We start from the raw sequence: 56,601 nt of genomic DNA, 5'->3' as shown, positions 1-56,601 counted from the left end.
CGCCGAGCAGGTCCTGTCGGTCTACCGCGAGTTCCTGCCGGCCGCGCCGCGCGAGCTCAACGGCTTCTTCGCGTTCCTCAGCGTGCCGCCCGGGCCGCCGTTCCCCGAGGAGCTCCACCTGCGCAAGGTGTGCGCCGTGGTGTGGTGCTACGTCGGCGGCGAGGAGGACGCGGCGGCGGCGATGGCCCCGATGCTCGACGCCCTCCCCGAGCCGCTGCTGCACGGGGCCGCGCCGATGCCGCACGCCGCGCTGCAGAGCGCGTTCGACGGCGTCTACCCGGCCGGGCAGCAGTGGTACTGGCGCGCCGACTTCGTCAACGAGATCCCCGACGAGGCCGTCGCGGCCCACGCCCGGTTCGGCGCCGCGATGCCGACGTGGCAGTCGACGATGCACCTCTACCCGATCGACGGCGCCGTCCACGACGTGGCGTCCGACGACACCGCGTGGAGCTACCGCGACGCGCAGTGGGGCTCGGTCTTCGCCGGCGTCGACCCGTCGGCCGACAACGCCGGCGCCATCAAGGACTGGACCGTCGACTACTTCGACGCGCTGCACCCCCACTCCGCCGGCGGCGCCTACGTCAACATGATGATGGACGAGGGCCAGGAGCGCGTCCGCGCAAGCTACCGCGACAACTACGACCGCCTCGCCCGGATCAAGGCGACCTACGACCCCGACAACGTGTTCCGGATCAACCAGAACATCCAGCCGTCCGCGTAGCTCCTCCGGGATGCCCGCGTTGCGGCCGAGGAGGGCGGCGATGTGCCGCCCTCGTCGACCGCAACGCGGGCGCGGGAGGTGACGGCGCGGGGTGAGCTGGTCTCCATCGCGGAGGACCGACGGCGTCGCAGGCGTTGGAAACGTGTCGATGTTCGATGGCGGACGGATCGGACCTGATCGTCTGCATGCCTCTTGACACGGAGCTGCGCTGAGTGTTGGGTGGCGTCGTCCGCGGAGCGGACGACCGGTCGATGGCCTGCCCGGGGATGAGATCTCTAGTGGGGGTGGGCTGTGGGCGCTTTGCGGTCGCGTTACGTGCTGCTCGTTTCGCTGTTGGGATGTTCGGCGGCGTTGTTGGTGGCGTTGCTGACCGGGGTGTCGTCGGGTGCGGCGACGCCGGTGGCGAAGGCGCCGGCCGCGGTGGCGCCCGCAAGCGATGAGCTCAAGCCGTCGCGGGAGCAGCGCGATCTCGGCGACGAGGTCGTGGGCGATCGCACGGCGAGCTCGCGGACGTTTCGCGACGCGGATGGTTCGATGACGACGCGGGTCTATCCGCAGCCGGTCAACTTCCGCGAGGGCAAGGAGTGGCGGGCGATCGACAACACGCTGGTCGATGCGGCCACCGACGGCTATGTCCATCGCCGCGCCAACGACGGCGATGTGTTGATCCCCAAGCAACTCTCGGACCCGTTTCGCGTGAGCCAGGGCGGTGACTGGCTGCGGTTCTCGTTGCGCGGCGGCCGGGGCGGCGCCGAGATCGCAGGCGACTCGGTCACCTACCCCGACATCGCCGACGGTGTCGATGCGCGCTATCAGGCGGTCAACTCGGGGATCAAGGAGACGCTGACGCTGGCCGGCGCCAATGTGCAGCGGGAATTCGTCTATGACGTGCAGGCCGGCGCCGGTCTTGCGCCCCGCCGTGCCGCGGACGGTTCGATCGCCTTCGTCGACGGGCAGCAGCGTGCGCGGTTCTCCTTCGGCGCGCCGGTGGTGTGGGACTCGGCTGCGCGGCCGTCGGTGTCGCACGCCTCAGAGCTCGCGATCGCGGCTGTGGCCGGGGGCTGGCGGCTGACCTTGAGCGTCGATGAGCAATGGCTGAAGGACTCCTCTCGTGCCTTTCCGGTGATCGTCGATCCCAACGTTCAGTGGATCGTCGGCGGGGAGATGCGCTACAGCGGCGCGCCGCGCGACTGCACGTTGTCGAGCGCCACCCCGACCGCTTCGCTGTGTGCCGATCCGACGCTCAAGGTCGGCAGCGATGCGGCCGGCACCTCCCGGGCGAACCTGTACTTCAACGCCCGGTCGGTGATCCCGCAGGACGCCACGATCTATGACGCGACGCTGCTGATGCACGCCTCGGGCTCTGGGACGGTGCCGGCGTCGAATCTGCGGGTGCGGCGCCTGAGCAGCGATTGGACCAACGCCGCGACGTGGACCACCCGCAACGGCAGCACGCCCTGGGGCACCGCGGGCGGTGACGTCGGCAGCGAGGTCGGCCCGGCGACGTCGATCTCCAGCCTGAACACGTGGAACTACTGGCGCGTGCCCGTCGAGATCGTGCAGAGCTGGATCTGGGGCGATCAGCCCGACTTCGGCCTGCAGGTCGCCGCCGACGCCGGCTCCCCGACCCAGGCCTATACGTTCGAGTCCACCGACGGCGACCCGTACAAGTGGCCGGCGCTGGATCTCTACTGGCGCGAGGACGAGGGCGCCAAGAGCTACTACACGCAGGACACCCAGCAGCTGTCTGATCGCTCTCAGCTGGCCGTCAACGTGGCCAACGGCAACCTCACCTACTCGGTCAACGACCTGCAACTGCCCGGTACCGCCGGACTGAACCTCGGGATCGATCGCACCTGGAGTGCGGTCGAGAACTACACCCCGGGCACGTTCGCCCGCGGCTGGTCGGAGACCTACCACCAGACCTATGTGCATCGAGACGCCGATGACTCGCTGTTCTTCTCCGATCCGACCGGCGCTCACTACCGCTTTGCCACCGCTACGGCGGCAGGGACCTTCGTCAGCCCGTCTGGGCTCAGCGCGACGATGTGCACGATCGGCGTCGCCAGCGGATGTGGGACCGACGGCGTCAGCGGCGGCGTGAAGTACAAGCTGACCTACAACAAGAGCGGGCTGCGCTACTACTTCTGGGATCCGTCCGGACAGCTCGGCGCAATCAGGGACAAGAACAACAACACCATCGACCTGGATTGGCAGAACACCACCACCACGATCTCCGGCACCCAGGGCCGCCACGTGACGTTCGACCTCGACAGCGACAGCTACACGACGTCGCTGACCGACGGATCGCGCTCGGTCAACTACACCCGGGGTGGCGCCGACCCGGACTGGCTGCAAAGCGCCACCGACCCCAACGGCAAGACGACACAGTACGACTACAACTCCGACGGGTACCTGACCAAGATCACCGACCCGCTCGGTCACCAGACCCGCATCGAGTGGGAATGGGTCGCAGACTTCGGTTCTTGGCGAGCCACCAAGATCATCCGCGTGCTCGACAGCACCGACCCCACCAACCCGGCCAAGAACCCGACCACCAGCTACAGCTACGACCCGGCCAACCACAAGACCGTCGTGACCAACCCGGTCGGCAACAGCACCGCCTCGCCGACGACCGACGGTCAGACGACCTACATCTACGACAAGCAGCTGCGTGTCACCAGGGCCACCAACCCCAAGGGCCTCGACGCCGAGACGACCTGGACCGACAACAGCGACGCCCAGACCTTCGGCGACCTCGCCGGCACCGCCAACCAGAACCTCGCCACGCTGGCCTACGATGCCGGCGGCCTGGGCAATCTCACCTCGGCCGAGGACAAGTCGGGGGCCAAGTCGACCGCCGACTACTACGCCGGCGGCGCCGGCTTCCCGCAGTCGCAGTACGCGATCAAGCACGCCACCAACGCCAACGGCCAATCGCAGTACTACACCTACGACGGCGCGGGCAACCTCTCGACCATCAAGGACGCCGACGCCAGCGACCCAGAGCATCCGACGGTGCGCAACACCGTCACGTTCGGCTACGGCTCATCCGGCGTCGACGGCACGGTCCGGACGGCGACCAACGCCGGCAACGCCACGACCTTCGGCTACACCAACCACCAGCTGACCTCGGTCACGCCGCAGGCCGACTCGGGCAACAGCATCCTCGGCGCGACCGCCCTGACCTACGACAGCCTGGGACGGGTCCGCACGCTCACCGACGGCAAGAGCATCACCCACACCTTCGACTATGACCCGCTGGATCGCGTCACCAAGGATGCCGTCAACGCAACGACCTACATCACGTACACGTGGGACGCGGTGGGCAACCTCAAGCAGCGCAAGGAGGTCAACGGCTCCTCCACGACCACGACGGATTACTGCTACGACGACATCAACCGCCGCACGTCCGAGACGTTCCCCGGCTACACCAACAGCTACAGCTACACCCTCAACGGCCAGCTGCTGAACCTGACCGAGCCCAGCGGCATCACCGGCTACGAGTACGACGCGCTGGACCGCGTCAGCAAGATCACCGACCCTCAAAGCGCAGCGGTCACCTACAGCTACGACGACACCGGCACGGCCACCGACCCCCGCAGCCGCACCGTCACGTTGCCAGACAGCAGCATGACCCAGCGCACCGACTTCGACCTCGCCGGCAAGCCCAAGCGCATCATCGTCAAGTCGGGCACCACGATCCGGTCCCAGCTCGATTACGAGTACGGATGGACCGACCACAGCTCCACCGGCCAGACCGGCCAGCAGATCACCAAGGTCACCGATCTGGCCGGCAACGTCACCACCTACGCCTACGGCCAGGACGGCGAGCTGACCGACGCCAAGACCACCGCGGCGGGCGGCTCGGTCACCGAGCGCGTCTATGAGTACGACGACGCGACCAACCGCACCAAGCTCACGCTCAAGCGCACCAGCCAACCCGACGCGATCACCACCTACAAGTACAACCGCGTCAACCAGCTCTGCTGGACATTCGCAGGCACCAGCGCCAACGCCTGCAACAGCGTCCCGACCGGCGCCACCGGCTCCACCTACGACGCCAACGGCAACCAGCTCACCGGCGGCCCCGGCGGCGCCTTCGGCTACGACAGCTGGAACCGCACCACCACCATCGGCACCACCAACCTCGGCTACCTCTCCCCCACCCAAGGCGAGCTGATCAGCTACGGCACCACCAACTACACCAACAACGCCCTCGGACTCTCCGGCCAGGTCACCGGCACCGCCAAGACCTACTACGTCCGCGACCCCTCCGGCGCCGTCGTCGCCCAGCGGCGCTACACCAACAACACGCCCGTCGACACCGACTACCTGACCACCGACGCGCTCGGCTCGACCATCGGACTCGTCAACGGCACCAGCACCAGCCCCGTCCGCGACTACAGCTACGACCCCGACGGCAACGCCACCAGCACCGGCAGCGGCCCCACCACCGACATCCGCTTCGCCGGCGGCCAAGCCCTCCCAGCCGGCCTCTACCACTACGGCGCCCGCTACTACAACCCCAACACCGCCCGCTGGACCCAACAAGACCCCCTCAACCAGATCGACAGCCTCACCGAAGCCAACCGCTACGGCTACGTCGGCGGCGACCCAACAAACCTCACGGATCCCTCCGGGTGCAAGCCGAGGGTACTGCCGTGCGTAGCTACCTGTGCCATCCATCATTGTGGCGACACGCTAAGGGTGTCTCAGTGCCTGCAACTCGCACACTCAACGGCCGGGTTCATTCTCTGTGTGAAGGGCTACTGCAACGCAAAGTTCTTCTTGTGCGCCGCGAAATGTCTCCACTACGGGCTCCCGCCAATTATTCCGTTGCTAGGCTAGGTATGGGTTGAGCGCTCCCATCGCCATTGCGTTCGACCGAGTCGGCGCGGCCGCCTGCAAAGTCTTTGTCGCACCGACACGTGACGCTCGAGGTGAAGACGCCTTGAGGGCGTCCGGGACCGTCGGGTTCGAATGTGAAATCGCGCAGCTACGGGAGCGTCCGCTGCCCGCAGTCGTCGCCGATAGGAGCAATCTGGAGTCCGTGCGCCGCATGAAGAACGAGTGGCAGGACGCTTACTACTCCAGCGGACGGGTCGTGCGGCAGCAGGCGGGTCAGTGGACCGAAGTGAGACTCGGTTCCGAAGCGCGTGCGCCTACCGATCCGTTTTGGACTCTTCACGCCGCGCGGGGCTTCACCGCCGACACGGCGGCCACGCTTGCATCGGGCTCGTGGGAACTCAGCGGTCACATTGACCTCCGCCGAGCGGGGCATCTCACCCGGGATTTCGGGATTGGCGCGCTAAGGGCATCGCTGCTGCGATCGTCATCGTGGGAGCGAAATATCCCTGCGGTCGTCGAGCTGGAGCCTTCAGGCCGCTTATCGAGTATCGCTTACTCGCGCGCCACGGCTGGGAGCGTTCTCTGGTTGCGTCTAGATCTCTACGCCTACGGCGACGTGTCGCCACCAACGATGCCCACCCTCTAATGCAGCTTCGCCAAAGGTGGACGTCTCCCGCGTTGGTGGACCACGCCTCCGCCGAACCCGGGATGGCACAGGGCGCCTGCCATGGGCTTCCTCGGTAGGTGCCGTCGCACCTCAAGGTCAGCGCACCGGTGGCAGCTGCGTGCCTCGCCTATGGGACCGTCAAGCTTGTCTCGGGGCGCTAGAGGGATGCGCGGCCAGCGGCTTTCGGCGGCCCTCGGCTCGTTGATCCTCGGACTGTTGATCGCGAGTGCTGTCACCACGGGTCTCGTGGCAGGTGGGGCGCTCGCCATCGCGATTGGCGTCGCCGGCTTTGGGCTTGCAGAACTCGCTGCAACGGCGCTTGAACGTCGCAAGCATCGCTCGTGAGGACCGGCTTGAGGCGCCGGCGAACGAACGCCCCGACGTCCAAGCCTGGTGGCCCCCACGGGCGGCGACGGTGGTGCAGCGCCGTGCCGAGACTCTCGATCAGCTTCGGACATCGGTAACACCGGTGCAACATCCTGAGCAGCCGCTCGACTAGGCTACCGGCGTCCCGGGAGCCGTCGAGCCTGGGCGCCGTTCGACCTTTGGCTTGCACCGATTTCTGGGAGGAAACCGATGAAGACGTTTCTCGCGGTGGCGCTGGTGTTCTCGTCCCTGCTGGCTCTCCCGGGAGGGGCCGCCGCCGACAAGCCGCGGGACACGAAGTCGCGAGACAAGGACACGCACGTCCAGCTGCTCGCCATCAACGACCTTCACGGGCACCTCGCGCCGAACACCCCGGGGACGATCCAGGTCGGCTGCTGCAATCCCGTCATGTCCGGCGGCGTGCGGACCGGCTGGACGCAGAAGACCGTGCCGACGGGGGGCATCGCCTACCTCGCCACGCACATCAAGGCGCTGCGGGCGACGAACCCGAACACGCTCACGGTCGGCGCCGGCGACCTGATCGGCGCCAGCCCCCTCGTCTCGGCGCTCTTCCACGACGAGCCGACGATCGAGGCCATGAACTCGATCGGGCTCGACGTCAGCGGCGTCGGCAACCACGAGTTCGACGAGGGCGTGGACGAGCTGCATCGGATGCAGTACGGCAACCAGCACGGCGGCGACGGCTGCCATCCGATCGACGGCTGTCAGGACGGGACGCCGTTCGCGGGCTCCACCTTCCAGTACCTCGCCGCGAACGTCTTCTACGCCGGCACGAACACCACGATCCTGCCGCCGTACGAGGTGCGCACGGTCGGCAACGCCAAGATCGCCTTCATCGGGCTGACGTTCGAAGGCACGCCGACCGTCGTGACGCCGAGCGCCGTCGCCGGGCTCGAGTTCCGGCCCGAGGTCGCGACCGTCAACACGCTGGTGGACAAGCTACGCAGCCAACAGGGCGTCAAGGCGTTCGTCGTGCTGCTGCACCAGGGCGGCGCCCAGCGGCCGCCCGCGCCGCCGGCGGCGTCGACGACGCCGACCGGCAACGAGTACACCGACGTGAACGGCTGCGTGAACTTCAACGGGCCCGAGATGCAGTCGATCGCCCAGGGCCTCGACCGGCGCGTCAGCGTGATCATCAGCGCCCACACGCACCAGCCCTACGTCTGCACGATCGCCGGCAAGCTGGTGACGAGCGCGGCCTCCTTCGGCCGTCTCGTCACAGACATCGACCTGACGATCGACCACGAGTCCAAGGCCGTCACCGCGGCCACGGCGAGCAATCAGATCGTCACGCAGGACGTGCCGCAGGATCCTGCCGCCAAGGCGATCCTCGACAAGTACACCAACCTGTCGGCGCCGCTCGCCAACCGGGTCGTCGGCAGCATCACGGCCGACATCCGCTCGGCGCGCGACAACCCCGGCGGCCAGAACGCGGCCGGCGAGCAGCTGATGGGCGACGTGATCGCCGACGCCATGCTGGAGGCGACCACGCCGAGCGACTTCGGCTCCGCCGTCGCGGCGTTCATGAACTCGGGCGGCGTGCGGTCGGGCCTGCTGTACAACCAGATCAGCGGCGGCGAGCAGCCCGGCGAGGTCACCTACGCGGAGGCCTTCACGGTGCAGCCGTTCGGCAACACGCTCGTGGTCAAGACCTGCACCGGACAGCAGATCTACGACGTGCTCAACCAGCAGTTCAACAACCCGTCCGCCGGATCCAGCCGGATCATGCTGCCCTCGGGCAACGTCCACTACCAGTGGACCACCGCCGACGGCCCCCACGTCGTCGACGGATCCGTGTCCTTCGACGGCGGCACCACCCCCATCGACAAGACCTCCAGCTACCGCGTCGTCGTCAACAACTTCATGGCGGACGGCGGCGACGGCTACATGGTCTTCACCTCATGCACCGAGCCGCTCGGAGGCGAGGTCGACCTCGACGCGTTCGCCCGCTACCTCGGCGCGCACTCGCCGCTCACCCCGCCGACGCCGAACCGGATCGAGAAGGTGGGGTAAGCAGTCGTTCGGATGACGAGTGGGCCCTCGCCGGCGGCCGGCGGCCGGCGGCGAGGCCCACCAGCGCGGATGCATCCCGCCGTCGAGGGCCACGACCTTGCTCGTCAGGTAGGCGTTGCGCAGCATCGCGACCGCCATGTCGGCGACCTCCGCCGGCCGGCCGAGCCGGCCGACCGGGATCGCGCGCGCCAGGTAGCCCGGGTCGCCGGGGAGCATGTCGGTGTGCTCGATCAGCGCCGGCGCGATCGCGTTGACCGTGATCCCGGCCTCGGCGACGCGCGACGCCAGGTGGTGCGTGAGCCCGATCAGCCCCGCCTTGGACGCCGCGTAGTGCGGGCCCACGATGCCGCCCGTGAACGCGGCGACCGAGGAGACGAAGAGGACCCGGCCCCAGCCGCGGTCGGCCATCCCCGGGATCACGCGCCGCGCGAGCAGGTACGGCGCGCGCAGGTTGATGGCCATCGTCTCGTCCCACGCGCCGGCGTCGACCTCGTCGAACGTCGCGCGATGCGCCAGCCCGTGGTTGGCGACCAGCGCGTCCACCGGGCCGAGATCGCGCTCGACCTGGTCGATCAGCAGGTCCGACGCACGCGGGACCAGCAGGTCGGCCGGCACCGCGATCGCGCGCCCGCCGCCGCGGATGATGTCCTCGGCGATCGTCCGCGCCAGCTCGTCGCGGTCGCGGTAGTGGACGGCGACCGCCATGCCCTCTTCGGCCAGCCGCCGGCACAGCGCCGCGCCGATGCCGCCGCTGCCCCCGGTGACCAGTGCCACGCGCCCGTCGAGCATGTTGGAGCGCAACCTACCGCGCCGCGCAATGCGCCCTTGCATCTGACATATGAATCAGGTTTCATGTTGTCAAGCAGCCCGGCAAGTCCGAGCAAGAGGAGGCACACGACATGCTGCTCGAGGTCGAGGACGTCCGAGTCACCTATGGCGGCTCCGTCCTGGCGCTCGACGGCGTGAGCTTCTCGGTCCCGGAAGGCGGTACGGTCGCTCTCCTGGGCGCCAACGGGGCGGGCAAGAGCACGGCCCTGCGCGCCGTGACCGGGCTCCTCCGCTTCCACGGCGGCCAGGTGACAGCCGGCTCGATCCGCTTCGCGGGCCGCTCGATCATGCGCACCGACGCCGCCGCCCTGGTCGCCGCCGGCATCGGGCAGGTGCTCGAGGGCCGGCGCGTCTTCGCCGACCTCACGGTCGCGGAGAACCTGCGCGTCGGCGCGTTCCCAGGCCGTGCGCGCCGCCGGGAGCGTGAGATCCGCGAGGAGCTCACCGAGCTCTTTCCCGTGCTGGCGGAGCGCTCCGACCAGCCCGCGGGCCTGCTCAGCGGTGGCCAGCAGCAGGTGCTGGCCATCGCGCGCGCGCTCATGTCGCAGCCGCGGCTGCTCCTGCTCGACGAGCCGTCGCTCGGCTTGGCTCCGCGGGTCGTCGCCGAGATCGCTCAGGCGCTGCACGCGATTAACGAGCGGGGTTGCGCACTGCTGCTGGTCGAGCAGAGCACGGCGCTCGCCCTGCGTGCGACCGAGCACGCCTATCTCCTCGAGACCGGACGCGTCCGCGCGCAGGCCCCCACCGCCGAGCTGCTCGCCGACGAGCGCGTACGCGCCTCCTATCTCGGAGCTCCCGCCGTGCTCAGCCGCGCGGAGGCGGTGCCGAGATGACCGTGAGCGCCGCACCGGTCCTCGAGGTCCGCGACCTGACGCTCCGGTTCGGCAGCGTCACCGCCTTTGCGGACTTGAGCTTCGATGTCGGCCGCGGCGAGCTGTTCGCGGTCATCGGGCCCAACGGGGCGGGCAAGACGTCGCTCTTCAACGTCCTGTCGCGCGCATACGTCCCCACCGCGGGCAGCGTGCGCTTCGAGGGCGCCGACCTGCTGCGCCTGCGCATCTCGGCGCTGGCCGGCGCGGGCGTCGCGCGCACCTTCCAGAACCTCGGGCTGTTCGGGGAGCTCACCGCGCTCGAGAACGTCCTCATCGGTCGCCATCACCTGATGCGCTCGGGGACGCTGCGCAGCGGGCTGTGGCTGGGATACGCGCGCCGCGAGGAACGCCGCCATCGCGCCGCCGCGATGGAGGCGCTCGAGTTCGCCGGCATCGGCCATCACGCGCACACCCCCACGGGCACCCTGCCGTTCGGCATCCAGAAGCGCGTGGAGATCGCCCGCGCGCTGGCCATGGAGCCCAAGTTGATGCTGCTCGACGAGCCAGTCGCCGGCATGAGCGTGGCCGAGCGCGAGGAGATCACGGCGCTCGTGCGCCGCCTGCACCACGAGCGCGACCTGACCCTGCTGCTCGTCGAGCACGACATGGGGATGGTCATGCGGATCGCACAGCGCGTGCTGGTGCTCGACTTCGGACGCATCATCGCCATCGGCACGCCGGCCGAGATCCAGCGCGACGAGCGCGTCATCCGCGCCTATCTGGGCGAGGAGTTCGAGTTCGCCCAGGCCGAACGGCTACCGGAGGTGCGCCGATGACGGCCTTTCTCCAGCTGCTCTTCCAGGGCATCGCGCTCGGGTGCATCTACGCGCTCGTCGCGCTCGGGTTCACCGTGGTCTACCGCGCCAGCAAGGTCATCAACTTCGCGCAGGGCAGCCTGTTGCTGGTCGGCGCCTACCTCGTCTCGGTGCTGGCGACCGGCCTGAACCTGCCGTTCGCGTTGGCGGTGATCGCCGCGATCGCGCTGCTCGCGGCGGGCGGCGCCGTCTTCCAGATGATGGTGCTTCGGCGGGTGCTCGGGGAGCCCGTGTTCGTGCTCGTCATGATCACGATCGGCCTGAGCATCGTCATCAACTCGGCGATCCCCGCGATCTTCGGCGGCAACGCCCGGATCCTCGGGGACCCATGGGGCGCCTCCGCCGTGAACGTGGGCGGCGTCACGTTCAACTGGGTGCGTATCTGGACGGTGCTCTGCACCGGCCTCATCCTGGCGCTGTTCTTCGCCTTCGACCGCTTCTCGCGCTACGGGCTGGCGATGCGCGCGACGGCCGCCGACGAGGAGGCGGCGATGGCGGTCGGCGTGCCCGTGCGGCGTGTGTACGCGCTGACCTGGGCGATCGCGGGCGGCATCGCTGCGGTGGGCGGCATGTTCCTGGCCGGCTTTCCCAGCTCGGTGAACCCGGCGCTGGGAGACGTCGCGCTGCGCGCGTTCCCGGCGGTCATCCTCGGCGGCCTCGACTCGCCGCCCGGCGCGGTCGTGGGCGGCATCACGATCGGGGTCGTCGAGGTCATGTCGTCGGGCTATGCGCCGGGATTCCTGGGTAGCGACTTCGCCGCCGTCGCGCCCTATGTCGTGATGATCCTCGTGCTCCTCAGCAGGCCCTACGGCCTGTTCGGCACTCCGCCGGTGGAGCGGGTATGACCGGGCCTGCTCTCCGACGGCGACGCTTCGGTGCGAGGATCGGTGCGAAGAGCGCAGCGGTGCTCGCGGTCGCGATCCTCGCGATCGTGCTCCCGTTCGGCCTCAACGCCTTCCAGCTCACCACCGCGACGTTCGTGCTGATCGCGGCGATCGGCGCGCTCGGGCTCAACGTCCTCACCGGCTACACGGGCCAGATCTCGCTGGGGCACGCGTTCTTCCTCGCCGTGGGCGCGTACACGGCCGCAGTCCTGGGAGGAAACGACCATCTGACCGCCGCGATCTGGCTGCCGGCCGCAGGCGTGGTCGCGGCCCTCTGCGGGGCGCTCGTCGGGCCGACGGCGCTGCGCCTCCGCGGCCTCTACCTCGCGATCGTCACGATCGGCCTGGTCTTCATCGGGCAGCACATCTGGTTCAACGTCGCAGCGATCTCCGGCGGCCCCGGCGGGCGCTCGTTCCCGCCGGTCACGTTCGGTTCGTTCGACTTCTCAGCCGGGCAGCAGCTCACGCTCGGCGGGCTCGTCATCGACCACAACGGCCTCTACTACTACCTCGCGCTGATCATCCTGGCGGCGGCCATGCTCTTCGTCTGGAACCTCACGCGCGGCCGGCCGGGACGCGCGATGCAGGCGGTGCGCGACCGCGAGATCGCGGCGGCGATCATGGGAGTGGACCTCGCCCGCACCAAGATGAACGCCTTTGTGATCTCGTCGTTCCTGACGGGCGTGAGCGGCGCGCTGTACGCCTCGTACCTGTCGTTCGCCACCCCCGGCCAGTGGAGCCTGCTGCTCTCGGTCCAGTACGTCGCGGCGATCATCGTCGGCGGGATCGGCACGGTCTGGGGCGCCCTGCTGGGCTCGATCGTGATCTTCGCGCTGCCCTCGGTCCTGCAGTCGCTGATCCCGCAATCCTCGTCCGGCGGGCTGCCGATCGACGACATCACGTCGATCGCCTACGGGGTGCTGATCATCGCCTTCGTCGTCCTGGAGCCGCACGGGGTCGTCGGGCTCGGCCGCCGTGTCGCGTCGCTGTGGGCGCGCGTCGCTGGGGGTGCCGGCGAGGGCGGAAGGCTGTCACAGGAAGCCCAGGCAATCGAGACGGGAGAGGCAACATGGGCAGGGTGAAGATGCGCCCGCTGGCTGCGGTCTGCGCGGCGGGAACGATCGCAATCGGCCTCGCTGCGTGCGGGACCGGCTCCAGCGGCGGCGGAGGCTCCGGCGGAGGCGCAGGGGTCAAGACCGGCCCCGGGGTCGACGCCAAGACGAAGACCATCTCGCTCGGCGTCCTCAGCCCGCTGTCCGGGCCGGTGGCGGCGATCGGGAAGCCGCTGACCGCCGGCCAGGAGACCTACTTCCACGCGGTGAACGCCGCCGGCGGAGTCGACGGCTGGAAGGTCAAGCTCATCGAGCAGGACACGAAGTACGACCCCCAGACCGAGGTGCAGGCCTACAACCGCATCGCCGGCAACGTGGCATTCATCGCACAGTCGCTGGGCAGCCCGACGACCAAGGCGATCCAACCGCTCGCCACCCAGCAGAAGATGCTGATCGGCGCCGCCGCGCAGGACTCGTCGCTCGTCACCGATCCGATGATGGCGGTGATCGGCACGCCCTACGCGATCGACAACGCCAACGCGCTGGACTACATCGCCAAGCAGAAGGGCGGCAAGAACGCCAAGGTCGGGATCATCTACCAGAACGACGCCTACGGCGAGGACGGGTTGCGCGGCTATCAGGCGGGCCTGAAGGCGTACCACCTCAACAGCGTGGGCGAGACCACGTACAAGGTCGGCGACACCGACCTCACCGCGCAGGTGCAGAAGATGCGTTCGGCAGGCGCGCGGTACGTGTTCGTCGTGGCCACTCCCAGCGTGTCCTCGACGATCGTCGGCACGGGCGCCTCGCAGGGCTACAACCCGACATGGGTGTTCCAGGGGCCGGCGTGGTCCGGGTTCCTGATGACGTCCGACGGCACCACGGGCGGCAAGCCCACCGCCGTCGCCAAGGCGCTCGGGTCCAACGTGTGGGTGCTCGGCTACGAGGCGCAATGGGGTGACATGAGCGTGCCGGGCATGGCGAAGTTCCTGGCCGATCAGAAGCGGTTCGCTCCTTCGCAGATCCCCGACTACTACTTCATGTACGGGTACTCGCAAGCGAAGATGGAGACGGCCGTCCTGCGCAAGGCGATCGCCAATGGCGACCTCACGCGCGCGGGGATCCTCGACGCCAAGCTCCACCTCGGCAAGGTCGACCTCGGCGGTCTCGTGCCCCCGCTCGACTACACCCCGCGGCTCGGCCCTGCCTCACGGATGAGCGGGATCTCCAAGGTGAGCTCCACCACCCCAGGGTTCCTGAAGGGCTTCAGCGGCTTCTACATGGGCGACGCCGCCAGAAGCATGACGTTCCAGGCAGCGCAGTGAGATGCACCGCGGATCAGCTGGGGTGGGGGCGCCCCTTGGCGTCCCCACCTACGCTTGTGCGATGACGGCATCGGCGCGCGCTGCATCAGCCGAGAGCGGCCGGCACGGGAGAAGCCGATCCGCCGGCGAGCTCACGCTCGGACGCTGGGTCCGTGACCGGGCATCGGTCACTCCGGCGCGGATCGCGATCGAGCACTGCGGCGAGCGCACGACCTACGCCGAGCTCGACGCGCGCTCGGAGCGGCTGGCGGACGCGCTTGTGCGGCTCGGTCTGCGCCAGGGCGACCGCGTCGCCTCGCTGACCGGGAATCGCCCCGAGCACGTCGAGCTGTTCTTTGCCTGCGCGAAGGCGGCGCTCGTGCTGGCGCCGCTCAGCTGGCGCCTGGCACCGGCGGAGCTCGCCTACCAGCTGGTGCACGCCGAGCCCGCCGCGCTGTTCGTCGAGCCCGAGCAAGACTCGCTCGCCGACGCCGTGCTGGCGCTGGCCGCGTCGAGGCCCTGGCGGCTGACGCTCGCGCGCGGCGAGCTGGACGCGCTCGCGCAGCCCGGTGCGACGACTCCGCCGAACGTCCCTGCGAACGACGACGATCTGCTGCTGCTCTACACGTCCGGCACCACCGGCCGCCCCAAGGGGGCGCGGCTGACCCACCGCAACTGCTTCTGGACCAACCTCAGCTTCGATCGCACCGCTGACCTGAGCGCCACGGACGTGGTCCTCCAGGTGCTCCCGCAATTCCATGTCGGTGGCTGGAACGTCCAGCCGCTGCTCGCGTGGTGGAAGGGCGCGACGGTCGTGCTCGAGTCGAGGTTCGATCCCGCGCGCGCTCTCGAGCTGATCGAGCGGAGGCGGATCACCACGATGATGGGGGTGCCGGCCAACTACCTGTTCATGGCGGGCGAGCCACGCTTCGGCGACGCCGACCTCTCGAGCCTGCGCCGGGCGATCGTGGGCGGCGCGCCGATGCCCGAGCCGCTGCTGCGCACCTGGCGCGACCGCGGGGTCGAGATCCTCCAGGGCTACGGCCTCACCGAGGCGTCCCCCAACGTCCTGTGCCTGCCACCGGAGGACGCGATGCGCAGGCTCGGCTGGGCGGGCAAGCCCTACCCGCACGTCGACGTCGCGCTCGCGGACCCCACGTCGGGTACGCTGATCGACGGTCGCGGCAGCGGCGAGCTGCTCGTCCGGGGACCGAACGTCTTCGCGGGGTACTGGCGTGACCCGGAGGGCACGCGCGTCAGCGTGCGCGACGGTTGGCTGCACACCGGCGACATCGCCGAGCGCGACGCCGAGGGCTTCTATCGTATCCGTGACCGACTCAAGGACATGTACATCTCGGGAGGCGAGAACGTCTATCCCGCCGAAGTCGAGGCCACCCTGCACGAGCATCCGGCCGTGGCCGACGCCGCGGTGATCGGCGTACCCGACGAGCGGTGGGGCGAGGTGGGCGTCGCGATCGTCGTGGTGCGCCCCGGCACGAGCCTCGACGAGCAGGACCTGCTCGCCCACTGCCGCCGGCGGCTGGCCGCCTTCAAGGCGCCCCACGTCGTGCGCTTCGCCGAGGAGCTTCCGCGCTCGGCGTCGGGCAAGCTGCTCAAGATGGAGCTGCGCGAGCGCTTCTCGCTGGGGAGGACGCGTTGAGCGACACGCGGGTCCCTGGCAGTGCCGACGGCACCGCGACGCCGCGGGGCGCTCGCACCGAGCGCGGCGCCCGCACCCGGACGCGCCTGCTCGAAGCGGCCGAGCAGGTCTTCACCGACCTCGGCTACCACGAGGCCTCGATCGTCAAGCTCGCCGAGGCCGCGGGCGTCGCGCCCGGGACGTTCTACCTGTACTTCGCCGGGAAGCAGGACATCTTCGACGAGCTCGTCGAGGAGCTCAACCGGCGCGTGCGCCACGCGATGGCCGAGGCGGCGTCGGGCGGGCGGACGCGCGCGGAGGCCGAACGCCTCGGGTTCCAGGCGTTCTTCCGCTTCACCGCCGAGCACCCCGGCCTCTACCGCGTGATCCGCCAGGCCGAGTTCGTCTCGCCTCGGGCGCTGCGCCTGCACTACGAGCGCATCGTGGCCGGCTACGCCCACGGCCTCGAAGAGGCGATGGCCAGCGGCGAGGTCGCGACCGGCGACCCCGAGGTGCTGGCGTGGGCGTTGATGGGCGTGGGCGAGATGATCGGCCTGCGCTGGATCCTGTGGGGTGACACCGACCAGATCCCCGCGGGCGTGTTCGAGGAGACGATGCGGTTCGTCCAGCGGGGGTTGGACGCGCAGGCGTGAGGCGGAGGGTCTCCCGGCGATGATCGAGGGCGTGATCCGCGGTCTCCGCCAGCGTCGGCGCGTTCCACACGAGCTGCGTGACGAGGCGGCGGCGCGTCACCTGCGGCGTGAGGCACCTTCCACAAGGCGCCAGAGGTCGTCGCAGCGTCGGACGGCAAGAAAGTTTGGGCCGAAGAAGCGCTCGTCGCTGAGCCGATACTGCCGGAATAGGACTCGCTCGGGCAGCACCCGACCGATGACGTAGCCACGCGGCTCGAGCAGCGCGTAGAAGCGCTCGAGCAGCGCGCCGGACAGCACGCCGGCATACCCGTACTCGAACTGCACCGCGCGAACTCGACCGTCACTGAGCGCCTCGTCGAAGCCGTGCAGTACACGCAAGTCGGCTCCTTCGGCGTCGACTTTCAGCAGGTCGACATGGTTGAGGCCCGCCCGCGCGAGGTACTGATCGCCCGTCTCTACACGCTCCTCGAGCCAGTCGCCCGTGTACCCATGCGGGTAGTCGACGACCGACGACAAACGATCGTCGCCGCGGTAGTACTTGACGCGCGTGATGCCGGACGTGTCAAGGAGACCGTGGTCGGCCACCACGATGCGCGGGTGATGGCCGACGCGCTCGCGCAACAGAGCGCGCGTAGGGGACGCGATCTCCAAGCAGTGAATGACGGCCTCAGGACAAGCCTGAGCCGCCGTCAACGCCCAGGCCCCGTCATGAGCACCAACGTCCAGCAGGACTCGCGCGTCCGAGGCGAGGCAGCGCAGAACGCGCAACTCGCCATTCGTCGCCGGGTTGTGATCCTCCGTGTGGAGAACCGCGGTGGCACGATACGCGGCGGCGCGCAATAGCCGGATCGCCCGGTCGTCGGTGTGGGCGGCGACCCACCGCCGCAGTGCGCCCGGCGACGAGGTACGCCGGCCCTCAGGCGGAAGCATCGTTCGCCGGCGGCGGCCCCTGACCCGGCTCGCCGCGGCTGAGGATCGCGTCGCCGATGTTCTTGACCATCTGCCGAAATCCGAGAAAGCGGCGAACCGCGAACAGCCAGAGCAGCGACACAGCGGCGGCTGAGAGCCAAACGACGAGGGTCGAGCGGTGGTGTTCCCGCCCCAGGAGCGTCACCAGGTAGGCCACGATGAAGATCGGCGGGGGAACGCCGAAGAGGAGCATCGTGTAGCGATCGGCGGCCGTCGTCGACTGAATGTAGGCAGGCTGATCCGTTGCGTGCTCGCCGTAGAGGGTCACACGAGCCGTGTCGCGATCCTTATTGATGCGCCGCAGAAAGTACTCCCAGCCGAGCATCGCCTCGCCCGCGGTGCCGCTGAGCATTGGCGCGAGCGTGAGCGCGACGTAACTGGCGAGTTTGTAGACCGCACCCGCGTGGTCAACCCAAAACAGCCATAGGAAGCATGAGACCGCCGCCAAGCCGAGCAGCACATCTGGCAGCTTTGTGAGCACGGAGAGGCCGCCACCGACCGCCGCCAGCTGCAGCGAGATGAGGGTATAAGCAAGGGTCGTGCGGTTGTTGATCTCGCTCCGCAAGCTGTCGTACTCGGAGAGCGCGATGGCACGGGCGGCGTCAGGGGCTGGCACTAAGATGCCTCTCGCGCGCCGACGCAGCGGCCGTAGAGGGCCTCGACGCGGGACACGAACGGCTGCAGCGCGAAGTTGGTGACGTGCCGGCGCCCGGCAGTGACGAGGCTTGCGCGCAGGGGCTCATCGCGCAGTATCCGCAGGGCAGCCTCAGCGAGTGCGCCCGCGTCGCCCTTCGGCACCACCAGTGCTGTGACACCGGGCTGCACGGTCTCAGTCATCCCGCCCGAGTCGCTCACAATCAGCGGGACGCCGGCGGCCATCGCCTCGAGCGGTACCAACCCGTAGGGCTCGTCCTCGAGCGTCGGGTACCACACGAGGTCGCTGGCGTGATATGCGGCCGCGATCTCATCGCGTGGGAAATCGTGAAAATGGACGTGGGCCTCGGCGCCCCTGTGACGCGCGGTGGCCCGCAACTCCTCGCGCAGCGACGCGATCTCCAAGCGATCACCGACGATCTGCTCGCTCATGCAAAGCACCAGGGATCCCCGACCTAGCGCGGCTCGCAGCAGCAAGAAGGCCTCAAGTCCCACCTCGACGCCCTTCCAGCGCAACAGCCGCGCCGGATGGAAGACCACCGGCGGCTCAAGGGCGGCGAGCGCTTGGTGAGGCGCTCCGGCAGTGGCGAACGCATCAACATCAATGCCAAGCAGCAACGTCGACGACGGCCGTGAACTCGGCAGCGCTCGACGCATGAAGTCGCTCACATAGATCAGGTGGTCCCACGGAAGCTCGACCACGCTCGGGCACAGATGCTCGCCGGTGTGGTCGTGAACGCTGTTCACCAGCGCCGGCCGGGCAGACCCGTGGTGCGCCGCCGCTCGGAAGACTGCCTCCGCGAGTTCGGTGCCAAAGTGGTGGGCGTTGTGGAGATGCACGACCTGGGGAGCAGCGGCATCGAGCACCTGGACAACGACCCGGGAGATCCCGTCCTGCAGCCCCACGCGGCTGCGCGCCCGGATCATTTCGCCCGGAGCAATCGCGGCGCGACGATGCACCGCCACTCCAGCATGCATCTCGTCGACGTCCTGGTGGCCCCCTACAAGGCAAGCGACGTTATGGCCGCGCCGCTGCAGCGCGCGTGCGAGATCGGCCAAATGCGTTTCGACGCCGCCCATCGTCGGAGGGAAGGCGTGGGCGATCATCACGATCTGCAAAGGGCGCCCGCTCGGAACGGTCCGACCGTATGGCATGGCCGCGACTGTAACGATCACGTACGCGGCTTTTCTATGGTGAGTGGGCCTCGCCCTCCAACCCGCCTCCCCCGCTCGCCGGTCGGCGCCGGCCGCCGATCAGTACGGCGTCGGGATCCAGTTGAGTGATCCCTTCGGCGGCCGCCGGTAGCCGAGGTCCTCCTGGCGCGCAGGGAGCTCGATCTCCGGGTGCACCACCTCCTCGTAGTCGACGAGCGACAGCAGGTGCGCGATGCAGTTGAGGCGGGCCCGCCGCTTGAGATCGGCGTCAACCTCGTACCACGGCGACTCCGGCGTCGAGGTGTGCTCGATCATCAGGTCCTTGGCCTTGGAGTACTCGACCCACCTGCTGCGCGAGTACAGGTCCATGGGCGACAGCTTCCAGCGTCTGCTGCGGTCCCCGATGCGGGCCCGGAAGCGCCGCTCCTGCTCCTCGTCGCTGACCGAGAACCAGTACTTGACGACTTGGATGCCCGAGCGGATCAGCATGCGCTCGAACTCAGGCACGGCGCGGAGGAACTCCCAGTACTCCTCGTCACTGCAGAAGCCCATGACACGTTCGACGCCGGCCCGGTTGTACCAGGACCGGTCGAACAGCACCATCTCGCCGCCCGCGGGAAGCTCAGCGACGTAGCGCTGGAAGTACCACTGCGTCCGCTCCCGCTCCGTGGGCGCCGGAAGCGCAGCGACCCGGCAGAAACGCGGGTTGAGTGGGTCGACGACGCGTTTGATCGTGCCGCCCTTTCCCGCCGCGTCACGACCCTCGAACACGACGACGAGCCGATGGCCGCTCTCGCGGATCCAGTCGAGCATCTTGACCAGCTCGAGTTGCAGGAGCGCCAGCTGCCGCTCGAACTCCTTCTTCGAGATGCCCGCCGTCGAGCCGTCCGCGCTCTTCGGGGTGGCCTTCCCGTTGACTGCGCTCTTCTTGGCCATGTGGCACCTACTCGGTCGGGTCTCGACGGGCCAAGCGTAGTCCGAATGGCGCTCAGCGTCGACACCGCTGGCCGGTCGCCCGGCCACCCGAAGCTGCCGACCGGGCGAGCGGCGCCCGAGGGCAAAGGCGGTTGCGCGATGGACCAGACCTTAGGAGCAGCCAGGTGCTCCCTCCGGCCATCTCGGGCCTCTACTGACGCTGCGAAAGGCGCCAAAAGCCCTGCAAATCCACCACATAGCTGGGCGGGGACTCGAACCCCGGACCTCACGATTATGAGTCGTGCGCTCTAGCCAGCTGAGCTACCCAGCCAAGGGGCGCGGAGTCTAGCGCGACGGGTGTACGGGGTCGCCCCTCCCTCGTCAGTCGCCCATGACGCCGATGATGTGCTCGATGCCCGGCGTGGGTGAGGTCACCGGGTCGGCGCGGACGAGGAAGATGGATGCGGTGCCCTGGGCGTCGAGGGTCGCCACGACGTTGGCGATGGAGCCCATCATCGGGGCGGCGCGGTCGGTCGTCGTGATCGTCGACGGCACGCTGTCGTCCGGGGCGCCGACGGCGGCCTGGAACTCCTGGTGGCCGTCGTGGCGCACGCAGGCCCAGGCCAGCGCCGTCCGGCCGGCCGCCGCGGCGATCGACGGCGTCGTGCAGCTCGCGTCGCCCGCGGGCACGAGCACGCGGGGCGCCGCGAACGGCCGGCCGGGCGCGGCCGTCGCCGTGCGCGTCGTCGTGGTGATGCCGTTGATCCCGACGCTGTGGTCGCGGCCGAAGGTCATCGGCGTCCAGGCGAGCGTCGCGGTGCCGGCCTCGTCGGCGGCCAGCGCGACGTCGCGCACGAACGTCGCGCCCTTGCCGACGGCGACGGGCGCCGCGAACTGGTGGCCGGCGGGTCGGCGGGCCACCGCGATCCAGTAGCTCGAGCGCGAGCGGCGGCCGGTGACGGTCGTGCGATGCGTGACCCATGCGACCGTCGCGGCGCCTCCGGGGCCGGCGGCGGCGACCAGCGACGACACGCCGGCGGCGCCCGAGAGCATCTTCACGGCGCCCATGGTGCCGGCCACCGTGTCGACCGTCACGGCGTACACGCGACGCGAGCGGCTCCAGGCGACGACTCCGCGGCCGTCGCGCGCGATCGCGACCGCCGGCGGGCCCGAGAGCCTGGACTCGACGATCCGCCGCTCGCCGAACGGCCGTCCCGCGGGACGCAGCGCGACCGCGATCCCGCCCGCGACGTTCAGGTGCGCCGCGTTCGTGCCCGTGTCGTAGGCCAACACCGCGTCGCCGGCTCGGTCGATCGCGATCGCCGGATGGCGCACCCCGCCGGCGGTCTCGTCGGCGATCGTCGCCGGCGCTTCGAGCGCGCCGGTGCCGGGATCCCGGACCGCCACGCCGATCCCGCCGTACGCGCGCGGCCGGTCGATCCGCCACGCGACGGCAAGCGCGCCGCGCCCCGCCGCCGAGACGACCGGTCCGACGATGCTGCGGGACCCGGCCGCGGTGCCGGGGAACGCCTGCGGCGCCGGCCACTCCGCCCCGCGCGGCCGCGACACCAGCCACGGCCCGCCGGTGCCCGTGACGATCGCCGACGTGGTGCCGGCCGCGTCGGTCGCCGCGGCGACCGAGGCCGTCGCCAGGCCGGGCGCCACCTCGACGGGCGGGCCGAAGTCGGCGCGCGCGCTCGCGGTGAACGCGAGCACGGCGAGCGCGGCGACGGGCAGGACGCGGAGGCTCATGGCCGTCCAACGCTCCCACACCGCCGGAGGTGACGACCCCTACGGTCCGGGGCGGCGCCCGCGCGCCGCGTCGTCCTTCGCGCGCTGGCGGTCCTCGCCCTCGCCGACCGCGAAGAACGCCGCCGCGACGAGGCCCACCGCGCCCACGCCGCCCACCGCCACGCCGGCCGCGTCGACCGTCGTGGAGGTGCCGATCGCGGCCAGGAGGATGCCGGCGACCAGCAGCACAGCGGAGGCGATGGCGATCCGGGCGGGGGTCATGGACCTGATCATGATGCCCGCGAGAGTCCGACGCGACGCGCGGGTAGCGTCAGGGCCGTGACCGACGCCGCCGCCAGGAACCGCCCGCCCAGCACCCCGGGCGCGCGCGCCGTCGGGCTACCGCTGGCCCCGCCGGCGACGGATGGCACCCTGCCCTCCAATATGGAGGGTGATGTGCCGTCGGCGGCAGATCGACCGCGCCCCGCCCCGATCCGGCTCCCCTGTTGCATGCCCAGGCCGGCGAGCAGGTTGATGTGGACGCCGGCGGACTTGACGATCTCAGCGTCACCGCGACGGTCACGACCGCGTCGACCACGAACGCCGCGCCCGCGCCCCAGCACGCCCCGCACCGATCAGAACAGCTTCTTCTTGACCTCGCAGTTGGTGACCTTGGTGCGGCTCGGCCGGTAGTAGACGGTGTCCCTGCCCGGCCCGCAGTCGATCCGGTCGCTGTCGCTCCAGGATCCGCGGATGACGTCGTTGCCAGATCCGCCGTGCATGACGTCGTTGTCGTAGCCGCCCTTGATCTCGTCGTTGCCAGGGCCTCCGTCGATGGTGTCGCGCCCGCGGTCCCCGGTGATCTTGTCGTCGCCCGCACCGCCGTCGATTTGGTCAGCGCCCGTGCGGCCCGCGATGACGTCGTTGCCGGGGCCGCCGACGAGGGTGTCGTTGCCGCCGCCGCCCTCGAGCTCGTCGTCCCCGCCACCCGCGCGGCAGGTGTCGTCGCCGCCGTCGCCGACGAGACGCTCCGCGGCGTCCGTGCCACCCCCGGGGCAGTACACGACGCCCTTGGCGTCCGCCTCCTCCTCGAGCTTGGTCTCGCAGCCCGTCATGCGAGCGCGGTCGGATTGGAGGTTGTAGTACGCGACATCCTCGCCCGGGCCGCAGTCGATCGTGTCGGGGCCGGTGCCACCGTACACCCGGTCGTTGCCCGGGCCCGCCGAGATGCGGTCGCTGCCGCGGTTGCCCTTGATGACGTCGTCGCCGTCGCCGCCCGCGAGCCGATCATCCCCGTAGCCCTGCTCGACGATCGCGTCGTTGCCGGGCCCGCCGTCGACGTCGTCGTCGCCATCACCGCCGTCGATCGTGTCGGCGCCCGGACCACCCTCGATGCGATCGTTGCCGTCGCCGCCGGCGAGACGGTCGGCGCCGCCGAGGCCGTTGATGACGTCGTTGCCGCCGAGGCCGAGCAGCTGGTCGGCTCCGCCGCCGCCGGTCATCCGATCCACCCCGCCGCTGCCGCTGCGGCCGTAGGCGAGGCCGGCCCCGAGAGCGAGGACCAGGACAAGGACCGCGAGTCGGACGCCGAGGACGAGGGCGCGAGGGGCTCCGGAGCGCATCGCGCGATCGTTCCAGGCCGAGGTGCGCCGGGCAACGCTGCGTGCGTATAGCGTGCCGCCGGTGACCGACGCTCCCGGCCGCCTGCACGCCGCCATCGCCGAGCTGGCGACGTTCAACGACGACGTCGCCGCGGGCGGGATCACCCGGGAGATCTACACGCCGACCTACGCGGCGGCGCTGCGGCGCGTCGTCGAGTGGATGGGCGAAGCGGGGCTGGAGACCCGGCTCGACGCCGTCGGCAACCTGTTCGGCCGGTGGGCGGGCACCGACGCGGGGGCGCCCGTCGTGCTGACCGGCTCGCACGTCGACACCACGCTGAACGCCGGGGCCTACGACGGCGTCCTTGGCGTGCTGGGCGCGATCGAGGCGGTGCACGCGCTGCGCGCGGCGGGGTTCGTCCCGCGCCGGTCGATCGAGCTCGTGGCCTGGGCCGGCGAGGAGCCGCGCTTCGGCACGGGATGCGTCGGCTCGCGCGCGGCCGCCGGCGAGCTGTCGCGCGCCGACCTCGATCGCCTGCGCGGCCGCGACGGCGTGACGATGGCCGGCGCGCTCCGCAGCGCCGGCTTCGATCCCGACCGCGTCGAGGACGCGCGGATCGATCCGGCGACGGTCCACGCGCTCGTCGAGCTCCACATCGAGCAGGGCATCGTGCTCGAGACGGGCGGGGAGCCGATCGGCGTCGTCGGCGCGATCGCCGCGCCGCACGACTTCCGGCTGACGTTCCGCGGCGCCGCGACGCACGCGGGCGCCACGCCGATGGACCTGCGGCGCGACGCGCTGGTCGGCGCCGCCGAGGCGGTCGTCGCGGTGGAGCGCATCGCGCGGGCGTCCTCGAGTGGGACGACGGTCGGCACGGTCGGCGTCGTGCGTGCGCGGCCGGGGGCGATCAACGTGGTGCCGGGGACGGTCGAGCTGGACGTGGACGTCCGCGACAGCGACGCGGCGGCGCGCGAGCAGGTGGTCGCGACGATCGTCGCGGACGCGCGCGCCATCGCCGCCGAGCGCGGGCTGGAGCTGGAGCTCGCCGAGATCGTGGAGGACGTGCCGGTCGAGTCGGACCCGGCGGTCGTGGCCGCGGCGCAGGAGGCGGCCGCCGAGCTGGGCCTGACGGCGCGGACGATGATCAGCGGCGCGTACCACGACGCCATGATCATGGGCCGGCGCGTGCCGGTCGGCATGATCTTCGTGCCGAGCCGCGGCGGCGTCTCGCACCACCCCGACGAGTACACCTCGCCCGAGGAGCTCGACCGCGGCGTCGCCGTGCTGGCCGGGACGCTCGCGCGGCTGTCGGGCCAGTAGGTCTGCTCGTGGCACTGGTGAGGGCCTCAACCCAAAAGCCCTCACCAGTCCCGTCCGTACGGCGGCTAGTTGTGCTGGATGTTCGGCTTGAACGACGTGTTCACCGTGAACGACTGGAAGCCCGTCGTCGTGTTGAACGTCGCGGGCGCGCTGCCCGGCCCTGTCGTTGTGAGGCCGTACAGTGTGCGGCACGGGATGTTCGCGCTCCAGCTCGCGCTCATGCCGGTCGTCCCGTTGAGCGCCAGGATGTACGACCCGTTGTCGTAGGTGCTGTTGCTGAGGTTCCCGGTGACCGAGGCGACGCAGCCCAGCGCCGTGACCGTGCAGCTGATGCCACGGACGGTGCCCGTGATCAGCGTCCCGAACCAGGATTGGCTGACCGCGTCGAGATGTGCCTCCTGGCAGGTCACCGTCGCGGTTTGGCCTGCCTGCGCGCACCCGGTGAAGGTCGGTCGCAGAGTGGCCACGTCGTTCCACGGACCCGTGTTGACCGGTCCGGCGGGGCCGAAGAGCCTGCCCGACACCTGCCCGGATCCGCATACGAGCCCGACGACATGCGACGGATTCGTGACGTGGATTCTCAGTCCCAAGCCACCCGGAGCCGCAAACGAGGTCCCCGGGGACGGCGATCCATTGCTTGACCAGTTCACGGCCGACGCGGACGACGCCGACCCGATGGCCGTGAGAACCGTCGCCCCCAACACCAGTGCCTTCGCGAGTCTGGAAGACATTTGTTCCTCCTACCGGAGCCATCGTCCCCGAGGTGATGGTGGGCCGTCTGCGTCCGCATGCTCGCCGGTGGCGACCTGGACGCCAGCGCGCTCGGAGAGTCTCGACAGGTCAGCGCCGCGCGTCCACAGCCGGCTGGCTGTCGCGCGGCTCGCGGCGCGAAGCTCCTAATGCACTTCCTGGATCGTGTTGCCGCCGTCGACCACGAGCGACTGGCCGGTCACGTAGCTGGCGCCGTCGGAGGCCAGGAAGGCGACGGCCGCCGCCACCTCGTCCGCCCGGCCGGGGCGACCCACTGGGGTGTGGCGCCCCGCCTCCAGCTCTGCCGCCGGCGCCGAGGCCGTGGCGATCCAGCCGGGCGCGACGCTGTTGGCGGTCACGCCGTGCGGTCCGCCCTCCAGCGCGATCGCGCGCATGAGCCCGTCGACGCCGGCCTTGGCCGCGCCGTAGCCGCCGGCGCCCGGGGCGGTGACCAGCGGACCCGTGACCGAGGAGACGAACACGATCCGGCCGTGGCCGCGCTCCAGCATCGCCGGCAGCACCGCGTGCGCGGTGTGGAACGCCGTGTCGAGGTTCAGCGCGAGGTCCAGGCGCCAGTGCTCGGGCGTCGTGTCGACGACCGCAGGTGACCCGACGTCGACGCCCTGCTGGACCATGCCGGCCGCGTGCACCAGGACGTCGACCGGGCCGCCGTGGGCTGCGGCCGCCTCGGCCACGATGCGCACGGCCGTGGCCGGATCGGTGAGGTCGCCGACGTGCGTGGTCGCGTGCACGCCCTCGGCCGCCAGCTCGCGCGCGCGGTCCTCGATGCGCTGTGTCGTGGACGTGATCGCCACGCCCGCGCCCTGGTGGCCCAGCCAGCGGGCGCAGGCGAGGCCGATGCCGGCCGCGCTCCCCGCCCCGGTGACCAGCACGACACGGCCGGCCATCGGGCGCTCGACGGCCATGTCAGCCGAGGTAGTCCTCGACGGTGCCTTGATCGCGCAGCTGCGCGCTCTCGGGATCCTCGCCGGCGTTGCGCTTGGCCTGCCGCTGGCGCAGGAGGTCCCAGAGCTGGTCGAGCTGGACCTTGATGTGGGCGAGCCGCTCGGCGTCGGCGGCGATCAGGTCGTCGTGCCCGGTCTCGGCCGCGGCACCCTCCTGGGCGCGGAGCTGCTTCTCCTCGGCCTCGAGGGCCTCGATGCGATCCCTGATCTGTTGGTCTTCCATGCCGGTCAATGTACTCCGGAGCGCGGGAGCTCAATCGACCGGCGCCGAGAACCCGTCGCGCCAGACATCCTTGTACAGGAGGTACTCCGCGGGACCGCCGGGCCCGGCGGTGAAGCCCTGCGGGCAGTACGGCGCCATGTAGATGAAGTCGCCGTCGGCGACCTGGTGAGCCTCGGAGCCCAACATGTAGGTGCCGCCGCCCTCGGTCATGTAGAGGCCGTGCTCCTCGTCGTGGACCTCGATCTTGTCGAGGCCGACGCCGGGCGCGAAGCGCAGCAGGGACATGTTGAAGTCCCAGGCGGGGTCGCCGACCGGCAGCAGCTCGCGACGGGTGAAGCCGGGCACGGCGGTCTCGGCGAAGGGCTCGTCGTCGCGGTGGCCCGAGATCGCCGCGGGGGCGTCGTGCCCCGGGTGGCCCTCGTAGCGGCGCTTGACGACGAGGACGCGGCCGGCGGTCGCGCCCGCGCGCAGGTCGTACGCCGTCGACTCCGGCACGTAGGCGAACGCGCCTGGCCCCAGCGGATGCTCGGCGCCGTCGGCCAGCAGCACGGTCGTGCCGTCCAAGCCGTAGACGAACGTCTCGAAGCCCGCCTCGACGGTGCGGACGGTCCCGCCGCCGGCCGACAGCGACACGAGGTACTCGCCGATCCGCGACGGCGCCATCCGCGGCGTCACGAGCTTGACCACCGGCTGGTCGCCGAGCTCCGGCAGCCGGCTCGGGTAGTGGTTGGCCGGCGTGACCACCGTGTAGCCGTGGCCCAGCGTGCCCCGCGACAGCTCGACCGTCATCGTCCGCTCCGTTCATCGCCTACAACAAGATCCTCGGGCCGCACGGGCGCGCGCGTCAGCGCGAGCCCCGTCGCCGCGCGCAACGCCGCCAGGATCGCGGGCGTCGCGGAGATCGCCGGCATCTCCCCCGCCCCGCGCAGGCCGTAGGGCGTGGCGGGATCGCCGAGCTCCAGCACGATCGTCGGCACGGGCGCCGCGTCGACGATCGTCGGGATCCGGTAGCTCCCGAAGCTGCGGTTCTGCACGATGCCGCCGGCCACCAGCAGCTCCTCGGTCAGCGCGAGGCCGAGGCCCTGGATCGATCCGCCCTCGAGCTGGCCTTCCAAGGCCAAGGGGTTGATCGCCCGGCCGACATCCTGCGCGCATGCCAGCTCCACGACGCGCGCGAGGCCGAGCTCGACGTCGACGTCGACGGTCGCGCGGTGCGCGACGAACGCGAAGCCCGCGTGCGAGTCGCCCTGGCCGGTGAGCGGGTCGAGCTCCTCGGTGGGGTCGTGGCGGTAGGTGCGCGTCTCCTCGATCTCTGCGCCGGCGAGCAGCTCGGCGAGCGGGAACGCGGGCTCGCCGTCGCGCAGCACGTGGCCGTCGCGCAGCGCGAGCACCGCGCCGTCCGTGCCGCCGAGGGCGTGAGCCGCGCGCTCGAGCACCCGCGTCCGCACGGCGGCGCAGGCGGCGCGCACCGCGCCGCCGACCATCCACGTCAGGCGCGAGGCGGACGCCGAGCCGGCCGAGTCGACGGCGGTGTCGGCCGGCAGCACGCGCACGTCGGCGACGCCGAGCTCGGTGCGCACGATCTGCTCCTGCACGCCAAGGACCCCCTGGCCGACCTCGGTCGCCGCGGTGTGGACCTCGGCGACCGCGCGGCCGTCGCGGACCATCAGCGCGACCCGGGCGGACGCCGGGTCGTCAAAGCCCTCCGAGAAGGCGATGTTCTTGAACCCGACCGCGTAGCCGACGCCGCGGCGCACGCCCTCTCCGAGGGTCGCGCCGAACGTGCTGCCGGGGAGCGTGCGGGGATCGCGGAGCCCCGCGTCGTCCTCGGCGTCGACCGGCGGCGGCAGCGCTGCGAGCCGATCGAGCAGCTCGACGGTCGCCACCGGCCCGCGGATCGCCTGGCCCGTGGGCAGCCTCCCGCCCTCGGCGAGCGCGTTGCGCCGCCGCAGCTCCACGGGGTCGATCCCCACGGCCTGCGCGACGCGGTCCATCTGCGCCTCGTAGGCGACGGCCACCTGCACCGCGCCGAACCCGCGCATCGCGCCGCACGGTTGGTTGTTGGTGTAGACGGCGACGCCGAGCACGTCCACGTTGTCCACCGCGTACGGGCCGACGGCAAGCGTCGTGGCGTTGGCGATCACCGCCGACGAGCTCGACGCGTAGGCGCCGCCGTCGAGCCAGAGCCGCGCGCGCACCACGACGAGCCGGCCGTCCGCGCCGGCCCGGTGCTCGTACTCCATCCACGCGGGATGGCGGTGGACGTGCCCGCCGGCGAACGACTCCTCCCGCAGGTAGGACATCTTCACGGCCCGCCCCGTGGCCAGCGCGAGCAGGCAGGCGTGCAGCTGCATCGACAGGTCCTCGCGGGCGCCGAACGCGCCGCCGACTCCGGCCAGCACGATCCGCACGCGCTCCGGCGCCAGGCCGAGGCCAGCGGCGACCTGGTCGCGATCGGCGTGCAGCCACTGCGTCGCGACGTGCAGCTCCACGCCGCCCTCGCCGTCGGGGATCGCGAGGCCCGACTCGGGCCCGAGGAAGGCCTGGTCCTGCATGCCGACCTCGTAGCGGCCGCGCACGACCACCGGGGCGGCCGCGTCCGGATCGCCGCGCACGATCGGCACGCTGCGCACGACGTTGCCACCCGGGTGCAGTGCGGGCGCGCCGGGCGCCAGCGCCGCCTCGACGGTGGTCAGCGGCGCCTCGGGCGCGTAGTCCACCATGATGGTCGCCGCCGCGCGGCGGGCGGTCGCGGGATCGTCCGCGGCGACGATCGCGACCGGCTCGCCGTGGTGGCGGACGCGGTCGATCGCCAGCACGGGCTGGTCGGGCATGACGCTGCCGACGAGCCGGTGGCCCGGGACGTCCGCGTGGGTCAGCACCGCACGGACGCCAGGGATGGCCCGCGCCGCGGCGGTGTCGACCGACCGGATGCGCGCGGCCGCGTGCGGGCTGCGCAGCGTCGCGCCGAAGAGCATGTCGTCGACGTGCAGGTCTGAGGAGTAGGCGAAGGCGCCCGCCACCTTCGCCGGGCCGTCGCTGCGTGCGAGGCGCTCGCCGACCAGGCCGCGGCCCCGCACGAGCTCGTCGCGCTCGCGCAGCAGCGCGGCGTGGTCGCCCTGCTGCGGGCTCATGGCGCCGCCTTGGCCAAGCGCCGGCTCTCGCGCGCGAGGTCCGCGGCGAGCGTCAGCGGGTCAGCGGTGCGCAGCTCGCCGTCCTCGACGATCACCTCGCCGCCGACGACCAGCAGGTCGACCGGCCGGAGCGGCCCGAAGGCGAGGGCGAAGACCGGGTCGGCGATCCCGGCGTAGCCGAGGTCGCTGAGGTCCCACAGCGCGACGTCGGCCAGCGCGCCGACCGACAGGTGGCCCAGCTCGTCGTCGCGGCCGAGGCAGCGCGCGCCATGGCGCGTGGCCAGCTCCAGGGCCTGGCGGGCGGTCAGCGCCCGCGGGCCCGCCTTCGCCCGTGCCAGGACCAGCGCGGCGCGCAGCTCGTCGACCAGCTCGCCGGATTCGTTGGACGCCGCGCCGTCGACGCCCAGGCCGACGGGCGCGCCGGCCGCCAGGAGCGCGGGAACGGGGGCGATGCCGGCGCCCAGGCGCCCGTTGGAGGTCGGGCAGTGGGCGACGCCCGTGCCGGTCGCCCCCATGCGCGCGGTCTCGTCGGCGTTCAGGTGCACGCAGTGCGCGAGCCAGACGTCGTCGCCCAACCACCCCATGTCGTCGAGGTACTGCAGCGGCCGCACGCCGAAGCGCTCCAGGCAGAAGCGCTCCTCGTCGTCGGTCTCGGCGAGATGCGTGTGGAGCCGGACCCCGCGCCGGCGGGCGAGCTCGGCGGTCTCGACCATCAGCTCGCGGCTGACGCTGAAGGGCGAGGTCGGCGCCAGCGCGATGCGCACGCGCGCGCCGGGCGACGGGTCGTGGTGGCGGTCGATTGCCTCCGCGCAGGCGGTGAGGATCGCGTCGCGGTCCTCGACGATCGCGTCGGGCGGCAGGCCGCCGGCGCTGACGCCGAGGTCCATCGCTCCCCGGCACGGGTGGAAGCGCACGCCGATCGCGCGCGCGGCGTCGATCTCGACCGCGAGCAGGTCGCCCGCGTGCCGGGGGAAGATGTAGTGGTGGTCGGTCGAGGTCGTGCACCCCGAGCGCGCCAGCGCCGCCAGCCCGGCGCGCGCGGTGGCCGCGACGGTCGCGTCGTCGATGTTCGCCCAGACCGGATAGAGCGCCACGAGCCACTCGAACAGCGTGGCGTCCTGCGCGTAGCCGCGGGTCGCCCACTGGTACAGGTGGTGATGGCAGTTGACGAGGCCCGGCGTGGCGAGCTTGCCGGAGGCGTCGATCCGGTGGTCGGCCTTCCACTGCACCGGCGCGGGACCCTCGCCGACGGCGACGATGCGATCGCCGTCGAGGACGAGGTGGCCGGCGGCGATCTCGCGGCGGGCGTCGTCGACCGTCGCGATCGCGCAGCCCTCGATCGTCGTGATGCTCATGCTGAGCCCTCCTGCGCGGCGAGGCGCACCGCGTCGACGATCTTCTGGTAGCCCGTGCAGCGGCAGAGGTTGCCGTTGAGACCCTCCCGGATGTCGGCGTCGCTCGGGTCGGGGTTGCGGCGCAGCAGGTCGGCGGCGGCGACGACGAGGCCGGGCGTGCAGAAGCCGCACTGGACGGCGCCGGCGCGCAGGAACGCCTGCTGCACGGGATGGAGCGTCCCGTCGGAGGCGGCGAGCGAGGCGGCGGTCTCGACCGTCGCGCCGTCGGCCTGGGCGGCGAGCACGAGGCAGGCGCAGGCGACCTCGCCGTCGATCGTCACGGTGCACGATCCGCACTCGCCCTGCTCGCAGGCGTTCTTGGCGGCGGTGACGCCCAGGACGTCGCGCAGGACGCGCAGCAGGCTCTGGCCGGCGAGCGCGTCGGGGACGTCGTGGACGACGCCGTCGACCTCGAGCCTCACAGCGCGTCCCAGGCTCGGTCGAGCGCGCGCGTGGCGAGCACGCCGGCCGCGTGGCGACGGTAGCCCGACGAGCCGCGCGCGTCGGGGAGCGGGTCGACGGCCTCGGCGACGAGGGCGCCGAAGCGGCGCAGCACCCGGTCGTCCAACTCGTCCCACGCGTCCGCGACCAGCGCCTCGGCGGTGCCCGGGCGGATCGCGGTCGGCGCGGCGCCGACGACGCACACCGTGGCGGTCCGCGCCACGGGGTGCAGCTCGATCGCCACCGCGCAGACCGCGCGCGCCATCGCGTTGCGGGCGCCGGCCTTGGCGTAGGCGGTCGGGCCGTCGGCGACCGGGACGATCAGGGCGGTGACCAGCTCGTCGGGCCCGAGGTCGCACGCGCCGGGACCGGTGACGAACGCGCTCGCGACGACGTGACGGATGCCGTGGGGGCCCGCGACCTCGACGGTCGCGTCGGCGGCACCGAGCGCCGCCAGGGCGTCGCCGGACGGATCGCCGAGGACGAGCGCGCCGGCAAGCGTCGCGCGGTTGCGGACCTGGCGGGAGGCGACCGTGCGGGCGGCGGCGGCGAGGCCGGGCAGCGCGGCGGCGTGGTGCTCGAGGACGTCGGTGTAGGTCGTGGTCGCACCGAGGCGCACCGCGGCGCCGTCGTCGACGGTGGTGCTCTCGCGCAGCTCGGCGACGCGCGAGAGGTCCAGCAGCGCCGGGACGTCGAGGCCGCGGTTGAGCTCCACCAGCACCCCCGTGCCGCCGGCCACGACCACGGCGTCGGGTCGCTGCGCCCGGACCGCGAGCGCGTCGTCGAGGCTGCGGGGCTGCAGGATGGTCAGGAGCTCTCCTTGCGTGTGTCGCGCTGGACCCGAGCCGCTCGGGCGTGGGGCCTGACCAGGGCGTCTCGGTCGACGATCGCCGGAATCTAGCGTACCCCGCGGGCCGCGTTGCGGGCGCGGTCCGCGGTGCACTAGATTGGCCCTCGAATGACGCACGACCCGCCCGCCAGGAGCGGCCGGGTCGCCGACCCGGGACACCGGCGACTGGGCATCCGCGACGCGGTCCGCATGGACCGCGACGACTTCGTCGCCCATTTCGGGGGCGTCTTCGAGGAGACGCCGTGGATCGCCGGCGCCGCATGGGACTTCGGCCCGTACGAGAGCGTCGCGGCGCTGCACGGTGCGATGGTCGCCGCGGTCGACGCCGCACCGCTGGGCGTTCGCCGGGCGCTGATCGGCGCGCATCCCGAGCTGGCCGGCAAGGCGGCGGTCGCCGGTGCGCTGACCGCCGAGTCGGCGCGCGAGCAGGTCGCCGCCGGGCTCGATCGGCTCACGCCGGAGCAGCACGCGCGGCTGCTCGCGCTGACGGCCGACTACCGCGCGCGCTTCGGCTTCCCGTTCGTCGTCTGCGCGCGCGAGCACACCGCAGACTCGATCATCGCCACCGCGCAGCAGCGGCTGGCGCACGACCCCGACGAGGAGGAGCGGACCGCCCTGGCCGAGATCGCCAAGATCGCGGAGCTGCGGCTCGCCGACCTCGTCACCGACGAAGGGACCACCGCTTGACCGGCGCCCGCATCTCCTACGGCAAGCTCGAGGTGCCCGTCCACCTCGTGCGCGGCGAGCGGCTGCTCGCGGCCGACGTGAGCATGGAGGTCCTCGGCCAGGGCTTCCTCCCCGCCTACACCGAGGGCGACAACACCAACGTGGTGGCGACCGACACCATGAAGAACGTGATCCTGCGCCGAGCCCACGAGTACGAAGGACCGACGCTCGAAGGCCTGCTGCACGACCTCGGTCACGGGTTCCTGTCCACCTATCCCGAGATGGAGGGCCTGCGGCTGTGGGCGGCGCGCCAGCCGTGGGTGGCCGAGACCGGGCGGGTGTTCCGGCGCGTGGACGGCGACCACGCGGTGGCGTCGCTGGAGCTCGGGCAGTCGTCGGCCGGGGCGATCGACGTGGTGGCGCAGCGCAGCGGCCACGTCGGCCTGCGGCTGCTGAAGACCACCGGGTCGGCGTTCACGAAGTTCGCGCGCGACGACGACACGACGCTGCCCGAGCGGCTGGATCGGCCGCTGTTCGTGCACCTCGACGTGCACTGGACCTACGGCGATCCGCACGACGCGGTGGGCCCCGCGCACGTCGCGCCCGACGCGGTGCTCGCGCTCGTGCTCGAGACCTACGACGACTTCGTCAGCGAATCGATCCAGCACCTGGTGCACGAGATGGGGACGCGGATCCTGGAGCGCTTCGGGGCGCTGGCGCAGGTGAGCTTGCGCTCGGAGAACCACACCTACGACCCGGTGCCGGGCGCGGGCGACGCGGACCCGCTGCGCAAGACCTACACCTCGCCGTTTCCCGCGTGGGGGCTCATCACGCTGGTGCTGGACCGGTGAGCGCTGGGGCGCGACGGCGCCGAGTGGTTCAATGGGCCGCGTGACGCACGCCGGCCAACTGACCACGCATGTGCTGGACGTCGCCCGCGGCCGGCCCGCCCGGGGCGTCGCGATCGAGCTGGTGCGCTTCGGCGACGGCGGCGACCGCGTGGCCTCGTCGGCCGCGGCGGTGACCAACGCCGACGGGCGCACCGACGCGCCGCTGGTTGCGCCGGGCGCCCTGACCGTGGGGCGCTACGAGCTGCGCTTCGCCGTCGGCGCGTACTTCGCCCTGACGGCGCCCGACGACGTGAGCGACCCGCCGTTCCTGGACGTCGTGCCCGTGCGCTTCGCCGTCGCCGACCCCGACGCCCACCACCACGTGCCACTGCTGGTCTCGCCGTGGTCCTACAGCACCTACCGCGGGAGCTGACGACGCCCACGCCGGCCGAGCGGGTCGTCGAGCGCTGCCGCGTGCTCGCCGCGGTGAGCGAGGAGCCGGCGCGGCTGACGCGCCGGTTCGCGACGCCGGCGATGCAGCAGGCCAACGCGCTGGTCGGCGGGTGGATGGCCGGCGCCGGGATGTCGGTGCGCACCGACGCCGCGGGGAACCTCGTGGGGCGCGCGGACGGCGCCGATCCGGCGGCGGGAACGCTGCTGCTGGGATCGCACCTCGACACCGTCCGCGATGCCGGCGCGTTCGACGGGCCGCTGGGCGTGCTGAGCGCGGTGGCGTGCGTCGCCGCGCTGCGGGACGCGGGCGTCCTGCTGCCGTTCGCGGTCGAGGTCCTGGGCTTCTCCGACGAGGAGGGTCTGAGGTTCGGCACCGCCTACCTCGGCAGCCGCGCGGTGGCGGGGACGTTCGACGCTGCGCTGCTGGAGCTGACCGACGACGACGGGATCACCGCGCGCGACGCGCTGGCGGGCTTCGGCGGCGATCCGGCGGGCGTGCCGGGCGCGTCGCGGCGCGGCGAGCGGATCCTCGGCTACGTCGAGGTGCACATCGAGCAGGGGCCGGTGCTCGAAGAGCGCGACGCGCCGGTCGGGGTGGTCACCGCGATCGCCGGGGCGACGCGCGCCGAGGTGCGCTTCACCGGCGTCGCGGGCCACGCGGGCACCGTGCCGATGGCCTCGCGCCACGACGCCGCGTGCGCGGTCGCCGAGTTCGTGCTGGCCGTCGAGGCGGCCGGGCGGCAGACCGAGGGGCTGGTCGCGACCGTGGGCCGCCTGAGCGCGCTGCCCGGCGCGCCGAACGTGGTGCCCGGTGGCGCGGTCGCGTCGCTCGACGTACGGCACGCCGAGGACGCGGTTCGCGACGGCGCCGTCGCGAGGCTGCGGGCCGAGGCGCGCGACATCGCGGCGGGCCGTGGCCTGCGGCTCGACTGGTCCCCGCGGCTGGACAGCGCGGCGGTCGCGGTCGATCCGGAGCTGACCGCGCGGCTCGCGCGAGTCGTGAGCGCGCGCGGGCTGCCCGACGTCCGCCTGGCCAGCGGCGCGGGCCACGACGGCGTGGCGCTGTCGGAGCTGTGCCCGATCGCCATGCTCTTCGTCCGCTGCGCCGGCGGTCTGAGCCACCATCCCGACGAGTCGGTCGCCGTCGCCGACGTCGCGGTGGCGCTGGACGTGCTGCGGGACTTCGTCGTCGGCCTGGCGGCGGGGTGAGCGCGTTCGACGTCCTCGTGCGGGGCGGGCGCGTCGTCGTGGCGGATGGCGAGCCGGTGGTCGCCGACGTGGGGATCCTCGACGGCGCGATCGCGGAGATCGGGCCGGAGCTGGCCGGCGGCGCGGCCGACGAGGTCGATGCCGCGGGGCTCCTCGTGCTGCCGGGAGCGGTCGACGCGCACGTGCACCTCAACGATCCGGGGCGCGCCGGCTGGGAGGGCTTCGCCACCGGCACGGCCGCGCTCGCGGCGGGTGGGACGACGACGGCCATCGACATGCCGCTCAACGCGATCCCGCCGACGCTCGACGGCGCGAGCTTCGACGCCAAGGTCACCGCGGCCGCGGGCGCCGCGCACGTCGACGTCGCGCTGTGGGGCGGTCTCGTGCCGGGCGACCTCGACCGCCTCGACGAGCTGGCCGCCCGCGGCGTCGTCGGCTTCAAGGCCTTCATGTCGGCCAGCGGCGTCGCGGAGTTCGAGGCGGCCGACGACCTCACGCTCGTCGAGGGCATGGCGCGTGCGGCGCAGCTCGGCCTGCCCGTCGCGGTCCACGCCGAGAGCGACGAGCTGACCGGGCGGCTGGCGCGCCGGGCGGTCGCCGCGGGGCGCGTCGGCGTCCGCGACTACCTCGCGTCGCGGCCGGTGATCGCGGAGCTGGAGGCGATCGGCCGCGCGATCGCGTTCGCCGCCGAGACCGGCTGCGCGCTGCACGTCGTGCACGTCTCCAGCGGCCGCGGCGTCGCGCTCGTCGCCGAGGCCCGCGCCCGCGGCGTCGACGTGACGTGCGAGACCTGCCCGCACTACCTGGTGCTCGACGCGCAGGACGCCGAGCGCCTCGGCGCCGCCGCCAAGTGCGCGCCGCCGCTGCGGCCCGCCGCCGAGCGCGACGCGCTCTGGGACCGCCTGCTGGCGGGCGACGTCGACCTCGTCGCCACCGACCACTCGCCCTCGCCCGCCGCGCTGAAGGCGACCGGGGACGACCACTTCGCCGCGTGGGGCGGGATCCCCGGCGCCCAGACGCTGTTGACGCTGTTGCACGACGCGGGCGTCGTGGCCCGGGGACTGCCGCTCGGGCGCCTCGCCGTCCTCACCGCATCGGCGCCGGCCCGGCGCTTCGGCCTGCCGCCGGCCAAGGGCACGTTGTCGGTCGGCGCCGACGCCGACCTCGCCCTGCTCGACTCGGCCGCCGAGTGGACGCTGACGCGCGACGTCCTGCTGGGCCGTCACCGGCTGAGCCCGTTCGTGGGCCGCCGCCTCCGCGGGCGCGTCGTGCGTACGATGCTGCGCGGTCGCACGATCGCCCGCGAAGGCCGGCTCACGAGTGGGGCGCCCGGAGGGCGGGTGCTGCGCCGCGCGGTCGGCTGAGGGTTGCTGCGCTATGAGCAGCGTTGGGTAGGTCGCGGTCCCAGACCATCGACGGGGCTTTCACCTGGCCCCTTGCGTTCACACGATCGCCAGATCTACCGTCGCCGGACGATGAGCGGCAACGGATCCTTGAGCCTCGCGGATCTGACCAAGATCCATCATCCGCGCGGGATCCCCGTCTACCTGCGCCGGGATGCCGCGGCCTCGTGGGAGGACATGCGGCGCGCGTCGCTGTCACGCCACGGCGTCGACCTCTACCCGCTCGGCGGGGCCAGCGCGTGCCGGACCTACCGGCAGCAGGTCGAGCTCAAGCGCCAGTGGACCGCCGCCGGCGAGCCGCAGAAGGCGGCCGTCCCGGGGACGAGCAACCGCGGCTGGGGCGTCGCCGTCGACCTCGGCGACGGCCGTTCCAAGGACGTGTCGCAGCAGATGTGGGCGGTCCTGCGACAGATCGGCCCGAACTACGGCTGGTCGTGGGACGAGGGCCGCCGGGTCGGCGAGGACTGGCACTTCCGCTACGTCGGCGGCTACCGGCCCGACCCCCTGCAGTTCTTCACCGACCGCGAGAAGCGCCTCGTGCGCGAGCTGCTCGCGCTGCGCCGACTCGACCACCCCACGCCGGCGCAGGTGCGCCGCCGCGGGGTCGTGTGGCGGTGGCTGCGCGAGCAACGCAAGCGCATCTACCACGAGGCGCAGAAGACGGGCTGGGACCGCGCCCACCGCCGCCGTCGCTACCAGCTGCTGCGCGGACTCACCCACGTCTGACATGGAGCCGACCGCCATGACCCTGAACGAGAACACCTCGTGGATGACGATCATCACGTGCCTGCTGGCGATCCTGTTCACGGTCGTCGGCGGCGTCGTGACGCTCGTGCACGTCGAGTCGCTGACCTTCGACGACTACCTGCAGCGCACCGGCGAGCTCGCGCTCGCGGTGGCGGCGCTCGGCGTCGGCCGGTCGGTCAAGAAGGGCCTGATCCGCCGCGCCGACGAGCCGCTGGGCAGCTCGTGGCTGGAGCGCTGGCCGATCTCGACGTTCACCATCGGGATCATGGTGCTGATCGCCGCGATCGCCGGCGGTGTGATGACGATCGCCGATCCGGCGCGGCTCGGGTTCTCCGAGTACCTCGACAAGCTCAACGTCTTCGCCTTCGCCGTCGGCCTGCAGGGTGCGGGTCGCGCGGTGCGCAAGGGCCTGGAGAAGAGCGGCCCCGCCGCGAGCGCGACGGCCCCGAGCGCGCCGGCGCCCACCGGGTTCGAGGCCCATCCGGACCATCCCGCCAACGGCGCCGACCTCGGCGTCGCGCTGCCCGAGCCCGACGCCCCCGGCCCCGGTTTCGTCGATCCGGCCGACGAGGCGGCGCTGGACGACGACCTCGGCGCCGAGCAGGAGCCGGCGCCCGCGGGCGCGGCGACGACGGCCGCCGCCGACCTGGAGGCCGACGACGCCGGCGACGACCCCGACCTGCCGACCGACGAGGAGGAGGACGCCAACCCGCCGCCGCCCGAGGACGAGCACACAGCGATCGGCGACACCTACGTGTTGGACGACGGGGAGCTGCACGAGCCCGGCGTCCTGATGCCGTCCCAGGACGGAGGAGGCACGCGATGACCGTCCTCGACGCACTCGGTGCGGCCGGCGTCTCGGGCACCGTCGCCCAGAGCGAGGCGCCGCTGGCCGAGCGGGCGATGCTGGAGCACGGCATCGAGACGCAGCCGCGCGCCGCCATGTTCCTGGCGCAGGTCCTCCACGAGTCCGGCGGGCTGCGGTACTTCGAGGAGATCGCGTCGGGCGCGGCCTACGAGGGACGCGCTGATCTCGGCAACGTCAAGAAGGGCGACGGCCGGCGGTTCAAGGGTCGCGGGCCGATCCAGCTGACGGGCCGCGCGAACTACCGCTGGGCGGGCACGGCGTTGAACCTGCCGCTGGAGGCGCAGCCCGAGCTGGCCGAGCGCCACGACATCGGCTGGCGGATCGCAGCGCTGTACTGGCAGCATCGCGGGCTCAACGCGCTGGCCGACAAGAACGAGTTCATCACCATCACCCGCCGGATCAACGGCGGCACGAACGGGCTGCAGCAGCGCGTGCACTACTACTCGGTCACGCGGCACTGTGACTGCCGCCCGCACGAGCCCGACCCGCTCGCGCACCTCACCGAGCGCGAGCGCCATTGGTGCCGCGAGTACGACCACCTCCAGCGCACGAACGCCGACCCAGAGCGCCGGCGCGTGCTTCGCCGCGTCATGCGCGTCCAGCGCAAGAAGATCTGGCGCGCCGCGCAGGACGGCGGCTGGGACGAGAACAACCGCGCCAAGCGCTACCGGAGCCTGCGCGCGCGGACGGGCTAGAGACATGAGCACGGGCGGCGCGTCGCTTGCGGGCCAGTCATGGAAGGTGGCACGCTGGGTGGGTGATGCTTGCCGCGCTGGTCAGCGTCGACCCGTTTCCGGACACGACGGCCCCAGGGCGCAGCACGGCATTCCTGGTCCTGACCGCCTTCCTGGTCACGTTCCTCTTCATCCGCACCAGCGCGCGGCTGATCCGCAATCCGAGCGTGACCTGGTGGCCCGGAAACGTCGAGAGCGGCGGCCTGCACATCCATCACCTCGTCTGGGGCGTCTGCCTCGTGCTCATCGTCGGGTTCCTCGGCTTCGCCGCCGACCTCCAGAGCCCGTGGTGGCACATCGCGGCGATCGCATTCGGGATCGGCGCCGGCCTGACCATCGACGAGTTTGCGCTGTGGTTGTACCTACGCGACGTCTACTGGAGCGAGCAGGGACGGCTCTCGGTGGACGCGGCCCTCATCGCCACCGTGTTTTCGGCGCTGGTCGTGCTGGGCACCAAGCCCTTCGGCCTCGACGAGCCTCAGTCGGTCGTCGGCACGGTCATGCTCGCGGTGCAGGCCGTCGCCCTCTCGGCCATCGCCTTCCTCAAGGGCCGCTTCGTGATGGGCGTGGTCTCCCTCTTCGTGCCGTTCTGGGGGCTGATCGCGCTCGTCCGGCTGGCGAAGCCGAGCTCGCCGTGGGCCCGCTGGCGTTACCGCGGCCGGCGCACGGGACGGCTGATCCGGGCCAGGGCCCGCTTCCGCCATGACCGCCGATCCGCCGCGCTTGGCGACCGCCTGGTCGCCCTCACCACGGGGGTCACCGAGCACGACCGCGCCACCGAAGACCCGCCCTCGGAGCGAAGCTGATCTGATCTGACTAGGGGTGCCGTAGGCGGCCAGCGAGGCCGAGGCCCACGACGGCCAGCCGTCGCCGCCGGAGGTGGGTCCCCAGTCGCGATAGCGACACAGTCTCCTAGCCGGCGGCCAGCCGCGCCAGGTCGGCGGGCGTGTCGGCGTCGTCGGGCCGGCCGAGGCCGTCGCAGGCGACCTGCTGCACGCGGATCGACGGCAGCAGCTCACGCGCGCCCGCGTCGCCGCGGAGCGCCGAGACCGCAGCGAACGTCGAGGACTCAAGCAGCGTCGGGTGGCCCGGGACGCCGGCGTAGGTCGCGCGCACGGCGTCGAAGCGCTCCGGTGCCCGCGCCGCCACAACGCGGTCGACCGCGGCCGTCGCCAGCAGCGGCTGGTCGCCGAGCACGATCACGACGGCGTGCAAGCCCGCCGCCGACGCCGCGGCCACGCCCGCCCGCAGCGAGGCGCTCAGCCCCTCCTCCCACCCGGCGCACCGGACGACGCGGGCGTCCCCGAGGTCGGCGCCGGCCACGATCGCGTCCGCCTCGGCCCCGAGGACCACGAACCGGGCGGCGAGCGCCGGGGTCGCGAGCACGCTGACCGCGTGCTCCACCAGGGGGCGCCCGCGGAACGCGGCCAGCTGCTTGACGCCGCCGGTGAACCGCGAGCCCGCGCCCGCGGCCAGCACCAATCCCGCGACGCCGCCGCTCATCCGCCGCCCGGCCACGCCCGCGACGCCGGCCGCAGCACGTGCAGTGCGACACCGTCGTCGCGTCGCTCTGAAACCAGGCTGAACGTCCCGCGTGCGGCGGCCAGGAAGTCGCGCGTCCCCGCGCGCTGCGGGTCGGCGAGGTGCAGCACGCCGTCGGCGGCCAGCAGCCGGGGCCACAGGCGCAGCGCGGTCTCGACGTTGCCCCGGGTGTAGAGCACGTCGGCCGCCAGCAGCACGTCGAAGGGCCCGCGGGCGACCAGCGCTTCGCCGTGCGCCGCCCAGTCCACGACGGCCACCTGCGCGTCGACCTCGTTGAGCGCCAGGTTGTGGGCCGCGAAAGCCACTGCGTCGGGGACGCCGTCGGTCGCCAGCACGTCGGCGCCCGCGCGCGCGGCGACCAGGCTCGGGGCGCCCAGCCCGCACCCGAGCTCGAGCACCCGCGCGCCGGTGGCCGGGGGTGCCGCCGACAGCGCGCCGGCCAGCGCCAGGCCGCTGGGCCACGGTCGGGCCCAGTACGGCGTCGGCCGTCCCGCGCCGCCCTCCTCGTGGCGCAGCTGGTCCCAGTCGGCGGGCCGCACGAGGTAGACCTCGTCGCCCGCCGCGCCGACGACGAACCGCTGCACCGCGACGTGCAGCAGCGCCGGCGGCAGCTCGGCGGGCGCCACGTCCCGCAGCGCCGCGAGCTGCTCGCCGAGCGAGATCCGCAGCGCGCTCAGGCCGTCGTCAGCCAAACGCGACCGGGGTCTGGTCGAGCAGGAGGGCCAGCGTGCCGGCGTACATCCCCGTCTTGATCGCGCCGAGCGTCGGGCCGTGCTTGCCCGCCAGCGCCGCCGCGCGCTGCACCGCTTCGGCCAGGACGCGGTCCTCGGCGACCGCGGCGTCCACGATGCCGGCGGCGGCCGCCTCCTCGCCGCCGTAGCGCCGGCCCGTGGTCATCGCCTCGTGCGCGGCCTTCTTCGACAGGCGCGCCTGGATGAGCGCGGCCATCGGCGGGGTGAACGGGATGTGGATGTCGACCTCCGGCAGGCAGAAGAACCCGCGGTCGCCCCGCATGACCCGGAAGTCGTGCGCCACGGCGAGCATCGCGCCTGCGGCAAAGCAATGTCCTCCGATCGCCGCGACCGTCGGGACCGGCAGCGCCAGCACCTTGCCGAAGAGCGCGTGCACGCGCGGGACGAACGCCGGCACCTGATCGGTGTGAGCGCCCATCCACTCGAGGTCGAGCCCGTTGGACCAGATCTTGCCCGTCGCGGTGGTCACCAGCGCGCGCGGCTCCGGCGCCGCGGCGACCTCGTCGAGCAGCTCCTCGACGGCGCCGACCCACTCCGGGTTGAAGCGGTTCTCCCCGTCGCCGAGGTCGAGCAGGTACACGTCGCCGTCGCGGTCCAGGGAGGGCATGGCGCGGCAGCCTAACGCGGCACGGCCCGCGCCCGCGGCGCCGCTCAGGCCTCGACGCCGAGGCGCAGCGGGATGCCCGACGGATCGGCGACGAGCACCGCGCCGTCGACCGGCTCGGTCACCGCGCCCGCCGCGGTCAGCCGCGCCACGACGCGGTCGCGCTCCCGCGCGTCGGGCAGCACGATCGTGACCTCGCGCAGCCGCGCGGTGCCCTCCGGGGCCGGCTCGCGGCGCCGTGTCTCCCACGCGTTCGCGCCGATGTGATGGTGGTAGCCGCCGGCCGACAGGAACGCGGCCTGCTCGCCGAGCTGCGCGATCAGCTCCATCCCCAGCACGTCGCGGTAGAAGCCGATCGTCTCCAGCACGTCGGCGGCGCGCAGGTGGACGTGGCCCATGACGGTGCCGTCGGCCAGAGCGTCGAACGGCTCGCTCGCGAGGTCGGGCAGCTCGCTGAGCAGGGAGTCGACGTCGAGCGCCCACGTGCCCATGCGCTCGCCGACCTGGCCCTCCCACAGCTCGCGCGGCCGGTCCCAGTAGACCTCGATCCCGTGGTGATCCGGGTCCTGGAGGTAGATCGCCTCCGAGACGAAGTGGTCCGACAGGCCGACGAGCGGGACCCGCTCGCGCGCGAGGTGCGCGAGGAAGCGCGCCAGGTCGGCGCGATCGGGCACGAGCAGCGCGAAGTGGTAGAGCCCCGGGTAGCCGTCGGACGGCACCGCGCGGGGAACCTCCTCGAGCACGAGCAGCTCGCGCGTGCCGGCGCCCAGCGCGACGAGGCCGTCCTGGCGACGCAGCGCGACGAGGCCGAGCACGTCGCCGTAGTAGGCGATCGAGCGGTCCAGGTCGGCGACGGTGAGCCGTACGGCGCCCATGTACGTGCCGGCCGCGATGGCCGCGCTCGGCGGCGCGACGGCGGCGACGGCGGTCAGCTCCTCGGGATCCAGCGGTGCATCGGCCATCGATGCAGTACAGCACGCGCGGATGCTCGGCCCGCGGGGCTTCAGTCCGGCTCGCGCAGCGCGGGCCGCGCGTGCTGCAGCTCGCGCTCGAGGCGCTCCAGCGCCGCGAGCCGGCGCTCGACGGTCGGATGGGTGGCCCCGAGGAACCGCCGCCACCCGGTGACGTCCTCGACCGGCAGCAGGTGCAGCGCGTCGCGCCCGGCGACGGCGCGCAGGTCCTCGTCGGGCAGGCGCATGAGGTCGCCGGAGACCTTCATGAGCGCCGAGGCCAGCGCGCTCGGGCGCCCGGTCAGCGCGGCGGCGCCCGCGTCGGCCGTCAGCTCGCGGTAGCGCGAGAGCGCGTTGCTGCCGACGCCCGCCAGCGTGCCGATGACCAGGCCGAGCAGGCGGCCGGCCATCAGCGGCCACCACCAGCCGGCGTTGGATACGCCGCCTTCGCGCAGGGCCGCGCCGGGGAGGCCGACCACTGTCATGACGGTCGCGTCGCGGTGCGCCACGTGGCTGAGCTCGTGCGCCACGACGGCCTCCAGCTCGGCGGGCTCCAGGAGCCCGAGCAGGCCGCGGGTGACGTGCAGCCGCGGCGGCCGTCCGGGCGCGTCGACGATCCAGCTGTTGGGCTGGCGCTCGTCGTCGAGCGCGATCTCGGGCCGCGGCAGGTCGGCGACCAGGCAGAGGCGCTCCACGATCGCCTGCAGCTCCGGCTGCTCGTGCGGCCCGAGCAGCGGCGCCGCGGACGTCTTCCGGCGCTCGCGCACCACGGCGGCGACGCCGAGGGCCGTCGCGAGCGCCAGCCCACCCAGGAGCTTGGGCGGCAGCACCAGCACGCACACCGCGAGCAGGGCCACGACGAGCGCGGGCGTGAGCACGGCGGTCAGCACCATGCGCGCCTGGAGGCCGCGGTCGGCGGGGAAGAGGTCGCGACGAGGCACAACGCTGAGGGTAGGAGCGCAGGGCCGGCGCCGCAAGACATCTCCGCGTCCGCGCAAAGACCTTCGTGGACGCACTCTTTGCGCCCACGTTAGTATTTGCGCCGATGCACAAGCCCGCCGTCTCCGCGCAGCAGCTGGCCGACGAGTTGATGTCCTTCCTCGCGACGACCATGAAGTCCGCCCAGAGCGAGGTCTTCGAGATCGTCCAGGAGCTGGACCTCTCGATGACCCAGCTCAAGATGCTGCACGTGCTCGACGGCGCCGAGCACGAGCTCACCCCGTCCGAGCTCGCCAAGTTCGTCGGCCTCTCCCCCGCGGCCACCGGCCGCGCGGTCGACGCGCTCACCCGCCAGGACATCGTGTCCCGGCGCGAGGACGAGCAGGACCGGCGCGTCAAGCGCCTGGCGCTCACCGAGCGTGGCCGCGAATACGTGAACCGCATCTCGGCCGCGCGGCGCGAGGGCCTCGTCCAGCTCACCAAGACCCTCGACGACGATCAACGCGCAGCCCTGTCGGACGCGCTGGCGCCGCTCATGACCACCTCCTCCTCCCCCGACTGCGCGATCCGCGCGAAGGAGCACGGATGACCGCTGCCTCCTCCCAGCCCACCAAGGCGAAGGTCTTCGACCGCGCCCTCATCAGCATCTCCGCCGTCGTCGTGCTCGGCACGTTCATGTCGATCCTCGACACGACGATCGTCAACGTGGCGATCAACACCCTGTCGAAGGACTTCAACACGTCGTTGGCGACGATCCAGTGGGTCTCGACGGGCTACATGCTCGCGCTGGCCACGGTCATCCCGCTCACCGGGTGGGCCGCCGACCGCTTCGGCACCAAGCGGCTGTACATGATCTCGATCGGCCTCTTCCTCGCCGGCTCGGCGCTGTCGGGCCTCGCGTGGTCGGCCGAGTCGCTCATCGGCTTCCGCATCCTGCAGGGCCTTGGCGGCGGCATGATCATGCCCGCGGGCATGACGATCCTGTCGCAGGCCGCCGGCCCGCAGCGCATGGGCCGCGTCATGGGCATCGTCGGCGTCCCGATGCTGATGGGCCCGATCATCGGCCCGATCCTCGGCGGCTGGCTCGTCGACGACATCTCGTGGCGCTGGATCTTCTACGTGAACATCCCGATCGGCGCGGTGGCCCTCGTCGCGGCCTCCAAGCTGCTGCCGCGCGACGCGCCTGCCGCGCACCAGCGCCTCGACTGGCTCGGGTTGCTGCTGCTCTCCCCCGGCCTCGCGGCGTTCGTGTACGGGTTGGCCGAGACCTCGTCGTCGGGCGGGATCGGCGCCCCCCAGGCGTTCGTCCCGATGGTCGCCGGCGCCCTGCTGATCGCCACGTTCATCTTCCACGCCGCGCGCCACGCGTGGCCGCTGATCGACGTCAAGCTGTTTCGCAACCGCACGATGAGCGCCGCGTCGACGACGACGTTCGCGTTCGCCGCGGCGATGTTCGGCGCCATGTTCATGCTGCCGCTCTACTACCAGGTGGTCCGGGGCCAGTCGGCGCTGGACGCCGGACTGCTGCTCGCGCCCCAGGGCGTGGGCGCGGCGCTCATGATGCCCGTCGCCGGCAAGCTCACCGACGACATCGGCCCGGGCAAGGTCGTGCTCGGCGGCCTGGGACTGCTGCTGCTCGGCATGCTCGGCTTCACCCAGGTCGGCGCTCACACGTCGTTCTGGTTCCTCGGCAGCTCCCAGTTCCTGATGGGGCTCGGCATGGGCGCGACGATGATGCCCGCGATGTCGGCGGCCTACCAGACGCTGCAGCACGACCAGCTCGCGCGAGCGACGACGGCGCTGAACATCATCCAGCGCGTCGGCGGCTCGATCGGCACGGCGACGTTGTCGGTGGTGTTGACCCACCAGCTTTCGAGCCGCCTGCCGGGCGGCAGCGAGGGCGGGCTCGCGGCGGCGCAGTCGGTGCCGGCCGCCGCGCGCGACCGGGTCGCGCCCGACATCGCCGAGGCCTTCGGCCACACGTTCTGGTGGTCGGCGGCGATCATCGCGCTCGCCGTGATCCCGGCGCTGCTGCTGCCCCGCCACAAGCCCGCGGCGCCGGAGGCCGGCGAGGCGCCGAGCGCCGCCGAGACGCAGGTGCTGGTCGAGGCCTAGGGGAACACTGGCCCAGAGGGCCAGGTTCCCTTGCGGGTCTTCGCCCAGGGGGCGAAACCCGCGGCGGGTTAGGGACCCACGCTTGGGGCCTGGTCGCGCACGTCGAGCACGACCTTGCCCAGCGCACCGCGGCCGTCGATGGTCTTCAGGGCCTCGGCGGCCCGGTCCAGCGGGAAGCGCCGGCTGACGATCGGGCGCACGGCGCCGCCGGCGATCAGCTCGTCGACGGCGGCGCCGATCTCCCGATTCATGTCTGGCTTGGACATCATGTAGGCGCCCCACCCCGCACCGATGACCTCGGTGTTGTTCAGCAGCAGGCGATTGACCTTGACCTCGGGGATCGAGCCGCCGGTGAAGCCGACGACGACCACGCGGCCCTCCTCGCGCAGCGACCGGATCGAGTCGGTGAAGCGATCGCCGCCGACCGGGTCGAGGACGAGGTCGACGCCGCCGCCCGACAGCTCCTTGACCTCGTCCTTCCAGGCCGCGTCGGAGCGGACGACCTCGTCGGCGCCGGCGTCGCGCGCGACCTGCTCCTTCTCGTCGCTGGAGACGACCGCGATCGTCCTGGCGCCCAGACCCTTGGCGACCTGCAGCGCCGCGGTGCCGACGCCCCCGGCGGCGCCGTGCACGAGCACCGTCTCGCCCGCTGCGAGGCGGCCGCGCAGCTTCAGCGCGAAGTAGGCCGTGTGGTAGTTGAGGATCAACGCGGCGCCCTGCGCGAAGTCCAGCGCGTCGGGCAGCTTGAAGGTCAGGAACTCGGGCGCGACGGCGACCTCGGCGAAGCCGCCGAGCATGCAGAACGCGGCGACGCGGTCGCCCGCCTGCACGGCCGCGCCCGCGGGCGCGCTGCGCACGGTCCCGCCGACCTCGCTGCCGGGGATGAACGGCAGCGGCGGCTTGATCTGGTACTCGCCGCGCGTCTGCAGCACCTCGGGGAACGAGACGCCGGCGACCTCGACGTCGACCACGACGCCGCTGCCCGGGGTCATGAGGTGCGACGCCTCGGGCTCGGGGACGTCGACGATCTGCAGGGCGGTGTCGGGTCCGGTCAGCTCGGTGATCTGGAGGGCGCGCATGGCGCGAACCCTAACCTGAATCCGGATTCAACCGCGGACGCGCGGGCCTCGCTCGGCGCGTTCCGAGCGTCGGCGGCGCGGGCGGCGCGGGCGGCGCGGGCGGCGCGGGCGCCGGCGGCGTTCCGCTCAGGCGCTTGCGCTGGCGCGCCACGTCGCCGGTCGGCAATGACGGCGAGGTAGCGAGTGGCGCGGGCGCCGTGGGTCTCCGCCGGCGTCGCGGGGCGGGAGCGTTCGCGCGTGAACCGCCGCTCGGCGGGGTCCGGGTCGCTTCGTGATGAATAGTTCAGCGTCAGGCGACCCCGATCCCCCGAGGACCGCCGCGGACGACCCGCGACGCCGGCGCCCTCGCTCACTGTCTCTCCGTCATCGCCCACGAACCACCCGCCGCGGCACGACCAGCGCCCGTGCGGAACGCCGCAAGCGCCGGCGCGCCGCCCCTCCCGAGCGTCGAGGGACGATTGAATCTCGCTGTACGAGATTCAATCGTCCCTCGACGGCCCTGCCGGCGCCCGCAGTCCCTCAGCCGTCGTCCTGCGAGAAGGCCCAGCGGGCCTCGTCGATGTCCAGCCCCGCCGACAGGCAGGCCAGCAGCTTCATGCGGATCGCCTGCGGGGAGAGGAAGCCGGCCGGGATGATGTTCGTGCCGCGCAGGTCGCGCTCGGACCCGGCGTAGCCGTAGGTCGCGTTGAGGACGACGCCGCGCTCGGGGCGGCAGTAGGCGACGACCGGGATGTCGTTGGCGGCCGCGCCCCAGATCTCCAGGACCTCGGGCGCGAGGTGACCGGCGCCGAGCGTGCCGAGGACGATGCCGTCGGGCTCGGTGGCGAGCGCGGCGCGCGCGAGCGAGCCGTCGTCGCCCGCCGAGGACGGCACGATGTGCACGCGCTTGTCCAGCGACGGCGGGTCCAGCGGCGGATTGCGCGGGATCCGGGACCAGATCGTCGGGTGGCCCTCGGTGACGCGGCCCAGCGGGCCGGTCTGCGGCGAGGAGAACGCCACCAGCGAGGTCGTGTCGGTCTTGCGCGCGCAGCGGGCGTGGTGGATCTCGCCGCCGAAGACGACGAGGACGCCCATGCCGGCGGCGGGGGCGCTGGCGGCGACGCTGACGGCGTCGACGAGGTTGGCGGGACCGTCGGCGCCGGCGGCCGACGCCGGCCGGATGGCGCCGGTGAAGACGATCGGCGCGTCGGCGTCGTGGAGGACGTCGCAGAGCATCGCGGTCTCCTCGAGCACGTCGGTGCCGTGGGTCACCACGACGCCGATGCCGCGGCGCGAGGCGTCGCGGGCGGCGCGGCAGATGCGCAGCTGGTCGTCGAGCGTGAGGTGCGCGCTCGGCTTGTTGAGGACGCTGATGGCCTCCAGGTCGGGGAACGCCGTGAGGCCGGGAACGCTGGCGACGAGGGCCTCGGCGTCCAGCTCAGGCTGGGCGCCACCTTCGCCCACCATGGCGATGGTCCCTCCGGCGGTGAGGATCCGGACCCGGCGAACGGGCGCGGTGCTGCGATCGGTGGCGGTCAGCATCGACCGTCGAGAGTACAGCCGCCCGACCGGGCACCCCGCCCACCGCCCCCGCGCGCGCCTAGTAGCCGCCCACGCGCGCGGCTAGTAGCCGCCCGGCAGGACGAACTGCGGGACCTGCTGGTCCTGCTGGCCCTGGCCGCCGTAGGGGTCGACCTGCTGGCCCCCGCGGCCGTACGGGTCGACCTGCTGGCCCTGCCCGCCCTGCGTCGCACCCGACGACGTCGGGTTGGCGATGAAGTCCTGCACGATCTTCGCGGGGATGGCGAAGCCGATGCCGACGTTGCCGCTCTCGCCGCCGGCGGAGGAGCCGCTCGTGGCGATCTGCGAGTTGACGCCGATGACCTTGCCGTCCGCGTCGAGCAGCGGGCCGCCCGAGTTGCCGGGGTTCAGCGCGGCGTCGGTCTGGATCGCGCCCTTGATCGGGGTGCCGTCCGGCGCCTGGATGTCGCGGTTCAGCGCGCTGACGATACCGCTGGTCAGCGTGTGGTCCAACCCGTAGGGGTTGCCGATCGCGTAGGTGGCATCACCGATCTGCACGCTGGAGGAATCCCCGAACGACAGGGCGTGCAGCTTGGCGGAGCCGGCATCGACCTGGAGCAGGGCGAGATCCTTGGAGGCGTCGGCGGCGACGACCGTCGCCGGCTGCTCCTTGCCGTTGGTCCCGAGCTTGACGGTCACCTGCGTGGCGCCGTCGACGACGTGCTCGTTGGTGATGATCTTGCCGTCGGAGGTGACGACGAAGCCCGAACCGGTGGCCGTGCCCTGCCCGGTCTGGGCGCTGATGTAGGCGACGGCGTCCTTGGCGGAGTTGTAGACGTCCTTGGCCGTCGACGCCGTGGTCTCGGCGACCGGACGGGACGCGCCCGAGGCGGGTGTGGCCGCCGCGGTGGCGGATGGGCCGGAACCGTGGCCGTTGACGACGACGGCCGCGACGCCCGCGCCACCGGCGCCGGCGATGAGGGCGCACGCGCCGAAGGCGGCGAGCTTGGATGAGGGGGTCATGCAGACACTGTCGGGCAGCGTTCTTGTCTGAGCTTCAAGGGATCCCAAACCGCGCATAAGAACCCGGTCGGGCCCCGCGCGCCGGCCGGCTTCAGGCCACGGGCGAGCCGTGGAGCGGGAGCGCCGCGACGACCACGGTCCCCTCGCCCGGAGGGCTCTCGACGCGCAGCTCGCCGTCCATCGCGGCGGCACGGTCGCGGAGCCCGACGAGCCCGGAACCCTCGTCGCTGCGAGCCCCGCCGACGCCGTCGTCGCGGACCTCGAGGCAGAGCACGCCGTCGCCGACGACGGCGGTGATCCGCGCGCTGCTCGCGCGGGCGTGCCGGACAGTGTTGGTCAGCGCCTCGGCGACGATGAAGTAGGCGGCGGCCTCCAGCTCCACGGGCAGCCGCTCGGCGGTGACGTCGACCGACACGGGCAGGTGGATGCGCGAGACCAGCGCGTCGATCCCGGCGCGCAGCCCGCCGCTGCTGAGCGCCGCCGGCAGGGTCCCGTGCGCGAGCTCGCGCAGCTCGCCGTGGGCCCGCTCGGCGTGCGCGAGCGCCTCGGCCACCAGCTCGACCGCGGGGCCGGTCGCGTCCCCGAGCTCCCGCCGCGCGAGCTTCAGGGCGATCACCGTGCTCACCAGGCGCTGCTGGGCGCCGTCGTGCAGGTCGCGCTGGATGCGGCGCCGGGCCGCCTCGCCGGCGGCCACCACGCGGCCGCGCGCCGCGGTGAGCTCGGCCCGGCTCTCGGCGTTCGCGATCACGGTGCCGACGAGCTCGGTGAAGCTCGCCATGCGCTTCTCCGTGTCGGCACACAGCGGCTCGTGCTTGGTCGCCGCGACGATCGCACCCCAGAGACGGCCCTCGACGACGATCGGGCTCGCGACGGCCGAGCGGCTTCCCACGCGCCGCAGATAGTCGGCGACCGGTCCGGGCGCCGTGGCGTAGTCGTGGTCGTCCACGCGAGCAGATCGACCGGTGCGAGCCACCGCCGCGATGGCGAGTGAGTCGTCGAGCTCCACGCGCATGCCGACCCCGAGCTCGTCGACCCACCGCCCCACGCCGGCGAGGATCGTGGCGGTGCGGTCGGGCTCGAAGCGGACGACGGCCGCATCCTCGGCGCCGAGGAGCAGGCCGACCTCCTCCGCGACCGCCGTGAAGATGTCGGCCGGGGACGCATCGTGCGCGACGGCCGCGGCGAGGCGTCGCAGCCCGGCACGCTCGGCGGCGAGCATGCGCAGCTCGTCGCGCGGAGCGTGCCGTGGCGTGCGCGCGTCGGGCAGCTCCCGCACGACGAAGGCCTGCTCGGGCCCGACCGGCTCCGCGAACGCGTGCGCGCCGTCGGGCAGGACCAGCTCGCCTCCGCCGCGCGGCAGCTCCAGCCGCGTGCCGTGCAACCACCCTCGGGAGTCGTCGGCGATGAGCCGTCCGGTCGGCCCGACGAGCGCGCGGCGGTCGCCGCTGCCGGTGATGCGCTCCTGATAGCGCGCCCGCAGCCGGTCGTCGCGCTCCTGCAGGCGGTAGCGCAGGTGGCCCTCGACGGCTCGGGCGGTCGTCATGACGACCGCCAGGCTCTGCGGGTCCACGTCCTTCTCGAGGCCGGTCAGGTCGATGACGCCGAGCAGCTCGCCCGTCTCGGGGTCGTGGACGGGGGCCGCCGAGCAGGTCCAGGCCTGCACGACTTCGACGAAGTGCTCGCCCGCGAAGATCTGGACCGCGTGATCGGCCGCCAGGGCGGTCCCGACCGCGTTGGTCCCGGCGCCGTTCTCGCTCCACAGGGCGCCCTCCGTGAAGTTCATCGAATCGGCCGCCTGGGACCGCACCCTGCTGTTGCCCTCGAGCTGGAGCAGCACGCCCGCCGCGTCGCTCACGACGAGCAGGTGCTCCGACGCGTCGGCGACGGCTCCCAGGCATTCACGGATCAGCGGCGCCGCCGCGGCCAGCGGGTGCATCTCCCACCGCGCCGACGCCTCCTGACGATCGGCGGTCGCCGGGGCCAGCCGGCGCCCCGATGGGTCGATGCCCGCGTCCAGCGACCGGCGCCACGAGTCGGCGACCGGTGGTCGAACCCCACTCACGCGCGCCCCGCTGAGGAAGCGCTCCCAGTCTCGCCGCAGCTCGCGGGCACGCAGGGCCGGCGGCGTCGCCGCGTCGATGGCCAGCCATGGGTTACGGGGCATCTGGTGGCTCGGATCCGGATGTGGTCCTTTGGTGGTACGCGCCAGGGTGGCACATCGCGGACGCCGGCTCGCCTGCTCGGACAGCCCCCGGGGCGTCGTTCTAGGGTGTCGGGAATGCCCGCCCTGGACGCCCTCCGTGATCGGCTCGCCGAGCTGGCCGACCTGTCGCTGCTCGGACACCTCGCGGCCTGGGACCAGCGGACGATGATGCCGCCCGGCGGCTCACCGGCCCGCGCCCATCAGCTCGCCACGCTGGAGCGCCTCGCGCACGAGCGCGCGACCGCCGACGAGGTCGGCGAGTGGCTCGAGGAGCTCGAGCGCGAGGGCGCCGCGGGCGACCTCGGCGAGCTGGACCGCGACCTCGTCCGGCTCGCGCGGCGCGACTGGGACCGGAGTCGCCGCGTGCCGACCGACCTCGCCGCCGAGCTCGCCCAGGCCGGCGCAGAGGGCCAGGACGTCTGGCAGGCGGCCCGCGCCGACGACGACTTCGCCGCGTTCGCGCCGGCGCTGCGGCGCAACATCGAGCTGGCGCGCTCGTACGCCGCGTGCTTCGAGGGCTTCGCCCGGCCCTACGACGCGCTGCTGGCCGACTACGACTTCGGGCTCACCGCCGCGCGCATCCAGGAGGTCTTCGGCCGCCTCGCCGAGGCGCTCCCGCCGCTGGTGGCGCAAGCCGCGCAGCGCCCCGCCCCGCGGCCGCTGGACGTGCCGGTCGCCGCCCAGCGGGCGGCCGTGACCAGCACGCTGGCGCGCCTGGGCGTGAAGGACGACAGCTGGCGCGTGGACGTGTCGGCACACCCGTTCTCCACCAACGTGGGCCGGCGCGACAGCCGCATCACCACGCGCTACGAGGACGGGCAGCTGGAGTCCGTGCTGGCCGCGATGCACGAGTTCGGGCACTCGTTGTACGAGCGCCAGATCGCGCCGGAGCTGGCGCGGACCAACCTCGGGCACGGCACGTCGATGTCGATCCACGAGTCCCAGAGCAAGTTGTGGGAGAACCACGTCGGCCGCAACCCGGCGTTCGGCGCCGTGATCGCCGGGGAGCTGACGGCCGGCGGCTTCCCGATCGATCCCGACACGCTGCTGGCGGCGTTCGGTCAGGTGCGCCCGTCGCTGATCCGCGTCTCGGCCGACGAGCTGACCTACCCGCTGCACATCGTGCTGCGCTTCGAGCTGGAGCTCGCGCTCATCGAAGGCCGGCTCGACGTCGCCGACCTCCCGGCTGCGTGGAACGACGGGATGCGGCGACTGCTCGGCGTCGAGGTGCCGCGCGACGCCGACGGCGTCCTGCAGGACGTCCACTGGGCCGGCGGCGCGTTCGGCTACTTCCCCAGCTACGCGCTCGGCACCCTGATCGCCGCGCAGCTGTGGGACCGCCTGGAGCAGGACGCCGGCTCCCAGGACGAGGCCCTGGCCGGCGGCGACGTCACGGCGATCCGCACCTGGCTGGCCGACCATGTCCACCATGTCGGTCGGCGGCTGGACACCGAGCCGCTGGTGGCCAGCGTCACCGGGCACGGGGTCGAAGTGGAGCCGTTCCTCGCGCACGTCGGCCGCGTGGCGGCCCGCTAGGGGCGGTGGGTCCCTAGCGGACCGCGGGTACGAGCCCCTGGGCGAGTACCCGCAAGCGAAACGAGCCCCTTGGGCGAGGCTTCGCCTAGCTCGGCGCCGAGACCGATCCGTCGCGCGAGGCGGTCGGCGGCGGGGCGCCGGCGGGCAGCCGCACGACGAAGCGCGCGCCGCCGCCCGGAGCGTTGTCGGCATGCACCTCGCCGCCGTGGGCGGCCACGATCCCGGCGACGATCGCCAGGCCCAGGCCGGCGCCGGCCTTGCCGCGCTCGCGGCCGTGCTCGGCGCGCCAGAAGCGCTCGAACAGCGCGTCGTTCTCGTCGGTCGGCAGGCCGTGGCCGTAGTCGCGGACCTCGAGCACGGTCGTCGTGCCGTCGTGGCTGATCGCCACCTCCACGGGCGTCCCCGCCGGCGTGTGGACCAGCGCGTTGCGCAGCAGGTTGGCGAACACCTGGCGGAGCTGATGCGGGTCGCCGGCGACGACCGCGCGCCCCTCGGAGCGCAGATCGATCTCGCGGTCGGGCGCCGTGGCGCGCGCGTCGTCGACCGCGTCGCCGGCGAGCCGGACCACGTCGACGTCCTCGCGGATGACCTCGCGCACCTCGTCCAGGCGCGCGAGCGTCAGCAGGTCCTCGACGAGCACGCCCATGCGCGCCGCCTCGGACTCGATGCGCTCCATCGCCTTCTTGGTGTCCCCGGGCTGCCGCGCCGCGCCGATGCGAAACAGCTCGGCGTATCCGCGGATCGACGCGAGCGGCGTGCGCAGCTCGTGCGACGCGTCGGCCAGGAACCGGCGCAGCCGGTCCTCGGAGGCGCGCTGCTTGGCGAACGCCTCCTCCAGGCGGTCGAGCATGCGGTTCAGCGACAGGCCGAGGCGGCCGACCTCGGTGCGCGGCGTCGCCGTCTCGACGCGCCGCGAGAGGTCGCCCGCGGCGATCGCGCCCGCGGTGTCCCCCATCCGCTCCAGCGGTCGCAGGCCGATGCGCACGAGCCACCAGGCGCCCGCGCCGAGCACGGCGAGGATCGCGGCGATCACCAGCGCGGAGGTCCGCAGCAGGCGGCGCAGCGTGGCGTCGGTCTCGGTGAGCGGGACCGCGGCGACGGTCGAGCCGCCGCCCGGGCGGGCCTGCGCGAGGACGCGGTAGCGCGTGCCGTCGCCGGACTTGACCGTCGTGTACTGGCCGTCGTGCAGGCCGGACGGCAGCTTCGGGGCGGTGGCCGAGTAGCAGGCGCGGCACACCTTCTGGATGACCGTGCCGCCCGCGTCGCGCTCGAAGACCCACGTCCCGCCCGCCGGTCCGCCCCCGGGCATGTGGTCGGGCGGCCGGCCGTCGCCCTCGCGGCCGCCCGGGAGGAACGGCGCCGGCCGCGAGCCGCTCTGCACCGCCACCCGCGCCTGCTGGTCGACCCGGTCGTACAGGAACCTGCGCTGCTCGAGGTACGTCACGCCGGCCAGCAGGACGAACCCGATGGTGGCGAGGACCAGCAGCCCGATGACGAGGCGCGCGCGCAGCGACACGTATCAGGACCTCGGCGCGCGCAGCGCATACCCGACGCCGCGGGCGGTGTGGATCAGCGGCGCGCCGTGCCGGTCGATCTTCTTGCGCAGGTAGCTGATGTAGGTCTCGAGCACGCGGGCGTCGCCGCCGAAGTCGTAGTCCCAGACCTGGTCGAGGATCTGCGCGCGGGTGAGCACCCGGCGCGGGTTGAGCATGAGGTAGCGCAGGAGCCGGTACTCGGTCGCCGTGAGCTCGATGAGGTCGCCGCCGCGCGTGACCTCGCGCGTGTCCTCGTCGAGCTCGAGGTCCTCGAAGACGAGGCGGCTCGTCTCGGGCTGGGCGAGGCCGGCGCGCCGCAGGATCGTCCGGATGCGGGCGACCAGCTCCTCGAGGCTGAACGGCTTGGTGACGTAGTCGTCGCCGCCCATCGTGAGCCCGCGGACCTTGTCCTCGGTCGCGTCGCGGGCGGTGAGGAAGATGATCGGCACCTGGACGCGCTCGGCGCTCAGGCGGCGGGCGATCTCGAAGCCCTCCATGTCCGGGAGCATGACGTCGAGGACGAGGAGGTCCGGCTTGAAGGTCGTCACGGCCTCGAGCGCGCTGCGCCCGTCTCCGACCGCCTCGACGGTGAAGCCCTGGAAGCGCAGCGCCATCGAGATGACGTCGGCGATGTTGGGCTCGTCGTCGACGACGAGCACTCGGTGGCTCTCGGGCGTGGCGGTGGTCATCACACGCTCAGTATCGCCCTGGTTCCTGGGAGGTTCCTGGGAGAACCCCAGGAACCTCCTGCGAGCCGTGAGTGACGGCGGTGTGCCGGACGCCAGTAGGTCGCGCGGCGACGTTCGCCGGGAAATCCCGTTCCTAGCGCGAGTGGGCGTGGCGGCCCGCCGCGCGGGCGGGCTTGTCGCCGCGCTCGGGCGGCGTCCGGTTGACGAGGTCGTCGAGGTGGGCGTCGAGCTCCGTGAGCGCGTTGGTGCGCTGGTCGGCGGTCAGGCGTCCGGCGGCCACGTCGGCGTCGAGCTGCTTGGCGATCGCGTCCCTGATGGCGCTCTTGACGTCGGCGATCGGCTTGCCCTGGTCCTTGGCGACGTCGGCGATGCTCTTGCCGGCCTGGAGCTTGGTGCGCAGCTCGTCGGCCTTCAGGCCGAGCGCGGATGCGGCGG

53 protein-coding genes and 1 tRNA gene (2 of these 54 only partly in view) are annotated in these 56,601 nt (G+C 72.5%); 25 read left to right on the top strand and 29 right to left on the bottom strand.

The window, feature by feature from the left end:
* From VK501_RS03730 to VK501_RS03710, 5 genes are all read left to right on the top strand, one after another.
* On the top strand, positions 1–721 hold the 3' portion of the coding sequence (locus VK501_RS03730; protein WP_324334773.1) for an FAD-binding oxidoreductase. It extends 674 nt beyond the left edge of the window; only the last 721 of its 1,395 coding nucleotides appear in the window; the start codon falls outside the window, past its left edge; the stop codon is at positions 719–721.
* Positions 722–1,036: 315 nt separating this feature from the next.
* The gene (locus VK501_RS03725) at positions 1,037–5,572 is read left to right on the top strand and encodes an RHS repeat-associated core domain-containing protein (RefSeq protein WP_324334771.1); all 4,536 of its coding nucleotides are present in this window, start codon (positions 1,037–1,039) and stop codon (positions 5,570–5,572) included.
* Positions 5,573–5,579: 7 nt separating this feature from the next.
* The gene (locus tag VK501_RS03720) at positions 5,580–6,218 is read left to right on the top strand and encodes a hypothetical protein (RefSeq protein ID WP_324334769.1); all 639 of its coding nucleotides are present in this window, start codon (positions 5,580–5,582) and stop codon (positions 6,216–6,218) included.
* 186 nt (positions 6,219–6,404) lie between these two features.
* Positions 6,405–6,584 carry a hypothetical protein gene (locus tag VK501_RS03715; RefSeq protein WP_324334768.1) on the top strand — a complete coding sequence of 60 codons (180 nt, stop codon included), beginning with the start codon at positions 6,405–6,407 and terminating at the stop codon, positions 6,582–6,584.
* A gap of 231 nt (positions 6,585–6,815) precedes the next feature.
* The gene (locus VK501_RS03710) at positions 6,816–8,639 is read left to right on the top strand and encodes a bifunctional metallophosphatase/5'-nucleotidase (protein WP_324334767.1); all 1,824 of its coding nucleotides are present in this window, start codon (positions 6,816–6,818) and stop codon (positions 8,637–8,639) included.
* Here the strand turns inward: VK501_RS03710 and VK501_RS03705 are convergent.
* Complete coding sequence (locus VK501_RS03705) at positions 8,526–9,428, bottom strand: SDR family NAD(P)-dependent oxidoreductase (RefSeq protein WP_324334765.1); 903 nt, start codon at positions 9,426–9,428, stop codon at positions 8,526–8,528. The two genes, VK501_RS03710 and VK501_RS03705, sit on opposite strands and share 114 nt — an antisense overlap.
* A 110-nt stretch (positions 9,429–9,538) precedes the next feature.
* Here VK501_RS03705 and VK501_RS03700 point away from each other — a divergent pair, with 110 nt between their 5' ends.
* The 7 genes from VK501_RS03700 (at position 9,539) to VK501_RS03670 (ending at position 16,686) form a co-directional block, all read left to right on the top strand.
* Positions 9,539–10,300: an ABC transporter ATP-binding protein gene (locus VK501_RS03700; protein WP_324334763.1), complete on the top strand. Its 762-nt coding sequence runs from the start codon at positions 9,539–9,541 to the stop codon at positions 10,298–10,300.
* On the top strand, positions 10,297–11,115 hold the full coding sequence (locus VK501_RS03695) for an ABC transporter ATP-binding protein (RefSeq protein WP_349260967.1): 819 nt from the start codon (positions 10,297–10,299) through the stop codon (positions 11,113–11,115). Before VK501_RS03700 ends, VK501_RS03695 begins: the two co-directional genes overlap by 4 nt.
* Positions 11,112–11,999, top strand: a complete 888-nt coding sequence (locus VK501_RS03690; protein WP_324334758.1) for a branched-chain amino acid ABC transporter permease — start codon at positions 11,112–11,114, stop codon at positions 11,997–11,999. Before VK501_RS03695 ends, VK501_RS03690 begins: the two co-directional genes overlap by 4 nt.
* Before the next feature lie 59 nt (positions 12,000–12,058).
* A complete protein-coding gene (locus tag VK501_RS03685) occupies positions 12,059–13,120 on the top strand; it encodes a branched-chain amino acid ABC transporter permease (RefSeq protein WP_324334756.1) in 1,062 nt (353 codons plus the stop codon).
* Positions 13,108–14,415: an ABC transporter substrate-binding protein gene (locus VK501_RS03680; RefSeq protein ID WP_324334754.1), complete on the top strand. Its 1,308-nt coding sequence runs from the start codon at positions 13,108–13,110 to the stop codon at positions 14,413–14,415. Before VK501_RS03685 ends, VK501_RS03680 begins: the two co-directional genes overlap by 13 nt.
* Positions 14,416–14,476: 61 nt before the next feature.
* Positions 14,477–16,054 carry a long-chain fatty acid--CoA ligase gene (locus VK501_RS03675; protein ID WP_324334752.1) on the top strand — a complete coding sequence of 526 codons (1,578 nt, stop codon included), beginning with the start codon at positions 14,477–14,479 and terminating at the stop codon, positions 16,052–16,054.
* Complete coding sequence (locus tag VK501_RS03670) at positions 16,051–16,686, top strand: TetR/AcrR family transcriptional regulator (RefSeq protein WP_324334750.1); 636 nt, start codon at positions 16,051–16,053, stop codon at positions 16,684–16,686. The genes VK501_RS03675 and VK501_RS03670 overlap by 4 nt, the downstream gene beginning before the upstream one ends.
* A 96-nt stretch (positions 16,687–16,782) precedes the next feature.
* Here VK501_RS03670 and VK501_RS03665 read toward each other — a convergent pair whose 3' ends face one another.
* The 8 genes from VK501_RS03665 to VK501_RS03630 all read right to left on the bottom strand — a co-directional run bounded on the left by VK501_RS03665 (position 16,783) and on the right by VK501_RS03630 (position 23,732).
* The gene (locus tag VK501_RS03665; protein ID WP_324334748.1) at positions 16,783–17,616 is read right to left on the bottom strand and encodes an FkbM family methyltransferase; all 834 of its coding nucleotides are present in this window, start codon (positions 17,614–17,616) and stop codon (positions 16,783–16,785) included.
* Positions 17,603–18,271, bottom strand: coding sequence for a hypothetical protein (locus VK501_RS03660; protein ID WP_324334746.1), 669 nt, complete (start codon positions 18,269–18,271; stop codon positions 17,603–17,605). The genes VK501_RS03665 and VK501_RS03660 overlap by 14 nt, the downstream gene beginning before the upstream one ends.
* Positions 18,271–19,419: a glycosyltransferase family 4 protein gene (locus VK501_RS03655; RefSeq protein WP_324334840.1), complete on the bottom strand. Its 1,149-nt coding sequence runs from the start codon at positions 19,417–19,419 to the stop codon at positions 18,271–18,273. Before VK501_RS03655 ends, VK501_RS03660 begins: the two co-directional genes overlap by 1 nt.
* A 144-nt stretch (positions 19,420–19,563) precedes the next feature.
* Complete coding sequence (gene ppk2, locus VK501_RS03650) at positions 19,564–20,400, bottom strand: polyphosphate kinase 2 (protein WP_324334745.1); 837 nt, start codon at positions 20,398–20,400, stop codon at positions 19,564–19,566.
* A gap of 236 nt (positions 20,401–20,636) precedes the next feature.
* Positions 20,637–20,710 (bottom strand) — tRNA-Met (locus VK501_RS03645).
* Positions 20,711–20,760: 50 nt separating this feature from the next.
* Positions 20,761–22,131, bottom strand: coding sequence for a hypothetical protein (locus VK501_RS03640; protein WP_324334743.1), 1,371 nt, complete (start codon positions 22,129–22,131; stop codon positions 20,761–20,763).
* 39 nt (positions 22,132–22,170) lie between these two features.
* A complete protein-coding gene (locus tag VK501_RS03635; protein ID WP_324334741.1) occupies positions 22,171–22,392 on the bottom strand; it encodes a hypothetical protein in 222 nt (73 codons plus the stop codon).
* A 353-nt stretch (positions 22,393–22,745) separates the two neighbouring features.
* Positions 22,746–23,732: a calcium-binding protein gene (locus VK501_RS03630; RefSeq protein ID WP_324334739.1), complete on the bottom strand. Its 987-nt coding sequence runs from the start codon at positions 23,730–23,732 to the stop codon at positions 22,746–22,748.
* 61 nt (positions 23,733–23,793) lie between these two features.
* Between VK501_RS03630 and VK501_RS03625 the strand changes: the two genes are divergently transcribed.
* Positions 23,794–25,032 (top strand): M20 family metallo-hydrolase, encoded by a 1,239-nt coding sequence (locus VK501_RS03625; RefSeq protein ID WP_324334737.1) that lies wholly within the window; start codon positions 23,794–23,796, stop codon positions 25,030–25,032.
* Between the two features lie 65 nt (positions 25,033–25,097).
* On the opposite strand, the gene VK501_RS03620 is transcribed toward VK501_RS03625, so the two are convergent.
* From VK501_RS03620 to VK501_RS03585, 8 genes are all read right to left on the bottom strand, one after another.
* Complete coding sequence (locus tag VK501_RS03620; protein ID WP_324334735.1) at positions 25,098–25,442, bottom strand: hypothetical protein; 345 nt, start codon at positions 25,440–25,442, stop codon at positions 25,098–25,100.
* A gap of 486 nt (positions 25,443–25,928) precedes the next feature.
* On the bottom strand, positions 25,929–26,708 hold the full coding sequence (locus VK501_RS03615) for an SDR family NAD(P)-dependent oxidoreductase (RefSeq protein WP_324334733.1): 780 nt from the start codon (positions 26,706–26,708) through the stop codon (positions 25,929–25,931).
* A gap of 1 nt (position 26,709) precedes the next feature.
* Positions 26,710–26,970 (bottom strand): DUF2630 family protein, encoded by a 261-nt coding sequence (locus VK501_RS03610; protein ID WP_324334731.1) that lies wholly within the window; start codon positions 26,968–26,970, stop codon positions 26,710–26,712.
* A gap of 30 nt (positions 26,971–27,000) precedes the next feature.
* Positions 27,001–27,759: a hypothetical protein gene (locus VK501_RS03605; RefSeq protein ID WP_324334729.1), complete on the bottom strand. Its 759-nt coding sequence runs from the start codon at positions 27,757–27,759 to the stop codon at positions 27,001–27,003.
* On the bottom strand, positions 27,756–30,104 hold the full coding sequence (locus VK501_RS03600; protein WP_324334727.1) for a molybdopterin cofactor-binding domain-containing protein: 2,349 nt from the start codon (positions 30,102–30,104) through the stop codon (positions 27,756–27,758). The genes VK501_RS03605 and VK501_RS03600 overlap by 4 nt, the downstream gene beginning before the upstream one ends.
* Entirely contained in the window at positions 30,101–31,459 is a 1,359-nt protein-coding gene (locus VK501_RS03595; protein WP_324334725.1) for an 8-oxoguanine deaminase, read from the bottom strand. The genes VK501_RS03600 and VK501_RS03595 overlap by 4 nt, the downstream gene beginning before the upstream one ends.
* A complete protein-coding gene (locus VK501_RS03590) occupies positions 31,456–31,920 on the bottom strand; it encodes a (2Fe-2S)-binding protein (protein WP_324334723.1) in 465 nt (154 codons plus the stop codon). Before VK501_RS03590 ends, VK501_RS03595 begins: the two co-directional genes overlap by 4 nt.
* Positions 31,917–32,741, bottom strand: coding sequence for an FAD binding domain-containing protein (locus VK501_RS03585; protein WP_349260969.1), 825 nt, complete (start codon positions 32,739–32,741; stop codon positions 31,917–31,919). The genes VK501_RS03590 and VK501_RS03585 overlap by 4 nt, the downstream gene beginning before the upstream one ends.
* 156 nt (positions 32,742–32,897) lie before the next feature.
* Here VK501_RS03585 and uraD point away from each other — a divergent pair, with 156 nt between their 5' ends.
* The 9 genes from uraD (at position 32,898) to VK501_RS03540 (ending at position 40,505) form a co-directional block, all read left to right on the top strand.
* A complete protein-coding gene (gene uraD, locus VK501_RS03580; protein WP_324334719.1) occupies positions 32,898–33,476 on the top strand; it encodes a 2-oxo-4-hydroxy-4-carboxy-5-ureidoimidazoline decarboxylase in 579 nt (192 codons plus the stop codon).
* A complete protein-coding gene (locus VK501_RS03575; RefSeq protein WP_324334717.1) occupies positions 33,473–34,306 on the top strand; it encodes a hypothetical protein in 834 nt (277 codons plus the stop codon). Before uraD ends, VK501_RS03575 begins: the two co-directional genes overlap by 4 nt.
* Before the next feature lie 40 nt (positions 34,307–34,346).
* Entirely contained in the window at positions 34,347–34,718 is a 372-nt protein-coding gene (uraH, locus tag VK501_RS03570) for a hydroxyisourate hydrolase (protein ID WP_324334715.1), read from the top strand.
* Positions 34,688–35,947 carry an allantoate amidohydrolase gene (locus VK501_RS03565; protein WP_324334713.1) on the top strand — a complete coding sequence of 420 codons (1,260 nt, stop codon included), beginning with the start codon at positions 34,688–34,690 and terminating at the stop codon, positions 35,945–35,947. Before uraH ends, VK501_RS03565 begins: the two co-directional genes overlap by 31 nt.
* Positions 35,944–37,311, top strand: coding sequence for an allantoinase AllB (gene allB / locus VK501_RS03560; protein ID WP_324334711.1), 1,368 nt, complete (start codon positions 35,944–35,946; stop codon positions 37,309–37,311). The genes VK501_RS03565 and allB overlap by 4 nt, the downstream gene beginning before the upstream one ends.
* A 111-nt stretch (positions 37,312–37,422) precedes the next feature.
* Positions 37,423–38,076 (top strand): D-alanyl-D-alanine carboxypeptidase family protein, encoded by a 654-nt coding sequence (locus VK501_RS03555; protein ID WP_324334709.1) that lies wholly within the window; start codon positions 37,423–37,425, stop codon positions 38,074–38,076.
* A 16-nt stretch (positions 38,077–38,092) separates the two neighbouring features.
* Entirely contained in the window at positions 38,093–38,923 is an 831-nt protein-coding gene (locus tag VK501_RS03550; protein WP_324334707.1) for a hypothetical protein, read from the top strand.
* Positions 38,920–39,660, top strand: a complete 741-nt coding sequence (locus VK501_RS03545; protein WP_324334705.1) for a hypothetical protein — start codon at positions 38,920–38,922, stop codon at positions 39,658–39,660. The genes VK501_RS03550 and VK501_RS03545 overlap by 4 nt, the downstream gene beginning before the upstream one ends.
* Before the next feature lie 65 nt (positions 39,661–39,725).
* Positions 39,726–40,505, top strand: coding sequence for a hypothetical protein (locus VK501_RS03540; protein ID WP_324334703.1), 780 nt, complete (start codon positions 39,726–39,728; stop codon positions 40,503–40,505).
* Positions 40,506–40,611: 106 nt separating this feature from the next.
* Here VK501_RS03540 and VK501_RS03535 read toward each other — a convergent pair whose 3' ends face one another.
* Genes VK501_RS03535 through VK501_RS03515 form a run of 5 tightly spaced genes read right to left on the bottom strand, consistent with a single transcriptional unit; the run spans position 40,612 to position 44,488 of the window.
* Entirely contained in the window at positions 40,612–41,202 is a 591-nt protein-coding gene (locus VK501_RS03535) for a nucleotidyltransferase family protein (protein WP_324334701.1), read from the bottom strand.
* Positions 41,199–41,933 carry a class I SAM-dependent methyltransferase gene (locus VK501_RS03530; RefSeq protein WP_324334699.1) on the bottom strand — a complete coding sequence of 245 codons (735 nt, stop codon included), beginning with the start codon at positions 41,931–41,933 and terminating at the stop codon, positions 41,199–41,201. The genes VK501_RS03535 and VK501_RS03530 overlap by 4 nt, the downstream gene beginning before the upstream one ends.
* Complete coding sequence (locus VK501_RS03525) at positions 41,926–42,600, bottom strand: enoyl-CoA hydratase-related protein (protein WP_324334697.1); 675 nt, start codon at positions 42,598–42,600, stop codon at positions 41,926–41,928. The genes VK501_RS03530 and VK501_RS03525 overlap by 8 nt, the downstream gene beginning before the upstream one ends.
* A 44-nt stretch (positions 42,601–42,644) precedes the next feature.
* On the bottom strand, positions 42,645–43,559 hold the full coding sequence (locus VK501_RS03520; RefSeq protein ID WP_324334695.1) for a VOC family protein: 915 nt from the start codon (positions 43,557–43,559) through the stop codon (positions 42,645–42,647).
* Between the two features lie 41 nt (positions 43,560–43,600).
* Positions 43,601–44,488, bottom strand: a complete 888-nt coding sequence (locus VK501_RS03515) for a M48 family metalloprotease (protein ID WP_324334693.1) — start codon at positions 44,486–44,488, stop codon at positions 43,601–43,603.
* Positions 44,489–44,592: 104 nt separating this feature from the next.
* Between VK501_RS03515 and VK501_RS03510 the strand changes: the two genes are divergently transcribed.
* Positions 44,593–45,075 carry a MarR family transcriptional regulator gene (locus VK501_RS03510; RefSeq protein ID WP_324334691.1) on the top strand — a complete coding sequence of 161 codons (483 nt, stop codon included), beginning with the start codon at positions 44,593–44,595 and terminating at the stop codon, positions 45,073–45,075.
* Positions 45,072–46,601, top strand: a complete 1,530-nt coding sequence (locus VK501_RS03505; RefSeq protein ID WP_324334689.1) for a DHA2 family efflux MFS transporter permease subunit — start codon at positions 45,072–45,074, stop codon at positions 46,599–46,601. The genes VK501_RS03510 and VK501_RS03505 overlap by 4 nt, the downstream gene beginning before the upstream one ends.
* A gap of 68 nt (positions 46,602–46,669) precedes the next feature.
* Here the strand turns inward: VK501_RS03505 and VK501_RS03500 are convergent, their stop codons facing one another.
* The 4 genes from VK501_RS03500 to VK501_RS03485 form a co-directional block, all read right to left on the bottom strand.
* Positions 46,670–47,680 (bottom strand): NADPH:quinone oxidoreductase family protein, encoded by a 1,011-nt coding sequence (locus VK501_RS03500; RefSeq protein WP_324334687.1) that lies wholly within the window; start codon positions 47,678–47,680, stop codon positions 46,670–46,672.
* 519 nt (positions 47,681–48,199) lie between these two features.
* Entirely contained in the window at positions 48,200–49,201 is a 1,002-nt protein-coding gene (locus VK501_RS03495; RefSeq protein WP_324334685.1) for an asparaginase, read from the bottom strand.
* Between the two features lie 81 nt (positions 49,202–49,282).
* Entirely contained in the window at positions 49,283–50,203 is a 921-nt protein-coding gene (locus VK501_RS03490; RefSeq protein WP_324334683.1) for a S1C family serine protease, read from the bottom strand.
* A gap of 91 nt (positions 50,204–50,294) precedes the next feature.
* Positions 50,295–52,367, bottom strand: coding sequence for a GAF domain-containing protein (locus VK501_RS03485; RefSeq protein WP_324334681.1), 2,073 nt, complete (start codon positions 52,365–52,367; stop codon positions 50,295–50,297).
* 114 nt (positions 52,368–52,481) lie between these two features.
* Here VK501_RS03485 and VK501_RS03480 point away from each other — a divergent pair, with 114 nt between their 5' ends.
* The gene (locus VK501_RS03480) at positions 52,482–53,942 is read left to right on the top strand and encodes a carboxypeptidase M32 (protein WP_324334679.1); all 1,461 of its coding nucleotides are present in this window, start codon (positions 52,482–52,484) and stop codon (positions 53,940–53,942) included.
* Positions 53,943–54,027: 85 nt separating this feature from the next.
* Here VK501_RS03480 and VK501_RS03475 read toward each other — a convergent pair whose 3' ends face one another.
* From VK501_RS03475 to VK501_RS03465, 3 genes are all read right to left on the bottom strand, one after another.
* Positions 54,028–55,458, bottom strand: a complete 1,431-nt coding sequence (locus VK501_RS03475) for a HAMP domain-containing sensor histidine kinase (RefSeq protein WP_324334677.1) — start codon at positions 55,456–55,458, stop codon at positions 54,028–54,030.
* Between the two features lie 3 nt (positions 55,459–55,461).
* Positions 55,462–56,166 carry a response regulator transcription factor gene (locus tag VK501_RS03470; RefSeq protein WP_324334675.1) on the bottom strand — a complete coding sequence of 235 codons (705 nt, stop codon included), beginning with the start codon at positions 56,164–56,166 and terminating at the stop codon, positions 55,462–55,464.
* A gap of 133 nt (positions 56,167–56,299) precedes the next feature.
* Positions 56,300–56,601 carry the 3' portion of a hypothetical protein gene (locus VK501_RS03465; RefSeq protein ID WP_324334673.1) on the bottom strand. The gene runs 391 nt beyond the window's last position, so 302 of the gene's 693 nt are visible here — the last part of the coding sequence; its start codon lies beyond the right edge, outside the window — the gene reads right to left on this strand; it ends in the stop codon at positions 56,300–56,302.

The organism is Baekduia sp. (assembly GCF_035318805.1).
Taxonomy (GTDB): Bacteria; Actinomycetota; Thermoleophilia; order Solirubrobacterales; family Solirubrobacteraceae; genus Baekduia.
The sequence above is the reverse complement of the archived record's forward strand: the minus strand, read 5'-3'. Positions and strand labels throughout refer to the sequence as shown.

What these genes read in the sequence shown, in the direction of transcription:
- VK501_RS03715 (WP_324334768.1), top strand. Translation starts at nt 6,405, where the DNA reads ATGCGCGGCCAGCGGCTTTCGGCGGCCCTCGGCTCGTTGATCCTCGGA.
- VK501_RS03710 (WP_324334767.1), top strand. Translation starts at nt 6,816, where the DNA reads ATGAAGACGTTTCTCGCGGTGGCGCTGGTGTTCTCGTCCCTGCTGGCT.
- VK501_RS03705 (WP_324334765.1), bottom strand. Translation starts at nt 9,428, where the DNA reads ATGCTCGACGGGCGCGTGGCACTGGTCACCGGGGGCAGCGGCGGCATC.
- VK501_RS03700 (WP_324334763.1), top strand. Translation starts at nt 9,539, where the DNA reads ATGCTGCTCGAGGTCGAGGACGTCCGAGTCACCTATGGCGGCTCCGTC.
- VK501_RS03695 (WP_349260967.1), top strand. Translation starts at nt 10,297, where the DNA reads ATGACCGTGAGCGCCGCACCGGTCCTCGAGGTCCGCGACCTGACGCTC.
- VK501_RS03690 (WP_324334758.1), top strand. Translation starts at nt 11,112, where the DNA reads ATGACGGCCTTTCTCCAGCTGCTCTTCCAGGGCATCGCGCTCGGGTGC.
- VK501_RS03680 (WP_324334754.1), top strand. Translation starts at nt 13,108, where the DNA reads ATGGGCAGGGTGAAGATGCGCCCGCTGGCTGCGGTCTGCGCGGCGGGA.
- VK501_RS03675 (WP_324334752.1), top strand. Translation starts at nt 14,477, where the DNA reads ATGACGGCATCGGCGCGCGCTGCATCAGCCGAGAGCGGCCGGCACGGG.
- VK501_RS03665 (WP_324334748.1), bottom strand. Translation starts at nt 17,616, where the DNA reads ATGCTTCCGCCTGAGGGCCGGCGTACCTCGTCGCCGGGCGCACTGCGG.
- ppk2 (WP_324334745.1), bottom strand. Translation starts at nt 20,400, where the DNA reads ATGGCCAAGAAGAGCGCAGTCAACGGGAAGGCCACCCCGAAGAGCGCG.
- VK501_RS03640 (WP_324334743.1), bottom strand. Translation starts at nt 22,131, where the DNA reads ATGAGCCTCCGCGTCCTGCCCGTCGCCGCGCTCGCCGTGCTCGCGTTC.
- VK501_RS03635 (WP_324334741.1), bottom strand. Translation starts at nt 22,392, where the DNA reads ATGACCCCCGCCCGGATCGCCATCGCCTCCGCTGTGCTGCTGGTCGCC.
- VK501_RS03630 (WP_324334739.1), bottom strand. Translation starts at nt 23,732, where the DNA reads ATGCGCTCCGGAGCCCCTCGCGCCCTCGTCCTCGGCGTCCGACTCGCG.
- VK501_RS03615 (WP_324334733.1), bottom strand. Translation starts at nt 26,708, where the DNA reads ATGGCCGTCGAGCGCCCGATGGCCGGCCGTGTCGTGCTGGTCACCGGG.
- VK501_RS03610 (WP_324334731.1), bottom strand. Translation starts at nt 26,970, where the DNA reads ATGGAAGACCAACAGATCAGGGATCGCATCGAGGCCCTCGAGGCCGAG.
- VK501_RS03605 (WP_324334729.1), bottom strand. Translation starts at nt 27,759, where the DNA reads ATGACGGTCGAGCTGTCGCGGGGCACGCTGGGCCACGGCTACACGGTG.
- VK501_RS03600 (WP_324334727.1), bottom strand. Translation starts at nt 30,104, where the DNA reads ATGAGCCCGCAGCAGGGCGACCACGCCGCGCTGCTGCGCGAGCGCGAC.
- VK501_RS03595 (WP_324334725.1), bottom strand. Translation starts at nt 31,459, where the DNA reads ATGAGCATCACGACGATCGAGGGCTGCGCGATCGCGACGGTCGACGAC.
- uraD (WP_324334719.1), top strand. Translation starts at nt 32,898, where the DNA reads ATGACGCACGACCCGCCCGCCAGGAGCGGCCGGGTCGCCGACCCGGGA.
- VK501_RS03555 (WP_324334709.1), top strand. Translation starts at nt 37,423, where the DNA reads ATGAGCGGCAACGGATCCTTGAGCCTCGCGGATCTGACCAAGATCCAT.
- VK501_RS03550 (WP_324334707.1), top strand. Translation starts at nt 38,093, where the DNA reads ATGACCCTGAACGAGAACACCTCGTGGATGACGATCATCACGTGCCTG.
- VK501_RS03545 (WP_324334705.1), top strand. Translation starts at nt 38,920, where the DNA reads ATGACCGTCCTCGACGCACTCGGTGCGGCCGGCGTCTCGGGCACCGTC.
- VK501_RS03540 (WP_324334703.1), top strand. Translation starts at nt 39,726, where the DNA reads ATGCTTGCCGCGCTGGTCAGCGTCGACCCGTTTCCGGACACGACGGCC.
- VK501_RS03535 (WP_324334701.1), bottom strand. Translation starts at nt 41,202, where the DNA reads ATGAGCGGCGGCGTCGCGGGATTGGTGCTGGCCGCGGGCGCGGGCTCG.
- VK501_RS03525 (WP_324334697.1), bottom strand. Translation starts at nt 42,600, where the DNA reads ATGCCCTCCCTGGACCGCGACGGCGACGTGTACCTGCTCGACCTCGGC.
- VK501_RS03520 (WP_324334695.1), bottom strand. Translation starts at nt 43,559, where the DNA reads ATGGCCGATGCACCGCTGGATCCCGAGGAGCTGACCGCCGTCGCCGCC.
- VK501_RS03510 (WP_324334691.1), top strand. Translation starts at nt 44,593, where the DNA reads ATGCACAAGCCCGCCGTCTCCGCGCAGCAGCTGGCCGACGAGTTGATG.
- VK501_RS03505 (WP_324334689.1), top strand. Translation starts at nt 45,072, where the DNA reads ATGACCGCTGCCTCCTCCCAGCCCACCAAGGCGAAGGTCTTCGACCGC.
- VK501_RS03500 (WP_324334687.1), bottom strand. Translation starts at nt 47,680, where the DNA reads ATGCGCGCCCTCCAGATCACCGAGCTGACCGGACCCGACACCGCCCTG.
- VK501_RS03495 (WP_324334685.1), bottom strand. Translation starts at nt 49,201, where the DNA reads ATGCTGACCGCCACCGATCGCAGCACCGCGCCCGTTCGCCGGGTCCGG.
- VK501_RS03490 (WP_324334683.1), bottom strand. Translation starts at nt 50,203, where the DNA reads ATGACCCCCTCATCCAAGCTCGCCGCCTTCGGCGCGTGCGCCCTCATC.
- VK501_RS03485 (WP_324334681.1), bottom strand. Translation starts at nt 52,367, where the DNA reads ATGCCCCGTAACCCATGGCTGGCCATCGACGCGGCGACGCCGCCGGCC.
- VK501_RS03480 (WP_324334679.1), top strand. Translation starts at nt 52,482, where the DNA reads ATGCCCGCCCTGGACGCCCTCCGTGATCGGCTCGCCGAGCTGGCCGAC.
- VK501_RS03470 (WP_324334675.1), bottom strand. Translation starts at nt 56,166, where the DNA reads ATGACCACCGCCACGCCCGAGAGCCACCGAGTGCTCGTCGTCGACGAC.